47 protein-coding genes (1 of these 47 running past the window's edge) are annotated in these 57,671 nt (G+C 62.4%); 30 read left to right on the top strand and 17 right to left on the bottom strand.

The genetic code is table 11. The features are described from left to right. Positions 1 to 108 carry the 3' portion of a xanthine dehydrogenase accessory protein XdhC gene (gene xdhC / locus BGI01S_RS20735; protein WP_042327907.1) on the top strand. It extends 459 nt beyond the left edge of the window, so only the last 108 of its 567 coding nucleotides appear in the window; the start codon falls outside the window, past its left edge; the stop codon is at positions 106 to 108. Positions 109 to 253: 145 nt separating this feature from the next. Here the strand turns inward: xdhC and BGI01S_RS20730 are convergent, their stop codons facing one another. The 3 genes from BGI01S_RS20730 to BGI01S_RS20720 form a co-directional block, all read right to left on the bottom strand. Then, the gene (locus BGI01S_RS20730) at positions 254 to 1,231 is read right to left on the bottom strand and encodes a LysR substrate-binding domain-containing protein (protein WP_042327885.1); all 978 of its coding nucleotides are present in this window, start codon (positions 1,229 to 1,231) and stop codon (positions 254 to 256) included. A 291-nt stretch (positions 1,232 to 1,522) separates the two neighbouring features. After that, a complete protein-coding gene (locus BGI01S_RS20725) occupies positions 1,523 to 2,164 on the bottom strand; it encodes a 2-hydroxychromene-2-carboxylate isomerase (RefSeq protein ID WP_042327884.1) in 642 nt (213 codons plus the stop codon). A gap of 89 nt (positions 2,165 to 2,253) precedes the next feature. Continuing rightward, positions 2,254 to 3,870: a TAXI family TRAP transporter solute-binding subunit gene (locus BGI01S_RS20720; RefSeq protein WP_042327883.1), complete on the bottom strand. Its 1,617-nt coding sequence runs from the start codon at positions 3,868 to 3,870 to the stop codon at positions 2,254 to 2,256. 606 nt (positions 3,871 to 4,476) lie between these two features. On the opposite strand from BGI01S_RS20720, the gene BGI01S_RS20715 reads away from it, so the two are divergent. Together BGI01S_RS20715 and BGI01S_RS20710 are read left to right on the top strand one after the other, a co-directional pair. Then, positions 4,477 to 4,818 carry a BON domain-containing protein gene (locus BGI01S_RS20715; protein ID WP_042327882.1) on the top strand — a complete coding sequence of 114 codons (342 nt, stop codon included), beginning with the start codon at positions 4,477 to 4,479 and terminating at the stop codon, positions 4,816 to 4,818. Positions 4,819 to 5,124: 306 nt separating this feature from the next. Then, positions 5,125 to 5,373, top strand: a complete 249-nt coding sequence (locus tag BGI01S_RS20710) for a hypothetical protein (RefSeq protein WP_042327881.1) — start codon at positions 5,125 to 5,127, stop codon at positions 5,371 to 5,373. 110 nt (positions 5,374 to 5,483) lie between these two features. Here the strand turns inward: BGI01S_RS20710 and BGI01S_RS20705 are convergent, their stop codons facing one another. From BGI01S_RS20705 to BGI01S_RS30630, 3 genes are all read right to left on the bottom strand, one after another. Beyond that, complete coding sequence (locus BGI01S_RS20705; RefSeq protein ID WP_042327880.1) at positions 5,484 to 6,272, bottom strand: sulfite exporter TauE/SafE family protein; 789 nt, start codon at positions 6,270 to 6,272, stop codon at positions 5,484 to 5,486. Between the two features lie 375 nt (positions 6,273 to 6,647). Then, the gene (locus BGI01S_RS20700) at positions 6,648 to 7,289 is read right to left on the bottom strand and encodes a LysE family translocator (protein WP_042327879.1); all 642 of its coding nucleotides are present in this window, start codon (positions 7,287 to 7,289) and stop codon (positions 6,648 to 6,650) included. A gap of 598 nt (positions 7,290 to 7,887) precedes the next feature. Continuing rightward, the gene (locus BGI01S_RS30630; RefSeq protein WP_167335668.1) at positions 7,888 to 8,034 is read right to left on the bottom strand and encodes a hypothetical protein; all 147 of its coding nucleotides are present in this window, start codon (positions 8,032 to 8,034) and stop codon (positions 7,888 to 7,890) included. Positions 8,035 to 8,929: 895 nt separating this feature from the next. Here BGI01S_RS30630 and BGI01S_RS20695 point away from each other — a divergent pair. The 6 genes from BGI01S_RS20695 (at position 8,930) to BGI01S_RS20670 (ending at position 16,932) form a co-directional block, all read left to right on the top strand. Then, positions 8,930 to 9,892 (top strand): helix-turn-helix domain-containing protein, encoded by a 963-nt coding sequence (locus BGI01S_RS20695; protein ID WP_042327878.1) that lies wholly within the window; start codon positions 8,930 to 8,932, stop codon positions 9,890 to 9,892. Positions 9,893 to 9,977: 85 nt separating this feature from the next. Next, positions 9,978 to 11,546, top strand: coding sequence for a mannose-1-phosphate guanylyltransferase/mannose-6-phosphate isomerase (locus BGI01S_RS20690; RefSeq protein WP_042327877.1), 1,569 nt, complete (start codon positions 9,978 to 9,980; stop codon positions 11,544 to 11,546). Positions 11,547 to 11,614: 68 nt separating this feature from the next. Next, positions 11,615 to 13,000: an undecaprenyl-phosphate glucose phosphotransferase gene (locus BGI01S_RS20685; RefSeq protein WP_042327875.1), complete on the top strand. Its 1,386-nt coding sequence runs from the start codon at positions 11,615 to 11,617 to the stop codon at positions 12,998 to 13,000. Between the two features lie 65 nt (positions 13,001 to 13,065). Continuing rightward, complete coding sequence (locus BGI01S_RS20680; RefSeq protein ID WP_042327874.1) at positions 13,066 to 14,205, top strand: polysaccharide biosynthesis/export family protein; 1,140 nt, start codon at positions 13,066 to 13,068, stop codon at positions 14,203 to 14,205. Positions 14,206 to 14,260: 55 nt separating this feature from the next. Then, positions 14,261 to 16,513, top strand: coding sequence for a polysaccharide biosynthesis tyrosine autokinase (locus BGI01S_RS20675; RefSeq protein WP_042327873.1), 2,253 nt, complete (start codon positions 14,261 to 14,263; stop codon positions 16,511 to 16,513). A gap of 110 nt (positions 16,514 to 16,623) precedes the next feature. Next, entirely contained in the window at positions 16,624 to 16,932 is a 309-nt protein-coding gene (locus BGI01S_RS20670; RefSeq protein WP_157004240.1) for a hypothetical protein, read from the top strand. A gap of 148 nt (positions 16,933 to 17,080) precedes the next feature. Here the strand turns inward: BGI01S_RS20670 and BGI01S_RS20665 are convergent, their stop codons facing one another. Together BGI01S_RS20665 and BGI01S_RS31185 are read right to left on the bottom strand one after the other, a co-directional pair. Next, positions 17,081 to 18,166, bottom strand: coding sequence for a hypothetical protein (locus BGI01S_RS20665; RefSeq protein ID WP_232624314.1), 1,086 nt, complete (start codon positions 18,164 to 18,166; stop codon positions 17,081 to 17,083). Between the two features lie 259 nt (positions 18,167 to 18,425). After that, positions 18,426 to 19,028 carry a hypothetical protein gene (locus tag BGI01S_RS31185; RefSeq protein WP_084585442.1) on the bottom strand — a complete coding sequence of 201 codons (603 nt, stop codon included), beginning with the start codon at positions 19,026 to 19,028 and terminating at the stop codon, positions 18,426 to 18,428. Positions 19,029 to 19,284: 256 nt separating this feature from the next. Between BGI01S_RS31185 and BGI01S_RS20655 the strand changes: the two genes are divergently transcribed. After that, the gene (locus BGI01S_RS20655) at positions 19,285 to 19,701 is read left to right on the top strand and encodes a hypothetical protein (RefSeq protein WP_232624313.1); all 417 of its coding nucleotides are present in this window, start codon (positions 19,285 to 19,287) and stop codon (positions 19,699 to 19,701) included. 276 nt (positions 19,702 to 19,977) lie between these two features. Continuing rightward, on the top strand, positions 19,978 to 20,733 hold the full coding sequence (locus BGI01S_RS29035) for a class I SAM-dependent methyltransferase (protein ID WP_167335667.1): 756 nt from the start codon (positions 19,978 to 19,980) through the stop codon (positions 20,731 to 20,733). Between the two features lie 198 nt (positions 20,734 to 20,931). On the opposite strand, the gene BGI01S_RS20645 is transcribed toward BGI01S_RS29035, so the two are convergent. Further along, positions 20,932 to 21,657, bottom strand: coding sequence for a hypothetical protein (locus tag BGI01S_RS20645; RefSeq protein WP_042327868.1), 726 nt, complete (start codon positions 21,655 to 21,657; stop codon positions 20,932 to 20,934). Between the two features lie 492 nt (positions 21,658 to 22,149). Here BGI01S_RS20645 and BGI01S_RS20640 point away from each other — a divergent pair, with 492 nt between their 5' ends. Then, positions 22,150 to 25,284, top strand: coding sequence for an acetoacetate--CoA ligase (locus BGI01S_RS20640; RefSeq protein ID WP_042327867.1), 3,135 nt, complete (start codon positions 22,150 to 22,152; stop codon positions 25,282 to 25,284). Positions 25,285 to 25,587: 303 nt separating this feature from the next. On the opposite strand, the gene BGI01S_RS20635 is transcribed toward BGI01S_RS20640, so the two are convergent. Together BGI01S_RS20635 and BGI01S_RS20630 are read right to left on the bottom strand one after the other, a co-directional pair. Continuing rightward, the gene (locus BGI01S_RS20635) at positions 25,588 to 25,944 is read right to left on the bottom strand and encodes a hypothetical protein (protein ID WP_042327866.1); all 357 of its coding nucleotides are present in this window, start codon (positions 25,942 to 25,944) and stop codon (positions 25,588 to 25,590) included. Between the two features lie 90 nt (positions 25,945 to 26,034). Further along, a complete protein-coding gene (locus BGI01S_RS20630) occupies positions 26,035 to 27,456 on the bottom strand; it encodes a UbiA family prenyltransferase (protein ID WP_042327865.1) in 1,422 nt (473 codons plus the stop codon). A gap of 242 nt (positions 27,457 to 27,698) precedes the next feature. Here BGI01S_RS20630 and BGI01S_RS20625 point away from each other — a divergent pair, with 242 nt between their 5' ends. The 8 genes from BGI01S_RS20625 (at position 27,699) to BGI01S_RS20590 (ending at position 40,118) form a co-directional block, all read left to right on the top strand. Continuing rightward, positions 27,699 to 28,880 (top strand): hypothetical protein, encoded by a 1,182-nt coding sequence (locus BGI01S_RS20625; RefSeq protein WP_042327863.1) that lies wholly within the window; start codon positions 27,699 to 27,701, stop codon positions 28,878 to 28,880. Positions 28,881 to 29,051: 171 nt separating this feature from the next. Further along, positions 29,052 to 30,296 carry a glycosyltransferase family 87 protein gene (locus BGI01S_RS20620; protein WP_042327862.1) on the top strand — a complete coding sequence of 415 codons (1,245 nt, stop codon included), beginning with the start codon at positions 29,052 to 29,054 and terminating at the stop codon, positions 30,294 to 30,296. A 545-nt stretch (positions 30,297 to 30,841) separates the two neighbouring features. Then, the gene (locus BGI01S_RS20615; RefSeq protein WP_042327861.1) at positions 30,842 to 31,927 is read left to right on the top strand and encodes a glycosyltransferase family 2 protein; all 1,086 of its coding nucleotides are present in this window, start codon (positions 30,842 to 30,844) and stop codon (positions 31,925 to 31,927) included. A 20-nt stretch (positions 31,928 to 31,947) separates the two neighbouring features. Next, entirely contained in the window at positions 31,948 to 33,447 is a 1,500-nt protein-coding gene (locus tag BGI01S_RS20610; RefSeq protein ID WP_042327860.1) for a N,N-dimethylformamidase beta subunit family domain-containing protein, read from the top strand. Further along, a complete protein-coding gene (locus tag BGI01S_RS20605) occupies positions 33,444 to 34,724 on the top strand; it encodes an O-antigen ligase family protein (RefSeq protein ID WP_157004239.1) in 1,281 nt (426 codons plus the stop codon). The genes BGI01S_RS20610 and BGI01S_RS20605 overlap by 4 nt, the downstream gene beginning before the upstream one ends. Positions 34,725 to 34,856: 132 nt before the next feature. Then, positions 34,857 to 36,119, top strand: a complete 1,263-nt coding sequence (locus BGI01S_RS20600) for a cellulase family glycosylhydrolase (protein WP_042327904.1) — start codon at positions 34,857 to 34,859, stop codon at positions 36,117 to 36,119. Between the two features lie 127 nt (positions 36,120 to 36,246). Next, on the top strand, positions 36,247 to 38,496 hold the full coding sequence (locus BGI01S_RS20595) for a polysaccharide biosynthesis tyrosine autokinase (protein ID WP_052400502.1): 2,250 nt from the start codon (positions 36,247 to 36,249) through the stop codon (positions 38,494 to 38,496). A gap of 140 nt (positions 38,497 to 38,636) precedes the next feature. After that, positions 38,637 to 40,118 carry an MOP flippase family protein gene (locus tag BGI01S_RS20590; protein ID WP_042327859.1) on the top strand — a complete coding sequence of 494 codons (1,482 nt, stop codon included), beginning with the start codon at positions 38,637 to 38,639 and terminating at the stop codon, positions 40,116 to 40,118. Positions 40,119 to 40,423: 305 nt separating this feature from the next. On the opposite strand, the gene BGI01S_RS20585 is transcribed toward BGI01S_RS20590, so the two are convergent. The 3 genes from BGI01S_RS20585 to BGI01S_RS20575 form a co-directional block, all read right to left on the bottom strand. Next, complete coding sequence (locus BGI01S_RS20585) at positions 40,424 to 41,620, bottom strand: glycosyltransferase (protein WP_084585438.1); 1,197 nt, start codon at positions 41,618 to 41,620, stop codon at positions 40,424 to 40,426. An 86-nt stretch (positions 41,621 to 41,706) separates the two neighbouring features. After that, positions 41,707 to 42,795, bottom strand: coding sequence for a glycosyltransferase family 4 protein (locus BGI01S_RS20580; protein WP_042327901.1), 1,089 nt, complete (start codon positions 42,793 to 42,795; stop codon positions 41,707 to 41,709). Between the two features lie 22 nt (positions 42,796 to 42,817). After that, positions 42,818 to 43,963: a glycosyltransferase gene (locus BGI01S_RS20575; protein WP_042327900.1), complete on the bottom strand. Its 1,146-nt coding sequence runs from the start codon at positions 43,961 to 43,963 to the stop codon at positions 42,818 to 42,820. Between the two features lie 1,617 nt (positions 43,964 to 45,580). Between BGI01S_RS20575 and groES the strand changes: the two genes are divergently transcribed. Beyond that, complete coding sequence (gene groES / locus BGI01S_RS20565; protein ID WP_007178996.1) at positions 45,581 to 45,871, top strand: co-chaperone GroES; 291 nt, start codon at positions 45,581 to 45,583, stop codon at positions 45,869 to 45,871. A 52-nt stretch (positions 45,872 to 45,923) separates the two neighbouring features. Next, the gene (groL, locus tag BGI01S_RS20560) at positions 45,924 to 47,564 is read left to right on the top strand and encodes a chaperonin GroEL (protein WP_042327857.1); all 1,641 of its coding nucleotides are present in this window, start codon (positions 45,924 to 45,926) and stop codon (positions 47,562 to 47,564) included. 145 nt (positions 47,565 to 47,709) lie between these two features. On the opposite strand, the gene cysC is transcribed toward groL, so the two are convergent. The 3 genes from cysC to BGI01S_RS20545 all read right to left on the bottom strand — a co-directional run bounded on the left by cysC (position 47,710) and on the right by BGI01S_RS20545 (position 50,631). Further along, on the bottom strand, positions 47,710 to 48,336 hold the full coding sequence (gene cysC / locus BGI01S_RS20555; protein ID WP_042327856.1) for an adenylyl-sulfate kinase: 627 nt from the start codon (positions 48,334 to 48,336) through the stop codon (positions 47,710 to 47,712). 18 nt (positions 48,337 to 48,354) lie between these two features. Further along, positions 48,355 to 49,623 (bottom strand): chondroitin 4-O-sulfotransferase, encoded by a 1,269-nt coding sequence (locus tag BGI01S_RS20550; RefSeq protein ID WP_322786972.1) that lies wholly within the window; start codon positions 49,621 to 49,623, stop codon positions 48,355 to 48,357. A 147-nt stretch (positions 49,624 to 49,770) separates the two neighbouring features. Then, entirely contained in the window at positions 49,771 to 50,631 is an 861-nt protein-coding gene (locus tag BGI01S_RS20545) for a hydroxymethylpyrimidine/phosphomethylpyrimidine kinase (RefSeq protein ID WP_042327854.1), read from the bottom strand. Positions 50,632 to 50,921: 290 nt separating this feature from the next. Between BGI01S_RS20545 and BGI01S_RS20540 the strand changes: the two genes are divergently transcribed. The 8 genes from BGI01S_RS20540 to BGI01S_RS20505 form a co-directional block, all read left to right on the top strand. Beyond that, on the top strand, positions 50,922 to 51,092 hold the full coding sequence (locus BGI01S_RS20540) for a rubredoxin (RefSeq protein WP_006047743.1): 171 nt from the start codon (positions 50,922 to 50,924) through the stop codon (positions 51,090 to 51,092). Between the two features lie 267 nt (positions 51,093 to 51,359). After that, positions 51,360 to 52,781, top strand: coding sequence for a hypothetical protein (locus BGI01S_RS20535; protein ID WP_042327853.1), 1,422 nt, complete (start codon positions 51,360 to 51,362; stop codon positions 52,779 to 52,781). A 239-nt stretch (positions 52,782 to 53,020) separates the two neighbouring features. Further along, complete coding sequence (locus BGI01S_RS20530) at positions 53,021 to 53,599, top strand: YqgE/AlgH family protein (RefSeq protein ID WP_042327851.1); 579 nt, start codon at positions 53,021 to 53,023, stop codon at positions 53,597 to 53,599. Further along, positions 53,596 to 54,036 (top strand): Holliday junction resolvase RuvX, encoded by a 441-nt coding sequence (gene ruvX, locus BGI01S_RS20525; protein WP_042327850.1) that lies wholly within the window; start codon positions 53,596 to 53,598, stop codon positions 54,034 to 54,036. Before BGI01S_RS20530 ends, ruvX begins: the two co-directional genes overlap by 4 nt. Next, a complete protein-coding gene (pyrR, locus tag BGI01S_RS20520; protein ID WP_042327849.1) occupies positions 54,023 to 54,559 on the top strand; it encodes a bifunctional pyr operon transcriptional regulator/uracil phosphoribosyltransferase PyrR in 537 nt (178 codons plus the stop codon). Before ruvX ends, pyrR begins: the two co-directional genes overlap by 14 nt. Positions 54,560 to 54,761: 202 nt before the next feature. Continuing rightward, positions 54,762 to 55,787 carry an aspartate carbamoyltransferase catalytic subunit gene (locus tag BGI01S_RS20515; RefSeq protein WP_042327848.1) on the top strand — a complete coding sequence of 342 codons (1,026 nt, stop codon included), beginning with the start codon at positions 54,762 to 54,764 and terminating at the stop codon, positions 55,785 to 55,787. 154 nt (positions 55,788 to 55,941) lie between these two features. Next, complete coding sequence (locus BGI01S_RS20510; RefSeq protein WP_042327847.1) at positions 55,942 to 57,222, top strand: dihydroorotase; 1,281 nt, start codon at positions 55,942 to 55,944, stop codon at positions 57,220 to 57,222. A 60-nt stretch (positions 57,223 to 57,282) separates the two neighbouring features. Next, the coding region (locus BGI01S_RS20505) for a lysophospholipid acyltransferase family protein (protein ID WP_042327899.1) at positions 57,283 to 57,671 on the top strand (389 nt) is incomplete at its 3' end.

The following is a 57,671-nucleotide window of genomic DNA, read 5'->3' as shown; positions in this document are numbered from 1 at the left end:
AAAGCGCCGTCGGCGATCGCGGTCGCGGTGTGCGCGGAACTGCTGCAAATCCGCACGCGGCAAGTGGTGGCGCAGGTCGCCACGCAAAAGCTCTGCGCGAGCGTTTGACGCGGACTGCGCCTGTCTGCTGTCTGCTGCACCGGCACTCATTCACGCTGGCGCTTTAGCACGGCACACGCGGCACATGCGGTACACATGCGGCACACGCGGGCGTCGCATTCCGGAACGCCCGCGCCGCGCAAAATTTCCCCTTCTACTTGCCCGGCACGTCGTTCTGCCGGGTCCGCTTCCCACGACGCACTTTCCGCGCGACCAATCCATCCGACACTTGCGACATCAACGCGCGCAACCAGCCGACATCGCTCGGCCGGTCCGGCTGCGGATGCCATAGCTGATAGCACTTGATGCGTGGAAACGCGATCGGCACCTCGACCACCGCGAGCGGCAACATGTCGGCGTAGTGCATCGCGAAGCGGCGCGTCGTCGTGAAGATCAGATCCGATTGCAGCAGCGTCTGCGGCACCAGCCCGAAGTAGGGCAGCGTCGCCACGATGCGCCGCTCGGCGTGCGCGCGCGCGAAGCCCGTGTCGATCGCGCCGCCGCGCGCGCCGCTATAGGGCGTCGGCGCGAGATGGGGCGCCGCGAGATACGCTTCGCGCGTCATTGGCGCGCGGGTCAGCGGATGATCGGCGCGCATCAGGCAGACCACGGTATCCGAGAACAGATCGCTGCGTGCGAAACGCGCGTCGGGCTTCGGCCAGTTGCCGATCACCAGATCGAGTTCGCCGGCGTCGAGCGCGGCCGGGTGATCGAGCAGCGGCCCAAGCGATTCGATTTCGAGCCGCGCATGCGGCGCCGCTTCGCGAAACTGCGCGATCACGGTCGGCATGAAGAAGTCGTTCAGATAATCGGGCGCGGCCACGCGAAAAGTGCGGCGCGAGCGGCCGGGGTCGAAGTCGCCATGCGGCGTCGCGACGAAATCGACTTCGCGCAGCACGCGTTGCGCGCTCGCGAGCAGCGATTCGCCGTATTCGGTCGGCACCATGCCCGCTTTGCCGCGCACGAGGATCGGGTCGTTCAGCGTCTCGCGCAGTTTGCGCAGCGCCGTGCTGATGGCCGGCTGGGTCTGATTCAGACGCAGCGCGGTCTGCGTGACGCTGCGCTCGACCAGCAGCGTGCGCAGCACGCGCACGAGCCAGATATCGAGGGAGGCGGCGGTGTCGTCGTCCATGGTTTAAGCGGGGCGGTGCGGGCACGGCGGTTGACGACGAAACGTCGGACGAAGCCGTCGCGCGACACAGCCCGCGTGCGGGGCGCAAAAGGTTATAACCTTAGGCCCGTTTGCGGGGTAGCGGCATAGCGGGTGCGGTATGGCCGGCATCAGCGGGCGTTCGTCGATGCGATCTTATTGTGCGCGAGGCGCAAACCTATGCCGATGCCGGGCGAGCCGCGAATCGCAAACCACTCCGCTGCCCGTGTCGCCTGAAGCCCGACCCGCTCAACGGCACCGTCACTCCACCGCTTAGTCCGCGAGCCCCGACGGCAGCGAGCTGATCCGCTTCACTTCCTGCGATTCGAGCCAGTTCGGCGTGCGCGCGCAGTAGAGCACCATCGGCAACGCGTCTTCGCCCCAGAACAACTGATCGTTCAGACGGAAGGTTGGCACGCCATAGACGCCGAGCCCGATCGCGTCCGCCGTATTGCGCTGCAATTGCGCTTTCACTTCCTCGCTCTTGATGCGCTCCGGACCGTCCGGCATGCCGACGCGTTCGCACAACTCGGCGAAGGCCGCATCGCTCGACGGGTCGCGGCCTTCACGCCAGATGAAACGAAAGATCTCGCGCACGAAGCTGATGTCGCCGTTCGCGGCGGTGGCCAGCAGTAATGGCTTCATCGAATCGAACGGGTGCACCGGCGGCATCTTGTACGGGATGCCGAGTTGCTCCGCGCGAAACAGCGCATGCCGGTACATGAAGGTGCGCTTGGCGGGCACGCTGTACGCGGGCCGCTGTCCCCAGTGGGCGTACAGGTCGTTCAGCACGACCGGCGTGAACGCGAAGTCGAAGCCGGGCCATTTGTCGTGTTGCTCGAGCAACAGGTAGGTGAACGGCGAGACAAAGTCGTAAAACCACAGCGGTTGCCTGGCGTCGATGCCAACGGTCATAAATGTCTCCCGAATTGCCTGTCTGACGATGTTCGCTACAACGTCAAAATTGTAATGATCTTACGCGGTGCGGCTCCGGCTTGCACCCGTCAATATGGTTTGGAACCTTTGCCGCCGGAGTCGGCCGGGTGATCGGGCGTCGCGCCGAGTTCCGCTGCTTCGGAGGCCTCGTGGGCCTCTCGCGGCTTATGCGTCCCAGGTGCCTCATGCGGTTCTCGGGCTTCGGCGGAGGAGGGCGGTGCGGGTTCGGCGCCGCCGGCTTCGTTCGGTGCGTCGGTCGTGTCGCCGACCCGGCTGGCTGACTCGCCATCCAACTCGTCATTCGACCCGCCGTCCGCGGAGTCGCCCGCTTCATCGCGCTGTACCTCGCGACTTTCCGTCAGCCGCCGACGCACGAAGCCGATATGCTCGCGCAGCACATAAAACTGGTCCGCATACGCGAGCGGCATCTTCAATCCGTTGACCGAATCCTCGATCGCGTCGAGCCGCTCGATCAGCGACGCGCGCTCCGCCGACGAGTGTTCGCTGAGCGCGCTGCGCTCGATCGCGATCAGCGAGCCGTACCAGCGATAAATCCGCGATTTCACCCGCCACGCATACAGCCCCGGCACGACACGCAACGCCGGCACCAGCAGCACCACCAACGGCACCACGATCACCAGCAGCCGGTCGGCGAGACTCGCGACCCAGAACGGCAGCATCCGGTAGAGGAAGCTCTTGCCCGACTTGTAGTAGCGCGCGGCGTCGTCGCTGATCGGGAAGTCATGCGCGAGCGGTGCGGGGAATTCGCCGGCGCGCTGCATGATGGTCGCGCCGCCGTGCACTTCGCGCGCGGCTTCGATCAGCAGATCCGACAGCGCGGGATGCAGCGAGTCGCGCGCCACCAGCTCGGCGGTCGGCGCGACGATGCTGATCGACGCCGACGGCAGATTCTTGCCGAGGTCGAACGATCCCATCGGCATCTTCAACTGCGTCAGATACGGGAAGCGGCGCGTGTACGCCTCGGCCTGCGTGAAATCGTAGAAGCGCACGTTCGGTGTGCGATACAACTTGCCCATCACCGCCGGCTGCGCCGAATCGCCGGCGAGGAAGGCCGCGTCGACCTTGCCGGAGATGAGCGCGTCGGCGGCGTCGTCACCGGACAGCGGCAGCAGTTTGGTCGCGCCGCCCGGCACGATGCCATTGGCCTTGAGCAACGTGAGCGCGAGCTCGCGCGTGCCGCTGCCCTCGGCGCCGACCGCGAGGCGCTGGCCCTTGAACTCCGACAGCCACATGACGGGCGGCCCGTGATAGAAGACCGCGAGCGGCACATAGGCGACGCTGCCGAGCGACATCAGATTCTTGTCCACCGCGCCGGGCGCGATGCCGCCTTGCACGAAGCCGACATCGACGTTCGACCGCCGGTCCGAGAGCCGCTTGAGATTCTGCAGCGAGCCTTCCGAAGCCAGCACGTTCACGGTGATGCGGTTGCGCGCCAGAATCGCCTTGTACTTCTGCGCGGCATTCCAGAAGGTGCTGCCTTCGGGACCGGTGGTGATCGTCAGCGTACTGGGCGGGGCGGGCTGGATGAGCCGCACGGCGGCCCAGATCGCGACGACGGCGAGCAGCACGAGCGGCCCGAACGACACCGCGAGATCGCGCCAGGAGATCGCGACGAAACGGGCGACGAGACGGGGAGGGCTTCTGCGGCCGGGAGCGGGCTTCATCGGATGACGTGACGGCTACGGTCGAAAGTGGACAGGGGCGGCGCTCTGCGGCGCACGAACCGCGTGAGACGCGCGGCGCGCGCGAGCCCGGCCGGGCCGGCCACGGCGGATGTCGGGCAAGCCGCGCGGCCACGCGCGTCGCGCCGATGGTACCTGAGATTCACAGGACGGCGAAACGCGTGGCGGCGCAAGACGCCGACAAACCCGTAACAAATCGTGAGCGCCGGGTGACCGGGTGTGACGCCGGCGTGAACGCGGCATGGCCGTGATGCCACGCGGACGACTAAACCCTTTGCGCTTCCGGCTCGTGTGCATTAAATTGAGCATCGCTGCCGCGAACCAGGGTTTGCGCGGCGTGACCCGGCACGACACACCAGAACCGGGCCCGCCGACGATCCTCGCGGCTTGCCGGTTCCATACCGCGTGCATGCCCGCCATCGCATGCGGCACCTGGCAGCCAGCTTCTCCCGCCTCTCGCACATCGTGTTGCAGCCATAGTCGGCCGGCGGCGCGACGCACTTCGACGCGTCTCGCGCAGGTCGCCCGTAGTCGTAACGAAGCCGCTTCTACACGCGGTCCAATGTGAAACCAAGGAGAAGGGAAACTATGAAATCGGTCGGTTATCTGAAAGCACTGGGTTCGGTTGTGGCAATGGTGTTGGCATGCAACGTCGTCTACGCGCAGTCGAACGATGCGCCGTCATCGGCGGCGTCGTCCGTCAAGGCCGGCAAGCGCGCGAACAACCAGCTGGGCCGCAAGGTCCGCGGCGCGCTCACCAAGACGCAAGGCCTCGACGTATCGAACATCTCCGTGCGCGCTCGCGGCGGTGCGGTGACACTGTCGGGCACGGTGCCGGACCAAGGCCAGATCGATGCAGCCGGCGAAGCCGCGAAGGGCGTCGCAGGCGTGAAGTCGGTGTCGAACAAACTGACCGTCATGCAACAGTAAGCAGTTCGCCACGAGTGCGCGGCACGAATCGGGCCGCGCCCGGCGAGCGCGAGTCGCGCACGCGATCCCACGCTGTTTGAGCGGTTCGATACCGCGCGCGCGGTCCTGAAGCAGAGAAGCACGAGGGCTCCGGCACTACGCCGGAGCTTTTTTTTCGCCCTTGTTTTTAGCCCTTGTTTTTTGTCGTGATGTTTTCGTGAAAGCGTGATGACGGTTCCCGCCGTCGCGACGAGTTCTTCGTGCGCTGCAACACAGACTCGACGGCTCGCGAAGCGTACTGTGACGCATGGGAATCGGAGTCAGGCTATGGGAACCACGCTTTTTCGTTATACCGATCTGCCGATCGGCGATCGGGCGGCATTCGAACTGGTGTGCGCGCGGCACGGCTACGCGCCGGTGCACTTCGACATCAGCGCCAGCGCGAAGGCCGGCGAGCCCGCGCACGAGCGTCTCGTCACGGTGCGGCGCGCCGGCTGGACGCAGTCGTATCGCGACCTTCATGGTCAATGGATCAGGCAGTTCGAGGCCGATCTGACCTGCCGGTTTTTCAAGTAGCGGCACGGGTCGGGCGGCGTGCTGTCGATGTCGGCGCTGAGGCCGGTGCTCAAGTCGGTGCCGACGTCAGCGCCTGGGTCCGTCGTGACTTTGGCGGCTGAGTTCGGGCGTCAGGCCATCACGAGGCGCACGCCGACCAGCGTCAGCGTAGCGGCGAGCAGGTTGCGCAGCAGCGCATCGGGCGCGCGCGACGACAGATAGCTGCCGATCGCAATGCCCGGCAGCGAGCCCACCAGCAGCGACAACAGCATCGACCAGTCGACCGAACCGAGCAGCCAATGACCCGCGCCCGCCAGCAGCGTGAGCGGCACCGCATGCGCGATGTCCGAACCGACGATCCGCGTGGTTGGCAGCAACGGATACAGCAGCAGTAACACCGTCACGCCGATCGCGCCCGCGCCCACCGATGTCAGCGACACCAGCACGCCGAGGATCGCGCCCGTCAGCATGGTTAGCGCGAGCGTGCGCCCCTGCTTCGGCTTGCGCTGGCCGCGCGCGCCGAGCGCCGCGAGTTGCGGCCGGAACACCAGCGCCACCGCTGTCACCAGCAACGCCACGCCGAGCACGATCTGGATCAGCCGGCTCGCGCCCGGCGTGTCCATCCCGTAGCGATGCAGCAGGATCAGCGTGATCGTCGCGGCCGGTACGCTGCCGGCGGCGAGGCGCAGTGTGATCTGCCAGTCGACCGAGCCTTTCAGCCCATGCACCAGGGTGCCGGTCGCCTTGGTCGCGGCCGCGTACAGCAAGTCGGTGCCGACCGCGGTGGCCGGATGCACGTTGAACAGCAGGACCAGGATCGGCGTCATCAGCGAGCCGCCGCCGACGCCCGTCAGTCCGACCAGAAAGCCGACGAACAGGCCGGAGACGGAGTACAGCAGATCGATGTGGGGAAGTGCCATTGAGCGGACCGCTGACGGTCGGATGGGTGAGATGGTTGGGCGGCAGGGCCGGCGCGTGTGAGCCGCCGCGCGCCGCTGGCACTTGGTGTGCAGGTTGCGGGTGGCTACTCTACCCAGGCGCGCCACGGGCCGCCGCGGCGCGGCGAAAGCCGCTATTGTCGCAAAACTGCTGCGCTTGCGTGCGCGATCGGGGCAGAGGCGCCTGCGCGGGGTTTGGGGGCGGCGGGAGTGGCTTGGAGTGCGGCTCGGCGTGCAGTGCGGCGTACGCTTCAAAGTACGGCTCAAAGTACGGCCCGATGTACTGCTCAAAGCGGACTCAAAGTACGGGTCAAAGCGCGGCCCAAGTGCGGCCGGGCGCCTCGCCGCAAGCGCAACTCAAAGCGCCCGGCGAATCTCGACGACCCCAAATGCCGCCAGCGTGAGCCCCACCACGCGGTCGATCGCAACCCGCAGCCTGGCGCCGATCGCGTGACGCGCGAGCGACACCACCGTCACGAGAAAGCACCACCACGCGATCGAGCCGACGAACACGCCACCCACCGTGGTCAGCGCGATCGCGGGAGAGAACGCGCCGCGCGGTGCGAGCGTCGTGAAGAGCGCGGCGAACATGATGACGGTCTGCGGATTGGTCAGCGTGAGCAGCAACGCGCTCGCGTAAGCGCGCAGTGCGCCGGCGCGGCCCACCTGGGCGAGCCGGCCGTCGCCGTTGCCGTTCGAGGTGTCGGCGGGCGGCTTCTGCAGCAGCGTGCGCACGCCGAGATAAAGCAGGAACAGACCGGCGAGCAGATGCAACGGGCGATCGTAAGCGAGCATGAACTGCGAGATGCCAACGAGGCCGAGCGCCGCGATCAGTCCGTAGAACGCGTCGCCGGACGCGATGCCGAAGCCGATCGCAAGTCCCGCGCGCGGGCCGCCCGTCAATGTCCGGCGGATGCACAGCATGCCCATCGGACCGACCGGCGCGGCAATCGCGAGGCCGACGCCCGCAGCAGTGAGAAAGAGACTGGTGGTGGACATGGGGAAGCCCTTGAGCGGTGGTTCTTGTTGGTGCCGCGAGTGGAGTTGTTGTCGCGGTTTATTTTTCGTGCAGTACCGCGATCCATGCGGTTTGCGCCGCCGGGCGCGCTTGCGCGTCCGTCAGCATAGCGAGACAGAAAATCCCGGGCAAGCGCGTGATCGACGGGCGCCCTTGGACGTGAACAGGGCGTTCACGTTCTTTCGGCGCGATGACGTTGGCGGTGGCGATGACGGCGATCCCACCGCCCGGTCCTTCCAGGCAGCGCCATTGCCAGCTGATAAAGCACTTCGGCCCGCCGGGTAAGGGCGGGCCGACTCGTTCAATGCTTCTTCTGTGTCGCCGAGACGCTCGGCGCTACACGGATCGGCGTCCCGCCGGATGGCGACGTGGCAGGTTGCGGTTTCTTCTCCTGCTTCGGTTTTTTGACTTCGCGGTTGCTGCGCATTTGACCTTTTGCCATGACGAACTCCCAGTTGGCGTTTTGCTCCAGAGGGGAGCAGTCATCTAGTTTGCGCTGATTTCGCCGCCGATGCCGGAATTTTTATGAGCTCGCGCGTTCGCAGGCCATGCCGGACGCATATGCGCGCCGCGAGCGCGCTAGCAATTCCGCTGTTCGTCGCTGCGCGCGAGTCGATCCGACACCTGCGCGAGCAGCAGTGCCAGAGTCGCCGCGCCGATTGCGGCAAACAGGAATGCGCCGACCATTGCGGCCAGTATTAGCAGCGCCCATGAAAGGCTGTTCATATGGAATGCTCCAGCGTGTGGTCACGCATGGTAGCGCCACGGCGCCGCCGTTTTCCGTGCGCTGGCGCGCGTCGACCCCGGTACATCGCTTCGCGCTATCGGCTTATCGCCTGAGCTTGTGCGGACATTGCGCTCGCTCCACGTGGTCAACGGAACGTGACCCGCGTATGCCTCACGCGACCACGCGTGGTGAAAATTGCAGAGCGATTGGCGCGTTTCAATGGCGGATTGAACCGCGTTCTTCCTCGACGTAATCGGCGCGAGCCCGTCGATCGCCGCGCGACAGGTGCCGTTTACCGTATTCATGATTTGCCACGGGTATCGCCGGTCTATTGCACTCACGTCACTCAGGCCCATCACGCAATCCGCCCGATTAAATCGGCATTTCGCCACGCCGAGAACTTATTGCCGTGACGCGGCCAGCGTTCCTTGTCCCACATAGCTTTATTCGGTAAAGCGAGGCCTGCTGCGGCCGCATCAGAGAAAGCGCAAACGGTAAAGACGGCTAAACTCATTTGGCCTATCTCCCGAAAAAAAATATCTTCGAATGTGCGAGATCGCGGGCGAATCGAATTGTCCGCGCGTCATTTTCGAGGGGCCTCGCAGTGTGCGGTGGCGTACTTAAACATCCCATTGCGTGCACTAAGATTCGCGAAATGCCTATTCATTCGTAGCGAACCGTAGTCGCGCTGCGAATTAATGCGGGGGAAAAGAGGTGAGCCCGGTCGTTCGGTCCTCACTTCGCTTCCTGCGTAGGCAATGCGCCAACATGTCCGCACTTTCGGTCATCGCGGCTGGGCGCTGGACCGGCCGTCACTATGATGTCCTTACGAAGCGGGACTCTTCGTGGCCGTCAAGGTGAACAGTGGATCCTTTAGTTGGGAAGAGGATGACTATGACCTGCTCGAGTCTCGAGTCCGCAATGCTGCGCTGGGTGCACGCTCCGAACAAGGGGACGCGTCGCATCGCGCTCCTGATGTTCAACGACTGCTCGTTGCAAGGCGCGGGCGTGGTGGCCGAGGTCTTCCAGGCGGCGAACGAGCTCGCTTCGTCCGACACCGGCGGCTGGTTTTACGACGTGGCTTTTCTCTCCGCCGACGGCGGCATGGTGAGGTCGTCGTCGGGACTGCGGGTGTGGACCGAGCAACTCGATGCACGGCATGACGCCGGCTTCGATGCGTTGTACGTGGCAGGCGGCAAGGGTGCGGGCGTGGCCGCCGGCGACACTCGACTGATCGCGTGGCTGCGCCGCATTCGCCACGCGGCCGGCGTGATCCGGCCGATTGCGGAGGGCCAGGCGTTGCTGGATGCGGCGTACCCGGGCGACGGCAATACGAGCGTCGATCCGCGGCCGCAGGAGCCGGGCGTCGAGGCGGCCGGCCGGCTCGAATCGATGAGAAGCGCGCTCGCGATGATCAAGCGCGATCTGGGCGCGGCCACCGCGCGCTCGGTGGCCGAACGCCTGCTCGCCGATTCGTGCTCGAACCTCGCGCCGCTGCTTGGCGAAGACGGCGGCCTGAGTCCCGGCGACAAGGTGCGCGCAGCGGCGCGCTGGTTGCAGGAGAACTGCCAGCAGGCGATTTCGATCGCCGATGCGGCGCAGGTCGCGGCAATGAGCGAGCGCAACTTTTTGCGCCGCTTCAAGATGGAAATGGGCATCACGCCGTCGAACTTTCTGCTGCACGAACGCCTCGCGGTGACGTGCAGCCTGTTGACCGAATCCGAATTGCCGGTCGACAAGATTGCGCGGCGCACCGGCATGGGCAACGGCGACCGGCTCGCCAAAGTGTTTCGCAAGCGGATGAGAATTTCTCCGACCGAATTCAGGATTCAAAGCCGGCGCATGGCCGGCGAGTAGGACCGACGGGGGAGCCGGCGGCCGCGCGAAGCACGGCGCCGGCGAGTATTTCCGAAGACTTGTGATAACTATAAGGAATCCGAATATGTTGACTCAGGGAGCGGGAAGCGCTGCGTCGGCCGGACCGGACGACGCGGTTGCCGGAGCGGCGGGCGCGCGTTGCGCGTATATCGTCCCGGTCATCCTTGCGGGGGGATCGGGCACGCGGCTGTGGCCCGTGTCGCGCGAAAGTTTTCCGAAGCAACTGATCGACGTGGTCGGCTCGGACTCGCTGCTGCAGGCCACCACGCGGCGCATGGACGGCTTTCCGGCCGGCTGGAGCGTCGACGCTGCGCCGATCATCGTGTGCGGCGAAGAACATCGCTTCGTGATTGCTGAACAGCTTCACGAAAACGGCGTCGACGCTCGTCTGATCGTCGAGCCGGCACGCCGCGATACGGCGCCCGCGTTGACGCTGGCGGCGTCGCTTGCCTGCGCGGATGGCGACGACGCGATTCTCTTCGTGATGCCGGCCGACCATTCGATCGCCGACGTGCCCGCGTTGCAAGGCGCGCTCGAATGCGCCGCGCGCTACGCGGAGCGCGGCGCGATCGTGACGCTGGGCGTGCCGCCCACGCGTCCCGACACGGGCTTCGGCTATGTCCGCATCGGCGCAGAACTGGGCGACGGCGGGCATGCGATCGACGGTTTCGTCGAGAAGCCCGCCGAGGAAATCGCCACGCAGTACGTGGCGGCCGGGAAGTACTGGTGGAACAGCGGGATCTTCATCGTGCGGGCCCGTGTGTGGCTCGACACGCTGAAGCGTCTGCAACCCGAGATGTATGCGGCCTGCGAACGCGCGTTCGCCGGCGGCAGGAAAGACGACGCGGTGTTCCGTCCGCTGCTGGACGCGTTTCTCGGCGTGCCCGCTGATTCGATCGACTACGCGGTGATGGAACGCCTGACCGACAGCGCCGACACCGCCGACAGCGCCGCCGCAGGGCCGCTCGATAGCGCAACGGTAGTGAAGCCCGCCGGCGTGGTGGTCAGACTCGATGCCGGCTGGTCCGACCTCGGCTCGTGGGACGCCGTGTGGGCTGCGATGGACAAGGACGCCAACGGCAATGCGGGGCGCGGGCGGGTCGCGTTCGAAGGCGCGGTGTCGAGCTACGCGCATTCGGAGGGACGGCTGGTCGCGTGCGTCGGCACCACCAACGTGGTGGTGGTCGAAACCGCCGACGCCGTGCTGGTGGTCGACCGCTCGCATGTGCAGGACGTGAAGGGGCTGGTGTCGCGCATCAAGGCTCAGCACGCACCCGAAGCCGACGCGCATCGCAAGGTGCACCGCCCCTGGGGGTACTACGATTCGCTCGACCGTGGCGAGCGTTTCCAGGTCAAGCGCATCGTCGTCACGCCGGGCGCGCAACTGTCGTTGCAACTGCATCACCACCGCGCCGAACACTGGGTCGTCGTGCGCGGTACGGCGCGCGTCACGCGCGGCGAAGAGCAGTTCCTGCTGAGCGAAAACGAATCGACCTACATCCCGCTCGGTACGCGGCACCGGCTCGAAAATCCGGGGAAAGTACCGCTCGAAATCATCGAAATCCAGTCTGGCGCCTATCTCGACGAAGACGACATTGTGAGGTTCAACGACAACTACGGGCGCTGCTCCTGAGCAGCCCGCCGGTATTCATTCGCGGACCAGGAACGGCAAGTAACGACGTAAGCACAGAGGCAAGCAAAATGCGCAAGTTTCAGGATTTACTCGCGCGGGTTTTCGATGTCGCGTTGGTGTTGGCGGGAGCGGCGGTGGCGTCGCAGATCCGCTTCGACTATCTCGCCCAAGCCGGGTTCTATTGGGCGCTCGTGATGTTTTCCGCCGCGTTCGCGCTGGCGATTTTCCCGGCGTTCGGCGTCTACGAATCGTGGCGCGGCCGCTCGAAGCTGGCGCTGGCCGGGCAGGTGTCGCTCGCGTGGCTGATGGTGCAATGTTGCGCGCTCGTGCTGATGTATTCGCTGCATCGCATCGACCTCGTGTCGCGGCTGTGGTTCTCGTACTGGACCGCGGTGACGGGCGGCCTGCTGATCTCGTACCGGCTGATCACGCACGCGGTGCTGGCGCGTGCTCGCGGCGCCGGCATGAATCTGCATCAGGTCGCGATCGTCGGCAGCGGCACGCAATGCGACGCGATCATTCGCCGCATCGAGTCCGCGCCGACCGCCGGTTTTCGCGCGACCGCCGTCTACAACACGCGCCCGGACGAGTCGGCGGTGGCGAACCGGGGCGTGCCGGTCTTCGATACGGTCGACGCGCTCGCCGGCTACATCCGCACGAACGACGTGCACGAGCTGTGGCTGATGCTGTCGCTGAGCGAGGAGCCGCTGATCTGTTCGTTGATCGGCGAGTTCCGCGACGATCTGGTGAATATCCGCTTCATGCCGGACGTGCGCAGTCACGCGCTGTTCGAAGGTAGCGGCGTGGTGGACCTGCTCGGCATGCCGGCGATCAATCTGGTTGCCTCGCCGCTGTCGGCTAGTTCGATGCTGAAAAAGGAAATTTTCGACCGGCTGTTCGCGGCCACCGCGTTGCTCGCACTTGCGCCGCTGATGCTGGCGATCGCGCTCGCGGTGAAGCTCTCGTCGCGCGGGCCGGTGCTGTTCAGACAGAAACGCAAGGGCGCGGACGGCCGCGTCTTCACGATCTACAAGTTCCGCTCGATGCGTCTGCATACCGAAGCGAAGGGTGCGCTCAGCCAGGCCACGCGGCACGACAAGCGCGTGACGAAAGTGGGCGCGTTCCTGCGCCGCACGAGTCTCGACGAGCTGCCGCAATTTTTCAACGTGTTGCGTGGCGACATGTCGGTCGTTGGACCGCGTCCCCATGCACTCGAGCACGACGACCTCTATCAGAAAGTGGTCGCCGGCTACATCAATCGCTACCGGATCAAGCCGGGCATCACGGGCTGGGCGCAGATCAACGGCTTCCGGGGCGAGACTGACCGCATCGAAAAGATGGAACGTCGCGTCGAACATGACCTGTATTACCTGGGCCATTGGTCGTTCGCACTCGACATGCGGATTATCGGCGCGACGATTGTCGCTGGACTGGTGCATCGAAACGCTTACTAAGCATTTAAAAACACGCCGGCGCTACCGCCTTTGGGAGCGGTTGCCGCGCGCACGGAGGAAATATCATGAGCTCACTTGGTCTACGCACGGGAAGTCTCCTGGTTTTCGCTACGGCAACGCTGCTTTCCGGATGCGGGATCGCACCCGGTCAACGGATGGTCACGCCGGCCGCGATCCAGGACACAGGGGGTGACTTCAGCACGGAAGCCGCGCAGCAACAGCAGATACCGATTACCGATATCAACCTGACCCTGCTGCGCAAGATACACGCGGATCAAACGTCGGCGGCACTGCCGTCGCAGACGCTTGGCCTGTTCGGCACGCCACCCGTCTATAAGGTCGGCCCCGGCGACGTGCTGCAGATCGTCGTGTGGGATCACCCGGAACTGGCCGCCGCGCTCGGACAGCCGAACCAGAGCACGCGCAATGCGGACGCGATTCCGGGCTTCCTGATCGACGAAAACGGCGACATGCAGTTCCCGTACGCGGGCAACATGCATGTGGCCGGCAAGGACGTCGCGACGATCCAGAGGGAACTGCACGCCCGTCTGAGCAAGGTGTACCAGAAGCCCGAAGTGACGGTGCGCGTGGCGTCGTTCCGCAATTCGCAGGTTTATCTGGACGGTGAAGTGCGCACGCCCGGCGCGCAATCGCTCAACGACATTCCGATGTCGCTGACGATGGCGATCAACCAGGGCGGCGGCTTCAGCGCGAATGCCGACCGCAGCCGCGTCGAGCTGGTCCGCAACGGCGTCGTGTATCCGATCAATGTCGACGATCTGATCAAGCGCGGCCGCAATCCGTCGCAGATCTATCTGCAGCCGGGCGACCTGGTACGGGTGGCGGCGCGTGAAGACAGCGGCGTGTACGTGATGGGCGAGGTCAACAAGCCGGCCACCGTCCTGCCGTTGCGCAACGGTTCGCTGACGCTGTCGCAAGCGATCTCCGATGGCGGCAGCTTCGATTCGAACACGGCCGCGGCGCAGCAGGTGTTCGTGATCCGCAATTCGACGAGCGAGTCGCCGCAGATCTATCACCTGGATGCGACCTCGCCGGTTTCCATGGTGCTCGCCAATCAGTTCGAGCTTCAGCCGAAAGACATCGTCTACGTCGGACAAGGCGGACTGGTTCGCTTCAACCGCGTGTTGAACCTGCTGCTGCCGGCCATCAATGCGGCTGTGACGGGCGTGGTGCTGACGAAATGATGCGACGCGCAACCTGAACCCTGAACCGCCGGGCTTTGTTGGGTGAAGAAAAAAAATGGCCATCAACTACGACAACCGCTACACCGACGTGTCCGGACCGGACGTGCCTCATCTGTCGGACTACCTGCGCACGATCGTGCGCGGGTGGCGCACCATCCTGACGGTGACGCTGATCGCACTCGCGCTGGGGTGCGCGTACGCGTTTCTCGCGCCGCCCACGTATCGTGCGGACGTGCTGTTTCACGTCGAGGACAGGTCGGCCAACGGCAATGCAACTGCCAATGCCGGTGCGAGCGGCAAGGATGCCTTGTCGTCGCTCACCGGCATGTTCGACACCCGGCCGTCGACGGCGGCGCAGATCGAGTTGCTGAAGTCGCGGCTCGTCACGGAGGAGACGGTCAGGAATCTGCACCTCGATATCACGGCGACGCCGCGTTATCTGCCGGTGATCGGCAGAGCGATCGCGGGGCTGGTGAACGGCAAATGGGGTTTCAGGCTGCCGTCGTTCATCAATCTGTCGGGCTTCGCGTGGGGCGGCGAGAGCATTGCGGTGTCGCGCTTCGATACGTCGAAGGAGATGTACGACGCGACCTTCACGCTGATCGCCGGCGCCGACGGCACGTATGTGCTGCGTGACCCGAACGGCATCGCGATCCTGTCGGGCCGCGTCGGCGAGACCGTCGCGACCGATACCGCCGACGGCCCGATCGCGCTGCACGTCGACAAGCTGGCCGGCACGCCCGGCTCGCGCTTCGAACTGTCGCGCGCGTCGACGCTGAGCACGGTCGACCGTTTGCAAAAAGCGCTGCAGATTCACGAAACCACGTCGCAATCCGGCGTGATACGCGCGAGTGTCGAAGGCGGCGATCCCGTGTTGACCGCGGCGATCGTCAACAGCGTGGCGCGCGAGTTCCTGCGTCAGGACATCGCGAGCCGTTCGACCGAGGCCGATCAGACGCTGGCGTTTCTCGAGCAGCAACTGCCGGCTTTGCGCAAGGAACTCGACGAAGCCGAGCAACGCTACAACAAATTCCGCAACACGCACGGCACGGTCGATATCGGCGAGGAAAGCCGCCTGCTTGTGCAGCAGATCGTCGACAACAAGACCCGGCTGCTCGATCTGCAACAGCAACGCGCCGAGATGTTGCAGCGCTTCACCGCGAGTCATCCGATGGTGGCGGCGCTCGACGCGCAGATCGCCGCGTTGCAGGGCGCGCAGATCAACATGAACCGCACCGTTTCGGTGATGCCGGACACCGAGCAGAACGCGGTGCGCCTGCTGCGCGATGTGCGTGTCAACACGGACCTTTACACGAATGTGCTGAACAGCGCGCAGCAATTGCGCGTCGCGAAGGCCGGCCAGGTCGGCAGCGTGCGCGTGGTGGACTTCGCCGAAGCGCCCGACGAGCCCGTGCGCCCGAAGCGCATGCTGGCGATTCTGATCGCGCTCGGCGGCGGCCTCGGACTTGGCATCCTGTTGACCTTCTTCAAGCGCGCGATGTTTGGCGGCGTCGAGCGTTCGGACGAACTCGAAGCGAGGCTCGGCCTGCCCGTATTCGCGGTCGTGCCGCGCAGCCAGACCCAGTTGCGCCTGCAGGAAAAGGTGGCGCTGCGCCGGCGCGGGCTGCATGTGCTCGCGCAGCAGGCGCCCGAAGATCTCGCGGTGGAAGGCGTGCGCAATCTGCGCACGTCGTTGCAACTATCGCTCGACCATGCCGAGAACAATGTCGTGATGATCACCGGCTCGCGGCCCGATAGCGGCAAGTCGTTCCTGTCGGTGAACCTGTCGGCGCTGGTGGCGTCGGCGAACAAGCGCGTGCTGATCATCGACGGCGACATGCGGCGCGGCGACGTCCATTCGCATTTCGGCATCCCCCATCAGCCGGGTCTGTCCGACGTGCTGAGCGGCGGCAATCTGCACGCGATGATCCAGCGCGATGTGCTGCCCGGTCTCGACGTGCTCCCCAAGGGGACGCTGCCCGCGCATCCCGCCGAACTGCTGACGAGCAAGCGCTTCGAAACGATGCTCGACGAACTGAAGCCGCACTACGACCTCGTCATCGTCGATACGCCGCCGGTGCTCGCGGTCACGGACTCGACGCTGATCGGCAAATACGCGGGCACGACGCTGCTGGTGGTGCGCCACGGCCGCCATCCGCTCAACGAGATCATCGAGACGACCAGGCGGTTGCGCAACGGCGGCGTCGCGATGCGCGGCGTGCTGCTCACCGACGTGCCGCAGGAAGGCGCGTTTCTTGGCTCCGGATACCAGGGCGGTTATTACGGTTACGACAGTATTGCCGGGTGACGGCGCGGCGTTCTTTTTCCGCGTGCTGCCCGGCTGTGGTGCGGCGTCGGTGTAGGCGTAAGCGTAGGCATTGCGCATCTCCGTCAGGGAGAGGCTGCATGAAACGCAAAGTGACGCTGATCACCGGCGTTTTTGCATTGGCGAATGGATTTCCGTGTGTCCTCCAACGGGTCGATACCGGCGACGTGCCGCGCCATGCTGATGCGTTTGTCATCGCGCTGGGGCAGGCGCAGGCGCAGGCGCAGCGCTCGCTGCCGCGCGGTCGACCGCGTGCGGATATCGTGATGCCGCCTAGGCGCGGTTGCGCATCGGGTGAGTGTGGCGATGGCGACGCGGTAGAGCGTTGTGCGCGTATCAGCCAGGTTGGACTCGCTGGTGTCTGTGCGCGCTCACGTGACGGTGCGCGCGATGGCGAGTGATGACAGCCTGCTGCTTTTGCAGCATCGCGGTCAGGACGCCACCGGCTTTGCGACAGCTAGTGTGCGTGAATGAATGCTTCGCGTCGGCGGCGAAGCGTATGCCTTCGCACTCACATGTGTGGAGTGCCGATACCAGCGCGACGCGCCGTCAATGATGCGTGATGATGTCGCTCGGCGCGGGCGCCGTCGGTTCCGGCGCAGCCTCGACGGGCGGCGGTGCGATCTGGAGTCCGGACTCGTGCATCGCAAGCGTCACGAGGCGCTGCGCCTCCTTGCTGCTCGCATCGATCTCGAGCGCAGTGCCCGCGTTGCGTGACACGCAGCCCCAACGTCCGACATATCCGCAGCCGCGCGCGAGGCTAAGCAACGCGTCGCGCTGCTCTTCGCGCGTGCTCAGCGCGGAGCGCATGCGCTGTGCGTCGCGGCTCTCGGGCTGTGCGGCAACGGCCGCGGAGAGCTGCGATCTGGTCGCCGACAGATTGTTCTCCTGCAAATTGACGCGCGCCGCTCTCAGATGCCTCGCCGCGTCCGCGCGTAATTTGCTGGCCGGGCTGGCCGATTGAACGCCGGCGCCGCGTCCGGCATCGGATGCTAACGTGGCGGTGCGTCTTGCATCGGGCGTCGCCGCAACCGTGCGCCTTGTATCGGGCGTCGTCGCCGCAGTACGCCTCGTGTCGGACGCGGACACGACCGCGCTTCTCGCATCGGGCGCTACCGCAACGGCACCTCTTGCATCGGGCGCGGCTGCAAGCGTGCCTGTCACATTGGACGCCGTCGCAATGACAGCCCTTGCATCTGGTGCAGTTGTAGTGGGACGCCTCACATCGGCCGCCGTCACAACGGCGTGGCGTTGTGCAGCCGGTGAGCCGACCGGCGGCGCAACCGGCAGGGAGCGCACCGCCGCAGACCGCTGCGCGACGATATTCGCCGGCCGCTGCGCAAGCTCCGGGTCAGGCCTCTTTCGCGCGACACCAACGGACGGCTTGCCGTTCTGCGTCTGCACCTTGCCGGACACCGCGACCGGTATGCCGACGCGCGCCTCGTCGCTATGGATGAAGCCGAGATACACGACGGCAGTCGCCACCAGCACCGACGCGCCCACCGCGATAGGTTGGCGCAGCCGTCGATAGACGCTCGTCGCGGCCACGGGCTCCTCGATCGCATCGTAGCGCTGGACCAGCGCCCGCGACGACGGGCTCCAGATCCTGCGCGTCGGCAGTGTGGGAACGCGCATGGGCAGGCGACGATGGTCCGGCGGGAGGTGCCCACCTGGCGCGAGCGCGGCGCGTGCGGCGAACGTGTCGGCGGGATACGCATGGCACGAAGGACACGGCGAGAAGAGAGCGGCCAGCGGCGCACCGCATTGGCCGCAGCGTCGGAAATTCTGCTGATCGGAAGTCGTATCGCTGAGCATGGCGGGGTCGCTAACGGGCATCGAGTGCCGACGCCGCGATCGAAAGAACAGAGCGCGGCAACGAGGTGTGCAGCGGGCGTTACTGTGCGACCACGTAACCCCGCGCCTGCATGCACGCGCCATACGCTGCCCAGTACTGGGTCATCGGCGGCTCAGGGGCCGGTAGCGGCGGCAGCTTCACGCTCGACGCCGCGTTCGCCTGCGCCGACGAACCCGCCGCCGCGGACGATGCGCCGAGGTCGGCTGTCGCCGCCGATGCCCCGGTGGCAGCCGAGGCGGCCGCGGCGGGCGCGTTAGCGGCGCTCGTCGTAGGCGCGCTAGCCGGTCGTGGCGCCGACGCGCCCGCAGCCGCGGTCGCCACCGGCTCGCTTGCACCGGGTGCGGTCGCGGCTGCGGGCATGCTCGCGCTCATCGGCGCGGCGGAGAAAGTGCTGGACGGCAGCGGCGGGCGAGACGGTACGCCCGTCGACGTGGCTTTGCTGGCGGGTTGAGGACGCGGTGGAATCTGCGGTTCGCGCCTGATGTCGACCTTGGTCTTGTTGGCTTCGGCGTAGCACAACGCGGTGTCGATGCTACGCTGATACGGACTCTGACTTCGGACCGGATAAGTGAGCGGCTGCCATGCGAAGGCAGAGCTGCTCACCACCATTAGCGTCAGTACGGTATATGTTTTAAATTCCATCGCAGTGGCTCCCGCAGCGATGTTTCGCCTTTTCATTGGCTAATGCGCTTCGCGACGTGTTCTATTGGCTGTTGATTCTGCCGCTGAACGGCGGCTCACTGCCGCGAAGGCTACTTTCCCTGAGCGTAACACCGCGTATTGTCGAATCAATGGTCTGCATAGCGCGCGAAAACGCCATCCTGCTGTCCATTAAAGACATTTCGGCGCGATGCGGCGGAAAACGACGGGAAAGCTCGGGCAATCCCTGGGCGCCGCGATGAACCGTCAGGAGGTAGCGATGAACGACGTACGACACTGCCCCGGAGTGCTGGTCGTGGTGACATGCTGCCTGCTGGCGTGGACGGCGCTGCCGCAGCCAGCTATGGCCAGCGAAGATGCCGCGAATGCCAAAGCGGAAACAGCGGGTGAGCGTGCTCACTTCGCGCGCGAGTTCTGCGAGGTGTCGTCCGAACGCGTTGACGCCTATAAACAGCGGCTGAGAAAAGTGCTGCACGAAGCGAGCGACTTCGATCGACACTGGCAAGTCGGATGGCGACGCGCCGAGAACGACAACCGGCAGATGGCGGCGCTGCGTGATCGCGATCCGGCGGACTTCGCGGCACGGACCAAGGTGAATTGCGAGCGAATCAAGTGGATGGTCCAGAATTCGCTGCGGCCGGCGGCGCGAAAGTGAGCGGGCGAATGCCTGTCTGGTTTGCTTTTTCTATGGCGTTTCTCTATCGCAATCATGTCACGGCCCGCATCGCTACACGGCGAGAATGGACCAACGTCGCCCTCACCCCGGCGAATACTTTCTGAGCCATCAGAGCTTCTCCATCATCATCATCGAGAACATACGGAAAGAAGCCTCGACGGAAAAGCTTTTCGACACAACGGCGTGGCAGCGAACATTCGATAAGCATGCTGCCATGTTCGTATGGACACTTGCGCCAACCGCGAGGAGACCGCGATGTCCACCGATAAGCATTGGGAAAAATGGGGAAAATTATCGCCGTACTATGGTGTCGTCAGTTGGCCTGAGTTCAAGGAACCCGAACTGTCGACCGACGCGAAACAACAGTTCTTCCAGAGTGGAGAGCTGTATGTTTCCGACATGTTCAATGTGATACATCGGCATCTGAATCCGGACTTTCAGGCCGAGCGGGCCACGGATTTCGGGTGTGGCGTGGGCCGCTTGATCATCCCGTTGTCGAGGCGGGTAAAGAGCGCGGTTGGAATCGACGTTTCGCCATCCATGCTGGAAGAAGCGGCGAAAAACGTCACCCAGGAAGGCATCGGCAATATCGAGTTCGTTCGATCCGATGATGGGCTGACGAATCTCCACGGAATGTTCGACTTGATCAATTCCTATATCGTCTTCCAGCATATTCCGGTCGAGCGCGGAATGAAGCTCGCCGAGGCCCTGTTGGGTCACCTGTCGCCAGGTGGAATCGCCGTTCTACACTTTACCTACGATAGCAATGCGACCCGGCTCGCCCACACCATCAGCGGGACTCGCGACCATTTCGCGCCCGCGAACTGGCTGGCCAATCTTGCTCGTGGAAGGCCTATGTTTGAACCGACGATGCAGATGAATGCGTACAACCTGAACAGACTTCTCATGCTATTCCAGCGGTGCGGCATCGAAAAACTGCACGCTGAGTTCACCGATCACGGTGCGCGTGGGGTCCAGTTTTTCCTATTGAAGTCCGGCACTGCCGGATGACACACAGGTCGTGAAGGGGGGTGACGGTAGAGGCAGTCGCCAGAAAGCCGAATTGTTAAATCAGTTATCCTCAATAAAAAATCCCGTGGCCACTTGAATGGAAGCCACGGGATTTTTCTTTCGATGCTTCTGAACCTGCCGCGCCCCGAAGCACATCGTCGACATGTCGGGAGTGTGTTCTTTCGCTGGCGATCCATCTCAATGCCGTCTGCGACGCAGCACCTCGCTAAGACCCAGCGAATGACCAGGATCGTAGTAATGGATCAGCAGTGTGCGGCGCTGTCCTGTCTCGACTTCGAGGTTCGCGTGCTGGAGGGCAAAGCCATTGAATACGTAGACGCTGCCGATCTGCACCGGCACGCGATCGCAATTACCTCGACGCAGATCGTGCTGCGTCAGCCATTTCCGCCAGCCGAGCGGCAGGCCGCGCTGGATGCCGTGGCGAATCTTGCATATCACATTGCCCGGCGTGGAGACTGAAAGACGAGGGCGGCGATACATCACGAGATCGCCGTTGGCGTCACCCTCCGGCGCCAGTTGTAGCGGAATGAGTAACGTCAGCAGATGGGAGTCGTAATGGCGGCAATGACTTTCCGCCACCGTCGCCGCGCTCGAACAGCGAATCACGTGAAAAGGCTGAAGCGGCAATTCCGTCTGTCCGGCTTTGGCCGCCATCGCGCGTGTACTGGTACACATGTTCTCTTCGAGTTGCCGGAATGATTCGCTACGGCGAATCAACTCGGCCGCCATCAGGCTCAATTGAGCACGTTGCGCCAGACTTCCAAATGAACGATCGATGGCTTCGTTGATCTCTGCGATTGCCTCTATCGGAATCACATCGCTAAAAGACTTCAGCGCGACCCCTGTTTCTATTCGAATCCGCTTCGCGGGCGTATGACCTTGTGCGTCTGACATGGATTGCATGGTTCGGATTCTCGCAGTTGTTGAAACTTGTTATGTCGAATAGATCGGACCGTAATGAAAAGTATTCCGTGGCCGTTTTTTACTATGTACGTTCGCCAACACAAGTTGTCGGAGCGCGTAGAACATTGGGTTTTAGGCGAGCGGAATGAAGCGGCGAACCGGGATCCGGCGCACTCGGAGTGATGTGAAGCGAGCAGGCGAAAGAGCTTTCGCCGAATACGGTCAGCCGCTTGAAAGGTGTAGTGGCTGACGAGTGCTTGCGATGGAAAAGGCAGGAACTGCCGGTCGAGAAACGATCACATACGTTGGTTCGTTAGACCACATTCCGGCACCGGGCGCGCGCGTACATTCTTTCTCAGTCTTTCTCATTCTTTCGAAAGCACCGCCGAGCATGCCGGACCAGATCGGCGAAGTGCCTCGCGAATCGTTAGAGCAGGGTATTCATGCGTCCGCATCGTCGCGGGGTGTCTATTCTCTCTTGAGAGCCCAAACATGACGTCTTCCGATCGCCACGACCCGATTCCCGGGGTCGCTAACAGCGCCCGTACGCCAGTGTATGTACCGCCATCACAACGGATTGCCGCATCGCAATTGAGTGCTTTTGCTTCAGCGCTCCAGGTGCGCACGGGTTTGCCTCTGTCCGATTACACGCGACTGCACGAGTTTTCTGTACGTGATTACCGAAGCTTCTGGCGTTGCTTTCTCAAGTGGTGCACGGACATCGAAACTTCAGGCGAAGTCGAGCCGGTCTGCGTTGGCGAAGACATCGAGCGTGCGAAATTTTTTCCGCGCCTCGAACTGAGCTATGCGGATAGCCTGCTCGGTTTGAGCATCGCCGACGCCGATGCCCCAGCATTGTCCGAGTGTCATGTGGACGCGCCGCGTGTGCGCCTGACGCGCCGCGAACTGCGCGAGCGCGTGGCTAGCCTGGCTTGCACGCTCGAACGTCTCGGGCTGCGCAGCGGCGATCGTGTGGCCATGGTCATGCGCAACGATGCGCAGGCCGTCATCTGTACGCTGGCCGTTGCTGCGCTCGGCGCTACGGTGGCGAGCGCGGCACCGGAGATGGGGGCCGACGCGCTGCTCGATCGTTTCGTCCAGCTTGCGCCACGACTGCTGTTCGCGCACACGGCGACGCGTGCGTTCGACAGGGGAACCGCGCTGGCGGAGAACATCGCCGGCCTCGCGTCGGCGATGCCGTCGCTCGAAGGCATTATCAGCCTCGACGACGGACCGTTGCCGGGCAGCGTCACGCTGCCGGTTCACTCGCTTGGCGCCTTGATTGCACAATCCGATCCGGCCGACTTCGTCTGGCGGCGCTTTCCGTTCAATCATCCGCTGTTCATCATGTTTTCGTCGGGTACGACCGGCAAGCCGAAATGTATCGTGCATGGCGCCGGCGGCACGCTGCTCGAACACCTGAAGGAGCATCGGTTGCATACCGACTTGCGCCCCGGCGACAAGCTCTATTTTCAGACCAGCTGTGCATGGATGATGTGGAATTGGCAGCTCTCGGCGCTTGCATCGGGGGTCGAGATCGTCACGTACGACGGTCCGCTTGCGACGGTCGATACGTTGTGGCGTATTGCGGCCGATGAACGCGTGAACGTGTTCGGTACGAGCCCCGCCTATCTGAAGATGTGCGAGCAGGCGAATCTCGAGCCCGCACGGCAATTCGACCTTTCAGCGCTGCGCGCGATGCTGTCGACCGGCGCGGTCCTGTTCGATTCGCAGTACGACTGGGTAAAGGAGCACGTCGGACCGTTGCCGCTGCAGTCGATTTCGGGCGGCACCGATATCATCGGCTGCTTTGTACTTGGCAATCCGAACTTGCCAGTCTATGCGGGCGAAGCGCAATGCAAGAGTCTGGGGCTCGATGTTCAGGCGTGGGACGAAGGCCGGCCGGCGGTGGGGATCGGCCATCTCGTCTGCACCAATCCATTCCCTTCACGACCGGTCGGGTTTTTTGGCGATGCCGACGGTTCACGTTTTCATGCGTCGTACTTTGCCGCTAACCCCGGCGCCTGGACGCACGGTGACCTGATCGAATTTTCGCCTCAAGGATCGGCGCGCATGCACGGCCGCTCCGATGGCGTGCTGAACGTCGGCGGCGTGAACGTCGGACCCGCCGAAATCTATCGAATTTTGAACGATATTCCCGGCATCCGGGATGCGATGGTCGTCGATCGGAATGCGGCCGGTTCGTTGTCCCATGCAGACCGCAACGGGGCGAAGGCGAGCTTGACCGCAGGTTCGCGCGAACGAGGCATCGTTCTGCTGCTGGTATTGCAACCCGGTGTCGAGCTGTCCGCCGCGTTGCTGTCGCGCGTACGCGGCGACCTTGTCCGCCGTGCATCGCCTGCGCATGTGCCGGGTCTGGTCCTCGCGGTGGATGCACTGCCGACCACGCATAGCGGCAAGCCATCGGAGGCCGCGGCGCGCGACGCGATCAACGGCGTGCCGGCCAGAAACGCCGGGGCGTTGCGCAATCCCGAGTGTCTTGACGCCATCCGCCAGCAAGCGGCGCGGAACCTTGAAAGAAGCTCGCTGCCATTGCCCGGCAATACGCGCGAGCAGAGGGAGTCGTACCTGCGGGCATTGTGGGAACGCATGTTCGGTTTCGGCCCGATAAGCAGCGACGATAACTTTTTCGATCTGGGCGGCGATTCGCTTCTCGCCGCGGAAATGGCGAGCCATATCCACGAGGCGACCGGGCAGACGATCTCGCTGACGAACTTGATAACCGCGCCGACGATCGCGCAGATCGCCGCTATCCTCGAGGCCGGCCCTGCGAGCGCGCCGTCGAGCGCATTGGTGCTGATGCGCGCGGGCAACGGGACGCCGCTTTTTCTCGCGCACAGCGTCACCGGCTCGGTGATGGAATGCCGCGCACTGATTGGCGCGCTGCGAAACGGCAGGCCGGTGTACGGACTTCACGCACATGGTCTGGAGGGCGAGCAAGCGCCGCAACAGCATGTCATCGACATGGCGCGCGACTACGTGGCGCAGATACGCCAGTTGCAACCGCACGGCCCGTATGCGCTGGCTGGCTACTCGTTCGGCGGCCTGATCGCTCTGGAGATCGCCCAGCAACTGCATCGCGCCGGCGAGCGAGTCGAGATGCTGTGCCTCGTCGACACCTACGTCAACGAGCGGTATCTGCCGTGGAATGCGTGGATGCGTTACGAAGGCCGCTACGTCGTCGAGCAATGGCGGACGTTCCGCCACATGATGTCGGCGCAACGTGCCCGATACGTGTCGACCAAGCTGGCGGCGGCGGTCGACCGGGCGCGCCTGCGCCTGGGCTACACGGCGCATAGGATCGAACCCGACGCTATTGGTTTGCCGCCTGTGCTGCTGCGCGTGCGCCAGGCCATGCAGGTCGCGATGACGACATACCGGCCGAAACGGTATCGTGCCGGCCCGATCCTGTATGTTCGCGCATTGACGCGCATAGAGGGCCGCGGAAATCCATTGCCGTTGTGGCAGCGGGTTGCATGCGGCGGATTGAAGGTCATCGACGTGGCGGGTGGCCACAGCGATATGGTCTTCAGACCGAACGCGGATGTGGTTGCCGCGGCACTCGACGCGGCGTTGTCGGGCAATCGGGCCGCGATCGATTCCTAGCCCCTGTGTTGAACACTGGATGAGTGCGCCCGGCGACCTGCCGGGCCGCCTCGCCGGTATAGGCCTGATCGGCAAACCAGCGCTTCGCGCTTTGCCCGCGCGACACCCATCTTCCGTATGAGCCGCTTGCCCGGCCCGCGCGCGATCCTGCGCATTGGCCGCCATCGCCATCACCCGTCATCTGGGACAGGCAATTGCCGCAAGTATTCACGCCCGGAAGCACTTTCGAGCTCTTGCGACGCTTCGCACCATGGGCAGTCGTGCCATTGGGAACCACCTCGGATCAGCTAGCGCAAGGCCAGTTCACGAATAGATCAGATAGATGCCGGCGGCGAGTAGCGCCGCGCCGGCCGCAGCCTTGACGGTCACCGCTTCGCCGGCGAACAGACCATAGCCGAACAATTCGATGATCGTGATGCCGACCATCAGCGGGTACGCGACGCTCAGCTCTACACGACGCAATGCGACCGCGTACAGCACGAATCCTGCGCCATAGGCGCCGATCGCGCCCACGCGCATCAGCATCGGCCCGCTGGTCAGCGTGTCCAGAGACAGCAGGCCGCCGGAAGTCTGTACCGTGTTCATGGTTGCCGCAACGCGCAGCAGGACACTGGCAACCGCACTGAACGTGCCGGCTGCAAAAAGAAGAAAGATCGCCATTCGTCGCTAGTCGTTGTTATCGAGTGGGCGCGGTGCGCCGGTGTGCATCGAGCCGGTCGTTGCGTTGCCGTGGTCCACCGGCTCGAATCGCTATGCTGCCAGAACGATGCTGGCCACGCACGCCGTTAATACGCACAGACTCACTTTGTCCTTCAGCGCGAACACGATCGGATCGTCATGCATCTTGCCGCGGAAAGCGCTTATCCATATCCGGCTAACCCAGAACAGCATCAGCCCGAACAATGCCCAGAGACCTTCCTGGTGGCGGTACATCAGCTGCACTTCAGGCGAATTCAGGTACAGCGCGAGCACCAGCGCCGCCGTATAGCCGGCGGCGGTGCCGAAGGACTGCAGAATCGCCAGATCCTGTGTGATATAGCCACGTCCGGCCGCGGCGGACTTGCCTTCCTTCAGGATCACGTTGAGTTCGGCGTAGCGCTTGACCATCGCGAGGCTCAGGAAGATCGACACCGAGAACAAGATGAGCCAGTACGACAGTGGAATCTGCCCCGCTGCGCCTCCAGCAACGATTCGCGCGGTGTAGAGCGTCGCGAGCGCGAACACATCGACGAGCATCAGCCGCTTCAGGACGAACGAATAGGCCAGCGTCAGCGCGAAATACAGGCCTAGCACGAGCAGGAACTTCGCCGGCAGAAACGACGTGAGTAGCCCGGTGAGCGCAAGCAGTACGGCGGTCAGTGCGACGCCGAACGACAGCGGCAGCTTGCCGGATGCGAACGGCCGATTGCGCTTGCGGATATGGCGGCGGTCCGCGTCGAGGTCGAGCATGTCGTTGACCAGGTACACGGACGACGCGCACAGGCTGAACGCGAAGAACGCGATGGTCGCGTTGAGAACCGCGGTCGCATTCGTGAACTGGTGCGCCGCAAGCAGCGGCAGAAACACCAGCGTGTTCTTGCACCATTGGTAGACGCGTGTCGCCTGCAGCACGACGCGCAGCGGCGGCCTCACCTCATCGAACAGGATGATCTGCTGGTTAACCTTGCGGGCCGCCGCCGCAATCTTCTGGTTGCCGACCACGATCGCGGCGTGCGCGCGCTTCCAGACAGGCACGTCAGCCATGTCGTTACCGCAGTAGTCGAAACCTTGCTCGCCGAAGCGGCCCGCAAGCGCACTGGCCTTATTGTTGCCGCGCAGGTTCAACTCGCCATTGCTGGCCATGACGCCGCTGAAAATTCCAAAGTGCGCGGCGATCTGCTCTGCGAATTGTTCGTTGGACGCGGTGCACAGGTACAGCTCGCGTCCGCTCTGCTGCTCGGTCCGAAGATAAGCGACCAGCCGGTCGTTGTACGGAAGTATCCCGACATCGATCGTCACGCGTTTCGCGATCTGGTCCTTCAGGCAACCTTTGCCGCGCAGCAGCCAAACCACGCACATGAAAATGTATAACGGGTTTTTCTTGAGCAACACCAGCAGCGATTCGGCCAACAGATCGGTTCGCGCAAGGGTGCCATCGAGATCGACGCACAGTGGAAGAGCGTGAGACGACATGGCGACACCTATTGGCAGAGAAGGAGCGATTGATCGGCGCAAAACACCGGCATGCGGCCTTACGCAGGCCACAGTGCGATCCTAGGGCTCGGCAGTTGAGGCATCTGTTCGGCATCGCACATGGCGGAGCAGTGCCGCCTTGAAGTGCGCTATCGCACAGACGCGAAGTGCCGCACCATTAGGATGGCGGGATCAGTGCTGGAGTCGGCTGATAAATCCAGCCATGTGATCAGGAGCTTCCAATGTCGAATCGAGTCGCGTTGCCCCGTCCCACCGCGTGGATCCTCCTGGCGTTCATCTACTACCTCGCCGCGGCCGCATCGTTCAGTGGCTTCTTCATCAAGTGGCAGTTCTCCGAGACCGAGAAGTACTCGCTTCCGCAGATGCTGGAAGGCACGGCCATACGACCGTTCGTTTATCGGCAATTGCTGCCGATGACCGCCAACGCAATCGACAGTGTGGTCCCGCAAAGCGCCAAAACGACGTTCCTGAACAAGCTTGCCGAGGAGCCGCCGGTCTCGAATCCGATCCAGCGATATTTCCCGAGCGCCACCGACGCAGCCAATCCTCAGTACGCGCTGCGTTATTTTCTTGTCTACGCCATGTCTTTTTTGTCGATGTTCGCTGCGATGTTCGCGATTCGCGCCGCCTGCATCGAGGTGATTGGCGACAGGGTGGCAGCAACACTCACGCCACTGGCGATTGCCGCCATCTTCCCGCTGATCCTGACTGAAGGCGGCTATTACTACGACATGCCCGAACTGATGTTCATGGCGCTTGGCATCTGGCTTGCGGTTAAGCGCAGGATCATTCCGCTCGCCGTCGTCACCGCGATCGCCACGCTGAACAAGGAGTCGTACCTGCTGTTCGTGCTGACGCTCGTCCCGTTCATCGCGTTGCGCCACTCGCGCAAGCAGACAGTCTTGCTGAGCGGCGGCCTCCTTGCGCTCGCCGCAGTGGTCAATCTGTTGATCAAGTCCCGGTACGCGGGCAACGGCGGTAGCGCGATGGAGTACCAGCTCATGTCGCACATCCAGTACCTGGTCAATCCGCGCAATTACCTGCGGATGGAGATGAACTACGGGATCCTGACGACGAAGGGCTTCAACGTAGTCCATCTGCTGCTGGTCGCGCTATTGTTGAGGACCGGCTGGCGCGGCTTGCCGGCGGTGGTGCGCACGCACGCGTGGATCGCGCTGGTGATTACCGTGCCGCTATTTATCGCCTTCTGCTACCGGGACGAATTGCGCAATCTGAGCCTGCTGACGATGACGCTCGCGTTTGTGACCTGCACGACTATTTCGGCCGCGCTGCAGCAAGCGGCCGTGCGCGGTCAACGGCAGACTGCACCGCTGCCGGCGGCGCAGCCGCGCATGCCCGCATCCCGTGAGCCGGTCGCCGCACGCAAGGTCGCGCCGCGCTAACGAGCTGCCGCCCGCTTATCTCCAGGAACATCCTGATTCATTCGCGAGGGTGGAGCCATGTCTTCCAACGCTGCTCTGAATGTAACTGGCCCTGAAGCGGGGGGCGGCTTGATAGCGAGCCGATCGCGACGGCATCTCTTTGGACTGTGCCTGGTCGTATTCGTCACATCGATGGTCGAGGACATTGCGATCCGGCTGCTGACGCACCTGGGGATCGTCAGCAAGCATCCCTCGGTCCTGAATTACGCATTGACCTGGGCGCGCTCCTTACGTAACCCGGGGGACGTCGACGACTCCTGGGGACCCATGCGCGCCGCGCTCGGCTGGTTTCAGCAGCATGCCGACGGCCGTCTCTACGAGCACATATTCTTCGTGGACCGGGTCAAGTTCCAATACCCGCCGAGCAGCCTGTTGCCCCTGCATACGCTGTCGCAATGGGGGATCGCTCCGTCCAACGCGCTCCTGAACTGGATCAACTTCTGGATGGTCCTGGCCAACGTTCTGGCAGCGGGCGCGCTGGCATTCACGCTGGCGCGACGCTCGCCGGGCCATGCGCCACGACGCTGGCAGTTTGCCGTCGTCAGTGCATTCGGCGCGCTGCTCTTTTGCCCGTTGCTCAAGGCATTCGATCTGGGCCAGCTGCAGGTCTGGATCAACGCGTTGTTCGCACTGTCCGCCCTGGCGTGGCTCCTGGGCCGCAAGCAGCTGGCGGGTGTTCTGATCGGCTTGATATGTCTGCTCAAGCCGCAGTTCGTGCTGTTCATGGTGTGGGGCTTGCTGAGGCGTGAGTGGCGCTTCGTCGCGGGGTGGGGCGCGGTCGCGGCGGTGGGGGGTGTCGCATCGCTTGCGGTGTTCGGCATACAGAACCATCTCGATTACCTGGCGGTGCTGCGTGCGCTGTCGCGGACCGGTGAAGCGTTCATTGGCAATCAGTCGATCAACGGCCTGCTGAACAGGCTGCTCGCCACCGACGCGACTCCGGCCCTCTGGAAGATCCACGAATTTCCAGAGTTCAATCCGATTGTCTACGGCGGCACGCTTGTCACCTCAGCCTTGATCATCGGCGCGGCACTGTTCGTTCCGCTGCGCGGTAAGGGGGCCTCCGGGCTGCTCGACTTCCTCGGTGCGGCGCTGTCGTTCACGATGGCGTCGCCGATCGCGTGGGAGCATCACTACGGAATCCTGCCGGTCATCTACATTGCGATGATGTTCGTGTTGCTCAACCGCAGTGCGTCGCGCGCCAGAACCTTCGGTCTGGTGACGCTATTGGTGTCGTACATCTTCACGGGGCACGGGCTGGGCGGCTCCTGGACGCTATGGGGTGCGCTAGCATTGCTCGGCCTCATTTACTGGGTGAATCGGACTCCGCGCGGGGTGGCCGGGATGGCGGGCGGAAAACGCGAGCTGGCCGCTTAAACCGCAGACTCAAGCGCAGCGGATTACTGTCGCATTGCGGAAACAGGGGACGATCGAACAACCGCATTTTCTCAGCGACCTTTCTCCTTTCGCCTGACATATCGACCGGTAGCGAGGATCGGGCGCGAGGTGGCGTGCCGCCCTTATCACGCAAGGGAAGAGGCCGATAATGCTTCAATTGTCTGGCCTTTGCCGGGGACGGCTGGCGCGCTCACTGTCGAGCATGTGCTCCTCCACTGTGGGCTTCCGTACGGACGATATCTTTTGCCGCAGCGGATTATGGAGGCGTACAACGAGGGGCGTGCCGAGAAAAATCACATGGTCGCCGTCGAACGACTCGAAATCGATTCGAAGGTCGGAGCGGCTCACAAAGCGAACAAAGCGTCACGCGAGCGATTCGCGCGGTCCGCCTGGGTCATTCCGCCGACACGGGTGTGATGTTTGCTGGAGCTTGTAGCAGGACGCGCCGGGGTGGTATCCGCCTCATTGCCTTCTTAAAGGGCGGGGCGATTTCGAATAATCGATATTGAAGGGTAACGCGTCCTATGAAACCAGTGGATGAAGGTAGTGGCGAGACAATTTTGTCCGTGATAATTCCGGCGTTTAACGTCGAGCATTATATCGGCCTCGCAATCAAATCAGCCCTCGCTCAACCACGTTCCGACGAGTTCGAGATCATCGTGATCGACGACGGATCGACGGACGGTACATTGGCTCAGATCCTTAAAATCAAGGAAAGCGCGCCTGAGCATCACATCACCGTGATTCATCAGGAAAATCAGGGCGTTTGCGCGGCGCGAAATGCAGCGATGAAGCACGCGAAGTCCCGTTATATCGCTTTCCTCGATTCCGATGATGAATGGTCGGCGAATTTCTCGGACATGATCATGCCGTTGCTCGATGCCGACACGGCGGACATCATTGAATTCAACGTGGGTATGGCGGATCCGAACGGGCGCATCGTCGACGAGCTTCAGATCGTGAACGACGCAACGGTCGGACTCCGTACGAACGATACCGCGAGACTGCTGGAGTTTGCACGCATTTGCCAGATGCATTGCTGCCCGCGAATTTTTCGCCGCGACTTGTGGGATGGCGTGGATTTTCCAGCCGGCCGCGTCTACGAAGAATGCTCTGCAATGCCGATCGTTTATAAGCGCGCTCGCACCTTGTACGGCATTCCCGACCGGCTTTATTACTATCGTCGACGACCGGGGAGTATCACGCAGGTCACCACGCTCAAGTCAGTTGAAAGTGTTGCGCAGTTCTCGGCCGAGGCTCTGGATAAGAGCGGATCTGGACAGGATGCCGCCTATTGGCTTCTGCTCTTTCATAAGTTTTTCGCCATTCAGTGTTTTCTAACTTCCCGTGTCGACTCGTCCGTGTTTCCCGCAGCAATGAAACTCGTCGAGGCGACCGCTGAAGAGTATCGAAACTTCGCCGTCCAGCACAAAGAGCCGTTGCCCGCACTGCGCTTTCGCACGCAGATATTAGTCAATCGTCGCGTGTTCAAGGTGAAGCGATTGATCAAGCGGGCGCTCGGAATGGAACTGCGGACACCCGCAGTCGCACCACGCCGTATCGATTCGCATGGTGCAAACGGCCAGCGCTGGGCCGGCAATCATAAGTGACTTCTCGGGGCGCGCGACGCATGCAACTCTATCCACTACAAACATCTTTCACCGCCGGCGATGACTTCGACCTCGCGGTCCAGCCGCGCAGCAGGTTCTCGATCGCGATTTATCAGCAACGGGACGCGGAGTCGATGATCTGCGTGGGCGGGGTGGTCGCGACGGGCACGCGGGACGTAACGTCGAAGCTGATCAACGGCAAGTACGTATTCGAATCGACACGCGAGCGCATGCCGGTTCGATTCGACACGGACTGGAACTGGCCGACGATCACGGTGAAACCGGATATCGAGGGGCTGGAGAGCGGGGCCTATGCAGCGATTGCGTACGAGGTCGGCCCGACCGGTGAACCACTCACGGATCTGGGGCGCCGTTGCGTTGCGCGTCAGCCTGTTTTCGCCACGCCGCCGGACAGCGACAGCATGGCGCTGATTATCGCGCGACCACGTTCGCCGGCCGCACCGATTGCGTACATAGTGCCGATCGCCACGTACCACGCTTACAACTCGATCGGCGGCGGTTGCTTTTATGGCGATCCGGTTCACCGTACGCATCCGCAGACGAAAGTCACGCTTCTTCGGCCGGGCGGCGGATTCGGCGCTCAACTTGGCTATCCTGACGATGCCTATGACCGGCGCTCGCCGCGCCAGCATTTCACGCATTGGGACGCGAAGTTCGTCCGATGGCTGCGCGCGCACGATTTCGCCTGCGACTTCTATACCGATGTGGATCTGCATCGCGCCACAGACCTGGATCTGACGCAATATCGCTGCATGCTGAGCGTCGGACATCATGAATACTGGAGCCAGCCCATGCGCGACCACGTCGCGCGTTTCATCGCCGGCGGCGGCAATCTGGCCGTGTTCAGCGGCAATACCTGCTACCGGCCGGTCGATTTCGGGGCGGATGCGGATGTGAACAACATCAAGGTAATGAACCGGCTTGCCGAATCCTGGCCCGATTACAGCGAGAGCGATCTCATCGGCTTGAGCTACGGCTATGGCGGCGCGAAATACGGTGTCTGGAGCCGCCTCAGACGCAAATGGACCAAACCCGAACGCGAGCCGATCGGCTATACGGTGCGGCGCGCGGACCATTGGGTCTTTGCCGGCACGGACGTCAAGGACGCGCAGACATTCGGCGCGGAAGATCGCCTGGTCGGCTACGAGGCCGACGGCGTGCCGCGCACACCGAACGGATTCGTGACACTGGCTGATTCGGCGCAACTCGTGGGTTGGGACGTAGGCGGCGCCGCTGCCATGGGCGTGTTCAAACCGGATCTCGGTGACGGAGCGAATCCGGGGCAGGTGTTCAATTGCGGCACCACGGATTGGCCGCGCGTTCTAATGGATAAAAATGCTAGCAGTCACGCCATCGTCGCGCGGATTACGCTCAATGTGATGCGGAATTTCCTGGGCCTCGCCGCGCAAGACGCTTCACTCGAAAACGCGGCGCTTCGCGAGCCGATTGCCTCCGAACGCGACGAACATGCGGCGCCGATCGGTGCGGGGAACTCATGATGGGTGCACTTTGGGTGTTGACCTTCTTCCTCGGTGTGACGAGCGATGTCATGTCGGGGGCGATCCGCTACTACACGTCGCTGGCAGGCGCGCCACAGGCCATCTATCTGCCCAAGCTGATGATGGCCATATGCATCGTGCTCATCGTCCTGAAACGTCCCAGGATAAGTCACCTGCTCGTATTGATGTTCTTCGGGATGCAGGTATGCGTGTCGCTTTTCAATGGCGTCACCCTCAACGCTGCGATTTTCTGGGCGTGGATGATGCTGCCGATGTTCTTCACTATGCTGGCGCCGCCGGAAGCGCTGGCGATTCTCGAGAGACCGGGCGCACGGATTACGGTCGTGATCATCGCCATCGTGTGTATAGCGGGCGTGCTGGTGAATTATTTCGGCTATTTCAACCCGTTGCCGTGGATCGGGGCGAACACGATGGTGGACGGCACGCCGGTGCACGTCGCGAATTCGAACTACGTCGGAGAAGCGCCGCGGTTGCCGGGTTTTGGGCGCGACAGCGCCGCAACGGGGCTCATGATCGGCCTGCTGGCCACCTGGCTGCTGCCGAGATTCCGGTCGTTCAGTCTCGTGTCGATGATGCTCGCGGTAGCGGGACTCTCCATCTGGGCAACGACCAACAAGACATCGCTGGTGGCGCTTGTGATCGTCCTCGCGGTAGATCGTTTCTGCAGGCTGGACACAATCCGCAAAGGCGTTATCTGGGCTGCTGCGGCGACGCTTCTCGTGCCGCTCGCCGCGTTCGCGATCGCGGCGGCGGTCAATGACTCGATGTTCGACGGCGGCGCGCTCAGCTCGTTCCAGGATCGGTTCGACCGTACATGGCCGCTCCTGCTGCAGGGCATGCTTCGCGAGAACCTGATCTGGTTTGGGATTGGTCCCGGCGGGTTTGGCGCCGCGACCGATTATTACCGTAATAACTTCGGTTTCAACATCGGGTATGCGGACAATATTGCGCTGTACGCGATCGCGAACTTCGGCGTAATCGGACTGATTATCTTCGCCACTCTGTTGTCTAGGATACTGTTCTCCAGTGGGTCCACGGATAGAGTGGCATGGACGATGATGATGTTTCTACTGATCAGCGGGATCACCACGGATATCTTTGAATCGCTTGGCTGCCTGCTGTTCTTCGGCCTTGCGGCGAAGACGCTGTGGCTGAATGTAGGAGCGCAGCGCTTCTACATGCATCCCGGTTTTGTGCTTCCCGTAAGGCATCGAAGATCGACGTTTTATGACCAGGACACAAAAAAAATGATCTGACATTGACGGGGCGCGGCTAGCCGACGACGCCGTCCAGGGGGTTAGATGAAGGTTCAGCGAGACAGGCGGTCGAGTCGGATCGTGATCCTCATTGTGGGCTGCGCGGCATTGGCGCTGGCGCTCGCGGGCTCAATGGCCTTTCGGGCCTTTGCCATGCCGGTGGAGCCGGTGGTGGTACTGAGCGGAGTGGCCACGACGGACGAAAGGCCGTACGTCGAGCTGCCGTCGTTCGCGGCGGCGCGGGCCGATACCGGTGTGGCGATCCACGAGGTCAACGATACGCGCTTGCTGGATGCTGTAAAGGATGTGGGCTTCTCTTTTGTTCGTACGGATCTCTTCTGGGAAGACGTGCAGGCGCCCGACGGCTGGCATTTCGACGCGTACGACAAGTTGGTATCGGATGGCGCGGCAAGAGGTCTGGGTGTGCTGTTTATTCTCGGCTACAAGCACTATCAGTTCAGCCCGGATCAGCCGCCGACCACAACGAGTCAGCTTGCAGCGTTCTACAGGTATGTTTATCAGTCGGCGCAACGCTATCGCAGTGCCAAAGTAAGGTTTGAGGTCTGGAACGAAGAGGATCACAAAATGTACTGGCTGGCTGAGCCGTCTCCCCCGGGCTACCGGAACCTGCTGACGACCGCCGTGAAGGCAGCCCGTGCAGCCAATCCAAACGTGAAGATCGCGTCGGGTGGCGTGCAGCAGGTCAATCGCGTATTCATTCGGGCCGTCGGCGACATTTCCAGTCCGACGCTGCGTGGTGCTGATGCGATCAGTGTGCATCCCTACCGGCAGGAGTATCCGGAGTCGGTATTCGCCGATTACCGCGCATTGCGCGAGGACCTGGCGAAATACAGGAATGCGCCGGCCATCTGGGCAACGGAATGGTCATACCCGAGCTACGGCTACGAGTATGTCGCCGGGATCGACAACGGGCATTCGCCGGAAGCGCGTGCACGCCAGGCGAAATATGCGGTGCGGCGATTTCTGGTCGACTGGATAGCTGGAGTGGGACTCACCGCTTATTACGACATGCGTAACGACGGTACGAGTACGACGAATCAGGAGCACAACTTTGGTCTGCTGGATGAGAACAACAACCGGCTGCCAGCCTATAACGCATCGAAGTATCTGTTCTCGTTTACGGCGAACGCAACCAGTGCGAAGTACTTCATCGACGAAGACGAAAAGTATGTCGTCCTCAAACTGGGGACTGGAACGGGCGCGGTCAAATATGTGCTGTGGTCCTATGGCGACGGAGATGCACTGAAGCTGGACGCGTCGCACTTGCCGCCTCGTGCAGTTGTGACTGACATGTATGGCAAGGTTTTGACGACGACGAACGTGCTTGCGGTTCCTGAGGCGCGTGGTCCGGTTTTCGTCAGCGTTCCGTCGTAGCGCTACGCATATGGCGTGAGTGGAAGTTCCCGGGCAGTTCCACTTGAACAGTCTGGAAAGTGGAAGCTTGTGTGTTCTAACGAGGTCTCCCTCGTCTTTTATCGCGGAAAATAAAATGAATTCATTCATGGGGCAAGCGCCGATGGGCATTATTCCCGCCAAGAACGACGGGCTGGCCGGACTATGGCGGAGCATCGCTCGACACAAGTTGCTGTTTTCGACGATTGTCGGCATTTGCTGTCTGGTGGGCGGCGTGTACATTCTGCTCGCGACGCCGCAATACCGGGCTGACGCGCTGCTGCGTGTACAGATCAAGCCAGGCGCATCGATCAGCGCGCTATCCGACGTGTCGGGAACGATGTCGGCGGACCAGTCCGCGGACGATGAAACCGATGTGCTGAGTTCGCGCACGATTGTCGGCGAAGCGATTGCTGCAACGGGAGGCGCTACGGTGGTGCAAACGGAAAGTTACTTTCCGTTGATCGGCCGCTACTTCGCATCCCGCCATGCCGCGAGCAACCGGTTGCGGCGGCCGTTTCTGGGCCTGACCGGATACGCCTGGGGCGGTGAGCAACTGAAGCCCGGGCTCTTTCAGGTGCCTGATGCCGCGTTGGGCGAGAAGTTTCGCGTGGTGGCAGGAGAAGACGGCGCCTGGACCTTATATGACAAAGACGGGCATCAACTGGTCCAGGGCCGTGTCGGAGAGACCGCGACATTCCAGGTCACCACCGATGATGAAGCCGCGTCCGGGCAACTGCGGATCGACGTGCTGCGCGCGCGGCCGGGTATCGAGTTCTCGCTGTCCAAGCTGTCGCAGCAAGCGGCTTATGAAGATGTCAGCTCCCGGTTGAAAACGTCCGTGACCGCCCAGAATTCGTCGTTGCGGGACTCGTCAATGATGCGGTTGAGCTACCAGGCTACGTCAGCGCTGGCCGCGGAACGGATGGTCAACGCGATTGTGAATGCTTTCGTGAAGCGCAACGTCGACGATCGCGCCGCACAGGCACACATGAAGCTCCAGACCCTGAGCGAAAGGCTGCCGAAGCTGAAGGGCGAGTTGCAGAGCGCGGAAGATCGCCTGAATGATTTCCGGACGCAGAATCAGGCGATCGACATGGATCAACAGGGCATCTCGCTCATTTCGCGTATGAATTCGCTGGTTGAAAGGCAGGCGCAGTTGCGACTCGAGTTCGAAGAGAAGCGCCAGCTCTTCGGTCCGGATAGCCCGACATACAAAGGATTGGTTCAGCAATTGGATCAGGTGGGCCGCGAGATTTCGCGTACCGGCGATCTCACGAAGAATCTGCCGGCTACCCAGCGCGAATTCGTCAGACTGTCCAGCGATGTCTCCATCAACAAGCAGATTTACACCGGCGTGCTGGCCAACATTCAGCAGCTCGAAGTCGCGGCAGCGAGCACCGCCTCGGGTGTCAACGTGATGGACTGGGCCATTGCGCCGGAAAAGCCGTCGTGGCCGCGCAAGGCGATCATCCTGCTCGGTTCGCTCCTCGGCGGATTGTTTGCCGCGACGGTCACGGTTCACTTCGTGTCGATGCAGCGCAGGGAATTCCGTACGCCGCAAGAGATCGACTACGTTTCCGACCTGCCGCGTCTCGCCGTGGTGGCACGATCCAAAGCGCAGTTGCGCGGCGTGGCCGACTCGCGCAACCATCAGGACGAACCGATGAAACTGCTGGCCGTGAGCAGTCCGCGGGATCCGAGCATCGAAGCGTTGCGCGCATTGCCGAGTAGCGTGAGAGCGATGCTTGCGAGGGTCAGCAACGACCGCAACAACAAGGTGATTCTGTTCACCGGCCCGACACAAGGCGTGGGGAAAAGCTTTGTTTCGTCAAACTTCGCTTATCTATTGTCGCAAACCGAAGCATCGGTTCTGCTGATCGACGGCGACATGCGGCAGGGGAAACTGGGCCGGCTGCAGCAGGACCCCGCGGGGCCAGGGCTTGCGGAAGTGCTCAAGAAAACGGCGACGCTCGACGAGGCGATCGTGAGGCAGGACGGGACGAATCTGTCGGTGCTGGGAGCGGGCGACGCTTATCCGTCGAATCCTGCCGAGCTTCTCAGCAGTCCCGCCTTCCGGGAAATGCTCGGCACGCTTCGCGATATCTACGATTTCGTGGTGATCGACTCGCCACCGGTGCTTCCGGTGAGCGATGCCGTGACGATCGCGGCGCAAGGTTGCGATCTGGTTCTGCTCGTGTCGCGCGCCGACCATACCGGTTCCCGCCAGTTGGAAGAAACGCTTCAGCGTCTGGCGAACGTCGGTGCAAAAGTCGGCGGACATATTTTCAACGGGTTCCTCCCGTCGCGATATGGCGAGAATGACGAGTACGGCCTGAACGCCGCCCGGCGCTATTGAACGCGGCCCGGTATCTGATCTGGTGGACCGCCAGTCAGGCCCGGGCACAAATCCATGCATCCCGCTAATTCAAAGAGCTATTTTTTTCGAATACGCGTGCGTCGGCGCTGCCCTGTGTAGTTTTAGACGATAGGAAAGTGATGTCACTACGAGAAAAAGCGATTTCCGGGGCGAAGTGGTCGGCGACGTCGATGATCTTGACGGTCAGCGTGCAGTTCGTGCAGGTGGCCATATTGGCCCGCTTGCTGAGGCCGGCCGAGCTGGGCCTGGTGAGTATGGTTTCGCTGTTCACGACGCTAGCCGACATGTTTCTCGACATGGGATTGAGCACGGCGATCGTGCAGCGTAAAAACGTGACCACGCAGGAGTTGTCATCGCTGTACTGGCTCAATGTCATGTTCGGTGCGGTTCTTGGCGGGGTTCTGCTCGCCGGAAGCGGTCTCGCGGCGTGGTTTTTTTCGGAGCCGGAGCTCAAGTCGCTCGTGGGCCTGGCTGCACTGCTGTTCTTCATCTCGCCGCATGGTTTGCAGTACCGCTCGCTGATGGAGCGCGAGCTGATGTTCAACATGCTGTCGAAGATCGAGGTCGCGTCCACGCTGATGTTATTCGTCACGACGCTTGTCTTCGCGATGCGTGGCTATGGCGCATATGCGCCGATTATCGGCGCGCTGACCGGAACGCTGTGTCGCACGGTGATGCTCAATGTAAGCGGGCGCAAGCTGCACAAGCCTGCATGGCGATTCCGACTCTCAGACACGAGGTCGTATCTCGGATTTGGCGTCTTCCAGGCAATGGACGCAATGGTGTTCTACCTGAACTTCAATTTCGGGGGCATCGTGGCGGGCCGCGCGTTAGGAGCGGCAACGCTTGGCGGCTTTAACCTCGCGCACAATTGCGCCGTCGGCTTTCCGGCGCGGCTCAACCCGTTCTTCACGCGCGTACTCTTTCCCGTCTTTTCGATCATCCAGGATGACACGGCGAAGCTTCGCACGAACTATTTCAAGCTGACGGGTTTCATGGCGATGTTCAATTTTCCACTCGTATTTGGACTGCTGATCGCGGGCCCCGATTTTGTCGCGAGCATGTTCGGTGCGAAATGGCTCTGGATCACGCCTATCATGCAAGTGCTTTGTCTGGTTGGGGCATTCCGCTCCATAGGCCATCCGGCCACCTCATTGATGATGGCGACGGGCAAGATCAGGCTGAGTTTTTGGTTCAATCTGGCGAAAACCGCGGCGATGGTGCCGGCCATTATCATCGGCGCATATCTGGGGGGCGCACTGGGCGTTGCATTCGGGTTACTCGCTGTCGAAGTGATTGCGTTCCTGCCGATGTATCAGCTCATGATCAAGCGCGTGCTGGGCCCGAGTCTCGGCGAGTATCTCAATGCCTGTTTCATTCCGCTGCGAATGACGGTGCCGATGGTGGCGAGCGTCTGGATCGCGTCCAGTTTGCTGCAAGGGTCCGTGCACCATGGCGTGAAGCTGGTCGTGGAGATTGCTCTTGGCGCCGCGGTTTTCGGTGCGACATTCCTGCTGGACCGATCGCTGCTTTGTGCCGAGATCCGCGGTATTGTGCTCAAGATGGTCCGCAACATGGCGTTGCGGCAGGGGCTCCAGTAATACCTTCTGCAACTGAGCGTCGAACGCTTCTCGAGAGAATCGCACGGGAGAGAATCCGCCAGTTCAGCGAATGGATTGGCGGGTGCGGAAAAGATCTTTTCGACGAACGCATCCTGATCGTGAAAAGGAAAATGGCAATCCGGCCGGCGGGAACGAGCCCGGCGCCGGCGCTTGAGATGCCATGATGGGACGACGCCCAGCCCGAACGGCCTCGATCATCACGAATCCATGTCGTGATGATCGAGGCCGTAGAGATTGCTCGTCGTGCCGTGGTTGTCGGTGGAATATTCCCGCTGGGCCGATTGCTACTTTGTACCGAGATCCGCGGTGTTGTGCTCAAGATTGTCTGCGGCGCGGCGTTGCGGCACCGGGCGCAGTAATACTTCCTGCGCCTGAGCATCGAACGCTTCACGAGAGAATCGCACCCGGAAAGAATCTGTCAGCCCGGAGAGCGGATAGGCCGGTGCGGAGAAGATCTTCTCGACGAACGCGTCCTGATCGTCAACGGGAAACAGCAATTCGGCCGGCAGGTACGAGCCGAGTGCGGAGACCTGCGATGCCACGATGGGACGTCCGGCCAGAACGGCCTCGATCATCACGAGCGGCACGCCCTCATAGGCCGAGGGTAGCACCACAACATCGCTCGCCAGGATGTACGGCAGCACGTCGGACTGCGGGCCGATGATTCTGACGCAACGCGACAGAACTTCGCTCCCTTCCACCGCCTGCCGTAATTTATCCGCGTCCGGGCCGTCACCCACGATGAGCACAATGCTATTCGCAAAGGCATCGGGGTGTTTCTCGATAGCGGCGAGCAGGAAGCTTTGCCGTTTATGCTGAAAGTGAATCCGGCCAATGTGAGTGCAAATGAACTTGCCGCTTTGGGGCAAGCCGAGCGAGCTACGCGCCGTTTCACGGGTGAGCGTGGAACTGCTGAATCGATTGTCGACATAGTTCTCGAGAATCGCGGCAGGCGTGTCCGGCGCCTGCTTCAGCAGTTTTTCGCGCAGATGGTCGTTGAGCGTAATGTACTGATGCGGCAGTTGGTACAACGCGCGTTTAACCCGCGCTTTGACGCGCTCCGCAATCGGCGCGCCCGCTTGCGCGGCATCATCCACCAGCGGAATGTAGCTAACGGCAGTCGTGCGGGCCAGGCGCGCAGCGATTAAACCAGCGATCGCCGACACGATCGTGCCCTGAGCGATCACGAGTTTCGTCAGATTCAGCGCGCGCAATCTTGCCGCGGTGCTCCATGATGTCGCCAGTAGCGCCAGCGGATTACCGTGAATCGACTCGGTAGTGAAGGGCAGCGACGTGACGACGACCTGGCGATGCCGTGCCGCAATGTCCCTGGCAAAATCGGACATTGGCTTGTTCTGGTTCGGGACCAGAATATGAAAGCTGACAATTCCCGGGCACTTCACAAGCGCGAGAACAAGTCGCTTGAGCATTTCTTCGTGACCGCCGTTGACACCCGAATCGCAATAAATGCCCAACCTCACTGACGTTCTCCTTAAGCTCGAATATGCCCCGCGGGCACGCCGACCGGCCCGAAACTGAAGGCCGATCGGAAGACTGCTAAGCGACGTTAGGTGTTGCGCCAGGATCGATTGATGACTTGCCGAAGCATCTCGGCGCTGGTGTCCCAGCGGAACCTGGCGGCGTGCGAATAGCCACGCTCGATCATGGTCGCTCTGACGTCGGGCATCCGTAATAGCATGCGCAACTTGTCCGCAATATCTTCTGACGAGAACGGGTCGCAATAGAGCGCCGCGTCTCCACACGTCTCCGGTAATGCCGATGAGCGGCCCACGACGACCGGGCAGCCGCAGCGCATTGCCTCAAGCGGTGGAATGCCAAATCCCTCATAGATAGACGGATAAACGAAGCAGTTCGCATGCTGGTACAGGGCTTTCAGCTTCTGGTCGTTGAGATACCCGACGGCTTTAATGTTAGGCGCGATGGCCGCCATGTCCTGAACGTCTCCAAACACACTCGCGTTCTTCATGCCGACGATCACGAGGTCGATCGAAGGATCGTTGAGCTGGCGGAACGATTCGAGAATGCGGCCGAAATTCTTGGTGGGATTCATGTTACTGACCGCAAGTACGAAACGCTTCGACACCAGGCCGTATTCTTGCAGAACACTGGCGTCGGGCGTGATCGCATCCAGATGATCCGCGCCCAGTGGAACGACACTGATTCGTTCAGCCGGCACATCGCAATGGTGCGCGAGACGCTGCCGCGAAAAATCCGAATTGGTCACGACGCAACTGGACGTTCGCGCCAGAATCCAGAACATGAACCTGTACCATGCGCGGAAACGCCGCGAAAAATGGGCGGGCACATCGAATACCGCCGCATCGTGCATGTAGATGACCTGATTCAGGCGGAAGATCGACGCCGAGTTGCTGAGATTGACAATACGATGCCGGCCCGCAAATACGGGAAGAACGAGTTGCTCCCAGAACACGCCTTTTCCAAAGCCGATTTTGACTAGATGGGTGCCCTCCACGGACTGCAGTTCTGGCTGCGGCGGAACGACGACGGTAACGCCACCGTTGCCCGGCAGATGTCCAAGCGCAGCGATCAGTTCACGCGCCACGCGCTGTACCCCGGTCGTCTTCTGGGTCGCGAATCGACCGTTGTAGATGAACGAGGGGGCGGCAGGATGCATGTTTTTCAACCGTAATCTCCGGTTAGCTATTGACGTCATAAGGATGGGCGATGTCGACGATCAAAGGCTCGTTGCGGACATGGCGCTCGTCGGCCAGGCCGTAAAGCAGTCGCCATTCGCGAAAGATCAGGTCCATTGAAAAGCGCTCTATAGCCCGCTTTCTCGCCGCCGCGCCCATTTGCTGACGAAGCGTCGGGTTGTCACGCAGAAGGGCGAGATATTTCGCCAACTCTTCGTCGTTGGACGCCACAAAACCGGTAACGCAATGAATGACAATGTCCCGATTGCCTACAACGTTGGTGACGACCGCAGGAATGCCCGCGACTTGCGCTTCGATTAGCGCCATCGGCATTCCCTCCCAGCGTGACGTCTGAACATAGACATCAAGCTGTGACATCAGCTCCAATGCGCGCGCGCGGGTGACCCAGCCGCTGCATGTGACCGCGTCGCCGCGGTAAATTTCCGGCACTTCTTCTTCGGTCCCACCGATCCACACGAAGCGCACTGAAGGATCGCGGAATTCGTTCGCCAGCTTGAGGAACACCTCATGGTTCTTCTGGAAGGAAGCGCGGCCCGTCATGCCGATCACTACGTTGTCGTCGTTTCGTTTGCAACGCTGGGGGATTTCATTGGTATCGACGCCGTTCTCGATCAGGACTGACGAACGTGCGTGAACCCGGCCTTTGATTTCATGAAGTTCACTGCGTGAACATGCGACGATCGTTCCGCCAATGAAGTTGGCGAGACGTTCAAAGCTCAAATAGGTGTACTGTTTCGCGGCCGATACATCACGCCGAAGAAAGGCGGGGCCGTGCGGGGAATAAAATACTTTGGCGTGAGGGGACGCTATTTTGGCTGCGGCTCGTCCGAGAACACCTGCTTTCGACGAGTGAAGGTGAATGACTTCGGGATTGCGATCACGTAAATTGTGAACGAGCGCGAGCAGGCTCGACCAGTCTTTCTTGAAACTGATCTCTCTGCACATCGATACGTGAGTCATCTTCACTTTGGGATGAAACAGGCTTTCAAAGTTTGGAGGTGTTTCTCGCCGCAACGAATAAATCACGGATACATTTGCCCCCGCTTCTGCGGCGCGGTTGGAAAGCTCGGTCAGCATCGACAGAACCCCCCCTCCGAAGGCTTCCGTGATATGCACGATGTCTTTCATATGTCTGATCCCGTTATCGAGATTGTGGTAGGCGAGTTGGAACTGTCCAACTGACTGCGTGTTCACACGGCCCGTATTCAATCGATTCTTCGGCGATGAAAATCATCGAAGCCGGCTGTCATCAGATACGGGACTTTTGCAGACCTTCCTTAGATGGAAGCACTGGCGCAGGGTGATCTTCTGCTCATGGCAGTCATAGCTCTGTCTGATAGCGCACGCTGAAACCCGGATAGAGGTGGGTTCGCGAATTCGGACATCGAGTGAATGGAGTTGCCGGTCTCCAACGCGGGCATAGTTCCGGCAAAGGAAATCAGAATCCGGCGGACGCGCTCAGCGGTGTTCAAGGCGAAGGTGGCCTTGGCGGCAGTTTGTGGGGAACTCACGCTTGCCGAGTTGGCGTAGCAATTGGATGTTCACCTGGACCCGATCGCGGAATAGAAGCGGCAATTGCAGGGTCGCGGCACGACCGCGTAGCGGAGCGCTCGACAAGGAGGTCTGCTGAGCGGAAAGCGATGATTGATTGTGATGACGCACTTGCGATGGGTCGGCAAGCGAACCTCGTGGGAATCAGCGGCTCGCGCACCTACTACGTGCCGCGTGTTATTGGCCAAGCCGATCTAGCGTTGATACGTCGCATTTCTCAACTGCACCGGAGCAGCCATGTGCCGGTGTCCGTATGCTCAGACGTGAGGGGTCCATCGTCGGACGCAACACGCGGGCACGCTGAAGAGGCTCATGGGCATTGAGGCGCTGTATCGCAAACCGAATACAAATCGCCGGCATGCAGCGTGCAAGATCCGGCCATGCCTGCTACGTAATCGAAAGGTCGATCGCAGCAATTACGTCTGGTGGTCGACACGACGTATATCCGATGCCACGCGGCTTCGTATATCTGACTGCCGTGGTCGATTGGGGGCAACGCGCCGCGCGCTGACGCGTCGGGCAGCGATTACTCGCGAAGCCGACTATCCAGTCAGCGCGCTGGACAAGGGTATCCAGCTCTCAATGGATAGCAGGGCAAGCTGGCGCGGCAAGCTCACTGTATCCAGCACGCCGCTCAAGCCGTTGACTGTGGTCGTTCGGAGGGCCTGTTGCAGGAGACGATCAGGGGAAAGGATTGCTTCGATATTAGCGCTCGTACCAAGCTCGATCTGGATTGTTTGCGCCGCGGGCGCCTGTTGACCCTCTAAGCCCGAACTAGCGGGCCGAGTCATGTTCTGCGCGAGCCGGTTGGGTGATGGTTCCAGGGACTTCCCTGGTACGGACAAAAAATACCCGCCGGTCTTGAACAGCGCCGAAACGGCAACCTCGCTCCCTCCGGGATATGACCGATTGGACTCGACATTTCGACGCAAGTCGTTGTTTCTACGGGAAAGTTGCTTTTGTGCCGATGGGGTCAAGCCGCCCCGAGCGTTCAAATTTGAACGAACAAAGTTCAAAGCCAGGCAAATCTAGACATGATCTTCCGACGTTACGAGCCATCCCCCTTCTTGAATTTGTCACCACCCGTCCATATAATTAGCACTCGCTGCACGAGAGTGCTAACAACATCGCCGGTTGGCTCAGCCAGCCGGGTTTTCTCAGCGTTCTTCAGTCTCAATCAAGAGAGGAGTATGTATGAACCTTCGTCCTTTGCATGATCGCGTGATCGTCAAACGTCTGGATCAAGAAACCAAGACCGCGTCGGGCATCGTGATCCCCGAAGCCGCAGCGGAAAAGCCGGATCAAGGCGAAATCCTCGCAGTCGGCCCGGGCAAGCGCGACGACAAGGGCGCACAAATCGCGCTCGACGTGAAGGTTGGTGACCGCGTCCTGTTCGGCAAGTACGCAGGCCAGACCGTCAAGGTCGACGGCAACGAACTGCTCGTGATGCGCGAAGAAGACATCATGGCCGTGGTGCAGAAGTAAGCGCAAAGCGCTGCTTCCCCGGTTATATCCCAAGAATTCAAGGAGTTAGAAGATGGCAGCTAAAGACGTCGTATTCGGTGATTCCGCCCGTGCCAAGATGGTTGAAGGCGTGAACATTCTCGCGAACGCTGTGAAGGTCACGCTGGGTCCGAAGGGCCGCAACGTTGTCCTGGAACGCAGCTTCGGCGGCCCGACGGTCACCAAGGACGGTGTGTCGGTCGCGAAAGAGATCGAACTGAAAGACAAGCTCCAGAACATGGGCGCGCAAATGGTCAAGGAAGTTGCTTCCAAGACCAGCGACAACGCAGGCGATGGCACCACGACCGCAACGGTCCTGGCTCAATCGATCGTCCGCGAAGGCATGAAGTACGTTGCATCGGGCATGAACCCGATGGACCTGAAGCGCGGTATCGACAAGGCTGTGGCAGCTGCGATCGAAGAACTGCGCAAGATCAGCAAGCCGTGCACGACCAACAAGGAAATCGCTCAAGTCGGCGCGATCTCGGCGAACAGCGATTCGTCGATCGGCGACCGTATCGCTGAAGCGATGGACAAAGTCGGCAAGGAAGGCGTCATCACCGTCGAAGACGGCAAGTCGCTGCAAGACGAGCTGGACGTTGTCGAAGGTATGCAATTCGATCGCGGCTACCTGTCGCCGTACTTCATCAACAACCCGGACAAGCAAGTTGCTGTGCTCGAAAACCCGTTCGTGCTGCTGCACGACAAGAAGGTGTCGAACATTCGTGACCTCCTCCCGGTCCTGGAACAAGTCGCGAAGGCTGGCCGTCCGCTGCTGATCATCGCAGAAGACGTCGAAGGCGAAGCGCTGGCTACGCTGGTTGTGAACAACATCCGCGGCATCCTGAAGACTGTTGCTGTGAAGGCTCCGGGCTTCGGCGATCGTCGTAAGGCCATGCTGGAAGACATCGCGATCCTGACCGGTGGTCAAGTCATCGCTGAAGAAACCGGCCTGACGCTCGAAAAGGCAACGCTGGCTGAACTGGGCCAAGCGAAGCGCATCGAAGTGGGCAAGGAAAACACGACGATCATCGACGGCGCAGGCGAAGCTGCAAACATCGAAGCACGTGTGAAGCAAGTTCGCACGCAAATCGAAGAAGCGACGTCGGACTACGACCGTGAAAAGCTGCAAGAACGCGTTGCCAAGCTGGCAGGCGGCGTTGCAGTGATCAAGGTCGGTGCTGCGACCGAAGTCGAAATGAAGGAAAAGAAGGCACGTGTCGAAGACGCACTGCACGCAACGCGCGCAGCTGTGGAAGAAGGCATCGTGGCTGGCGGCGGCGTCGCGCTGATCCGTGCACGTACGGCAATCGCCGGCCTGAAGGGCGCTAACGCCGATCAGGACGCAGGTATCAAGATCGTGCTGCGCGCGATGGAAGAGCCGCTGCGCCAGATCGTCACGAACGGTGGCGAAGAAGCCAGCGTCGTGGTGGCAGCTGTTGCTGCTGGCCAAGGCAACTACGGCTACAACGCAGCCACCGGCGAGTACGTCGACCTGGTTGACGCTGGTGTCGTAGACCCGACGAAGGTGACGCGCACGGCGCTGCAAAACGCAGCATCGGTTGCTGGTCTCCTGCTGACGACCGACGCAGCTGTTTGCGAACTGCCGAAGGAAGATGCACCGATGGGCGGCGGCATGCCCGGCGGTATGGGCGGCATGGGCATGGACATGTAATTCCGCCTGGGCCTCGTCGTTACGAGGTCCGACCGGAAGCACATGGGGAGGTACGCCGCGAGGCGTGCTTCCCAAAAGAAAAAAACCCGCAGAAATGCGGGTTTTTTCTTTTGGGGCGGAGTAGAACGGGCGCGGGACGACGCGCTTACGCTCCGGCCTCCTGACGCGCAGTGGTCAGCGAGTTCTTGCGCAAGTGGGCGAATATCTGCGCGACGCTTTCGCGCGACGTCAGTGTGGCCGTGTCGATGTGAAGCTCGGGATCCACCGGCGCTTCATACGGCGCGGACACGCCGGTAAACGAACTGATCTCGCCGTTCCGGGCTTTCGCATAGAGGCCCTTCGGATCACGCCGCGCGCAGATGTCGAGCGGGGCGGACAGGTACGTCTCGACAAATTTGTCTCGCCCGATGATGTCGCGCGCCATTGTCCGGTCTTCGCTCATCGGCGAGATGAGCGCGGTGATGACGATCAGGCCCGCGTCGTTCATCAGTTGGGCGACGTGCGCGACGCGGCGTATATTTTCGCGCCGGTCTTTCCTGTCGAAGCCGAGATCGCAAGCGAGGCCGTGGCGGACGTTGTCCCCGTCGAGCACATAGCACGCATGGCCCAAGCCGACGAGTTGCGCTTCCAGCTCGAATGCGATGGTCGACTTGCCCGCGCCGGAAAGACCCGTCAACCAGATCGTGACCGGCCGCTGGCGAAATATTCGCACCCTGTCCTGAGTGTTGACTGCGCCGTTGCTGCGTTGCAGGAAAGTGGGGGGCTGTTCCATGGTGAGTTCCCTCGGTGCTCAGGCGCAGTGCCAGCCTTGCCGCCAGATTCCCGCGTTGTGCAGGCTCTCGGGCGAATTCGCGATTGCGATGTGAAAGCCGTCCCGAACATGGGGTGGCAGCGGAATCGAAAATCCTGCGTGAGCGCTCGGGTATCCAGCGCCGGCCACGTCGGGGCGCGGCTCACCGCTCCAACCGGAAGCGATGACCTCGTTACCCACGCGAACTTCGAGCGGTACTTGTTCTTCGGGCCTGCTGAAATTGACGGCCCAACCACTCACCACGCCGTCCTGAACGCGGTCGACAAAGCCTTCGAACATGTCCGCCAAAACTGGTTGCCTGCTTCGCGCAAACTCCAGGTACGCATCGATGGGCGCGAGGTCGAAACGGCGGATGACGCCCTCGACTTTTGCGAGAAACGCCGGATCGAAACCGAAAACGGTGGAACTGTAAATATGCGGATTTTCAAGCTGATTTATTTCCTTTTGAATGACCTTCACCAGTTCCAGCGCATTCGAAAAGACGGCGCCAGCGTCATTCACCTCGATTTCAATCAGCCCTTTAGCATCGTGAAAGAGCTCGTAATCGAGCCGATTGTCTTCCAGAAACTTTCGACGAGCAGCATCGCTTAAGGGGCTTTCGCCTTTCGGTGTGCCGATCGTCCTGTTGGCTTCGAAATAAAACGGCAATTTCAACCCGCTCATTGCAGCGAGTCGGAGTAGAAATTCGCTCATGTTCTCGCAGAGGCCGGTCGTGCCGATGTGCTGGCGAAGATGGCTTTGCGCGACTGCAAGACTGTTTTCGTTGAGCACGGACTGACCGCTTAGCATGTGGACAAACAGATTTTTGCCGGCTAGCGACTCCGCGACCCATTCGTCGAGCGAGATGACGCCTTGCTGAACGAGAGCTTCGGCCGTCGACACACTCACACCGCGCTTCACTTCCCCGTTCTTGCCGCTCGCGGCGTACCAGTAATGCGATATCTGGCGCGCGAGCGGATCGCGCAAAATGGTGCAATAGCGCAGCGGATGCTTGATCGTCCGGTGCATGCCGTACGGATGATGTCCGCCGCCGACCCTCGTTTCCAGCAGCTTGGCGCGGCAGCTTCCCCAACCTTCCCGATCCCACACGAAATTCGCGAACCGGTCCTTACCCAAATTCAAATCAAAAAACGTAATGACGGTGGACCCACCGCTTTTCGGAGGATGAATGAAGAATATAAGAAAGGGCATAAGGGGACATATGGCAAGCTTATGACCTGTCAAGTCTAGCGTGGTGCCGGTACTCACGTTGTAACGTTTAATTACGCGATACAGCGCCGTGTAATGAACAGCAAGCAGAATTTATGCTAGAAAAATAAGAATTCGGAATGGCCAATAAAAAACCCGCATCAATGCGGGTTTTTTATATGCGTGATAGGTAGGCTCAGGCGGCAGTCAGTGCCGCGCTTCACCTGGCGCGGCGTCCTTGCCGGTGGTCGGCGGCGTTTCGTCGTCGCTGCTGCGCGCCCAGAAGAACCGGTCCGGCATATACGCGCCCATACCCGGCCGGAACGCGTTGCGCACCGCCTGGTACAGATACTCCTGCGCCTCGCGCACCGCCTCCGCGGGTTCCTGGCCATTAGCCAGCAACGCGGCGATTGCCGACCCCAGCGTATCCGTCAGGCCCATGATCCGATGGCTACCACGGTCCCACATGTCCTGGCGCAACTGGCCGTCCTCGCTGAACAGCGTATTGACGTGCCGGTGCGTGCCGGTTTCGGTCGACAGAATGTATTCGCAGCCCTGCGACAGCAAATGCGAGATCGCGGCGTCGAGGCTTGGCGCGTCGGCGTCGCCGTCCGGCTGGGCGAGCGCGAGCAGGGTGGCCGAGTCGGCGACCAACAGCGTGGTTTGCGGCGCGAGCAGATCGGCGATCGCTTCGCGTAGTTCGTCGGCGGCGAGCACGTGCTCGTCGTCGAGCGTGAAGTCGGGGGCGAGAATCAGCGGAATATCGTCGTAATCGGCGACCACCTCGGCGATCGCGCTCACCACTTCCGCGCGCGTGCAGGCGCCGACCTTGAACGCGGCGATCGGCATGTCTTCGAGCAGCATCCGCGCCTGGGTCGCGACGACTTCGGGGTCGAGCCCGTTGACTTCGTCGCAGCTGGCTGAATCGCGCACGGTATAGCCGGTGAGAACGGAAACGCCGTGGCAGCCCATGCTGGCAAGGGTCAACAGGTCGGCTTGCAGGCCGGAGCCGCCAGTGGGATCGGAAAGGCCGAAGGTGAGGACGATCGGAGGCGTGTCGCTGGGCATGAAGATTGACAAAAAGGTGCTGGATTTTGGCGCAGGAGGTGCGCAATCGGCTCAATTATGCGGCCTAAACCGTTGCGGGGGCGTTTTTTTGCACACTTTTGGCCGGTGGTCGCGAGCGGGCGGCGGCTCGCGCGGCATCGCGCCGCAAGCGTCGCTCCAACCGACGGAAAGCGCCGCTCGGCCGGGCCGCCGTGCGATACGGCCGCGCGTTTCGGATTGCTAGGCATTGGGGCGGCAACACGGTACCATCATGGCTCCCGTTTCCACGGACTCTACGACGCGACACAAGAATGGAATATCAAAGCTGGATGTGCCTGATTTGCGGCTGGATTTACGACGAAGAAGCCGGTTTGCCGGACGAAGGCATTGCGCCGGGCACGCGCTGGGAGGACGTTCCCATTAACTGGACCTGCCCAGAATGCGGTGCGCGCAAGGAAGACTTCGAGATGGTCCAGATCTGAAGCGAGTCGGGCAGCCGGTTTCGACCGGCTGGACCCCCCAACCTCGGGGCGCGTAGCGCACCCAGGCGGGCACGCAGGCGGGGCAGGCGTCCGTCCCGTTGCGCCGCCGTTGCCCGCAAGCCTGCTCCACCGCGTCGGCGCGGAACATCGTCGACTGTGCCGTGTCGCAACGGTAGTCTGTCATTGTCCTGTCGCCGGTTCGCGCGTTAGCCGATCAGTCTGCGTGCGGCGTGAAGCGACGGCCCGTCAGCTTCCTGTCGCCTGCCCATGACTCTTCGATCCGCTGCACCCGTATCCTTCGACGCCTTGCCCAATCCGCGCGGCGGCGCCGTCCGTCCCGCGGAGCTGGCGCTGGCCGAGGCGTCGTTGGCATTCGAACAGAATCAGGAGAGCGCGTCGGCGCTGCTGCGTGCGTCGCATGCGTTGCGCGGGGCCGGCTGGCTCAGCGCACAGCGTTTCGCGGACGCGCTGGTGCGGCTCTCGCCGCTCGCGGTCGCCGATCCGTCCGAGGCCGACAACGTTCGACCTGTGTTCGGCGCGGCGTTGCGCGACTTGCGCGCCGCGCTGGAGCGCCACAATCTGCGCGAGCTGTCCTGCTCGCCGACGCTGTTCAATCACTATCGGATGCTCTGCGAGCATCTGTCCGAGCACACGCCGGGTTCCGGCGTCGCTTTCGAAGATCTCGCGCTGACCGCGCGGCCGGTGCCGCCGGCATCGCTACACGGACATTCCGCCGATCAGCTGGCTCATCTGCGCGCGCGCTACGAACGCGCGCTGCTGCCGGTGCTGCGCTCGCAAGCCGATACGGGCAGCGTGGCCGCGCTGGCCGTCACCCATGGCGCGCTCGACGAACTCGACGCCGTCTTCACCGAGCTCGCCGGCCCGGACCCCTACGACTTCTGGCGTCTCGCCAAAGCCTGCGCGAAGGCCTTGCGGGTCGGCGGCCGTGCCGCCGGTGATACGCAGGCGCGCCGCTTTTACGCCCGGTGCAATCTGGCCTTGGCCGACCACGCGCGCGGCGGCGAGCGCGCGCCGCATTCTCTGGTACGCGCGACCCTGGCGCTGCTGTGGCGCGACTACGCGTTGTTCGGCGCGTCGGCGGAAGATGCGGACCAGGTCGAGGTGCTGCACGATTACGGGCTGACCGTCGACTGGCACGTGGCGGGCACGCAGTCATCCGAGATGCTGTGGGAAGCGGGTGCGATCGAGGCGCAGACGATCAGCGCGACGCGCCATTCGCTGACCCGCGATCTGGGCGTGCTGACTGTCAACGCGAACGCCTATGAAGATTTTCTGCAGACGGCGGACGCGTCGATCTCCGCGTTGACCGAGCACGCTCGCGCGGCGGATCAGCCCGAGAAGGCCGACCCCAGCGAAGCGCTGCAAGCGGGCGACGCGGCTTACCGGCTCGGCTCCGCCGCCTGCGCGCTGGGGCTCGGTCACGTGGCGCTGCTGGCCGACGCGCTAGGGTTGGCGTGGCGCCGTCGGGCGCACGCGGGGGTGTCGACGCCGGCGGTCCGCGCGCATGTGATCGTCGGCGCGCCGGCGGCGAGCACGCTCGAACAGGCCGCCGAATCGTTGCGCGCGACGCTGCACAAGGTTGCCGCAGGCGTTGCGCCCTCCGGCGGCGGGCTCACGCAGACGACGCTCGCCACGCTGACGCGCGCGATCGAGCAGGGCGGCGGATAAGCGGATATCGGCCTGACCGGGCACTGCCGGCGGGCGCGCGAAGGGCAGGCGACGCCCGCGCCAGTTTGCGCGCGCGGCCGCCACCGCGCGCCGCGCCGCCAAGACCGTGGCTCAAGCCCGCGTGCGTGATAGAGTGCAACTTGATTCGTCGTCGATGGCTCGCGGCATGTTTATGACACGTATCGCGGTTCCACGCTCAAAGCCCGCCATCCTGCATCGTCTTTGCTAAAATCCGAACTATGTCCAAGAGTACCGATCGCATCAATCTGACCAACCAGTTCCTGATCGCCATGCCGAACATGGCCGATCCGACGTTTTCAGGAACGGTGGTCTACCTTTGCGATCACAGTGAGCGCGGCGCGCTCGGCCTCGTGATCAACCGGCCGACCGACATCGACCTGGAAGCGCTCTTCAGTCGCATCGACCTCAAGCTGGAAATCGAACCCCTTCTCCATGTGCCCGTGTATTTCGGCGGCCCGGTGCAAACCGAGCGCGGCTTCGTGCTGCACGATCCGAAAGACGGCAACGCGTACACGTCGTCCATGTCGGTGCCGGGCGGGCTGGAAATGACTACCTCGAAAGACGTGCTCGAAGCCGTCGCGAGCGGCACCGGTCCGGAGCGCTTTTTGCTCACGCTCGGCCACGCCGGCTGGGGCGCGGGGCAGCTCGAGGAAGAGATTTCGAAGAACGGCTGGCTAACGGTCGAAGCCGACCCGAAGATCGTCTTCGACGTGCCTGCCGAAGAGCGTCTCGAAGCCGCGCTCGCGCTGCTCGGCATTTCGCTGTCGATGCTCTCGGGCGAGGCGGGTCACGCATGAGCCTGGCGGCCGGACGTGAGGCGACGCTGCTTGCGTTCGACTACGGTGAAAAACGCATCGGCGTGGCGGTCGGCAATTCGCTGACGCGCAGCGCGCGGCCGCTCGTGATCGTGCAAAACCGCAGCCGTGAATACCGCTTCGAAGAAGTCGGCAAGCTGATCGCCGAATGGAAGCCGGACGCGCTGGTGGTCGGCCTGCCGATGCACCCGGACGGCACGCCGCACGAAATGACCCAACTCGCGAAGCGCTTCGGCAATCAGCTGAACGGCCGCTTCAATCTGCCGGTGACATGGATCGACGAGCGCTACTCGTCGGTCGAGGCGAAAGCGGAAATTCGCGCGGGCAAAGGCCGCGCCGACATGCTCGACGCCGAAGCCGCCAGCATCATCCTCCAGCAATATCTAGACGGACTTTCCGACGATCATGAGTTTCATTGACGCCGAAGCGCTTTATCGCGCGTTGCTCGACCAGATTCGCGCGGTGTATGGCGAGCGGCCCGGCTTCGCGCTGGCCGGCATTCACAGCGGCGGCGCGTGGCTCGCCGAGCGGCTCGCGCGCGACCTGAACCTGCCGAGCTTCGGCGTGGTGAACGTCGCGTTGCATCGCGACGACTACGCGAAAAAAGGTTTGCATTCGCAGGCGAGCCCGACCTCGCTGCCGTTTTCGGTCGACGGCGCGCGCATCGTGCTGGTCGACGACGTGCTGTACACCGGCCGCACGATTCGCGCGGCGCTCAACGAGTTGTACGACTATGGCCGACCGGCGTCGGTCGAACTGGCGGTGCTCGCCGATCGCGGCGGGCGCGAATTGCCGGTGGCGGCGCGTTTTGTCGGCGGCGTGGTGAACGTGCCGGCTGACGCCACGCTGGTGCTGGCCCGCGAAGAGAGCGGCGCGGCGGCCGACGCCGCCGCCAAAGGTGAGCCGCGTTTCACTTTTCACACCGAAGCACGCGTCGATTGAACCCGGCGCGAAGTCGTGCGCGGGACCGCGTGGGCAGCTTGCCTGCGATCCCCGCGCCGCAACGGCCGCGCAGGCGGCCAACCACGCAAGAAGAAACTGAAGCCGGTCGCCGCCGCAGCGCGCGGAGGCCGGCCCGGAATCGTCACACGCAGTCAGCATCGACATCGATCACGTTGAAGCCCGTATTTGAAGCAGGTACACCATGAACACCGCCACCCAGGCTCCCCAGGATTCCGCGGACAGCGCCAGCGAGCGCTTCCGTTATGGCTTCCTGAAGGGCAACCCGCAGCTCACGAAAAACGGCGAGCTCAAACATCTGTTGTCGATCGAAGGTCTGCCGAAGGCGATCGTCAATCAGATTCTCGACACCGCCGACCAGTTCGTCAGCGTCACCGATCGTGAAGTGAAGAAGGTGCCGCTGTTGCGCGGCAAGTCGGTGTTCAACCTGTTCTTCGAGAACTCGACGCGCACCCGCACGACCTTCGAAATCGCCGCGACGCGTCTGTCGGCGGACGTGCTGAATCTGAACATCAACGCGTCGTCCACCAGCAAGGGCGAGTCGTTGCTCGACACGATCAACAACCTGTCGGCGATGCATGCCGACATGTTCGTCGTGCGTCACGCGTCGAGCGGCGCGCCCTACCTGATCGCCCAGCATTGCGCGCCGCACGTGCACGTGATCAATGCGGGCGACGGCCGTCATGCACACCCGACCCAGGGTCTGCTCGACATGTACACGATCCGCCACTACAAGAAGGACTTCACGAAGCTGCGCGTGGCGATCGTCGGCGACATTCTGCATTCGCGGGTCGCGCGCTCGGACATCCACGCGCTGACCACGCTCGGCGTGCCGGAAGTGCGCGCGATCGGTCCGCGCACGCTGCTGCCGGGCGGCCTTGAACAGATGGGCGTGCGCGTATTCCACAATCTCGACGAAGGCCTGAAGGACGTCGACGTGATCATCATGCTGCGCTTGCAGAACGAGCGGATGAGCGGCGCGTTGCTGCCGTCGGCGCAGGAGTACTTCAAGAGCTGGGGGCTGACGCCGGAGCGTCTCGCGCTCGCCGCGCCCGACGCAATCGTGATGCACCCCGGCCCGATGAATCGCGGCGTCGAAATCGATTCGCAGGTGGCTGACGGTCCGCAATCGGTGATCCTGAATCAGGTGACGTTCGGTATCGCGGTGCGCATGGCGGTGATGGGCATCGTCGCCGGCAATCACGGCTGATTCCGAAGCTTCGAGCGCCGCGCCGTCATGCAATGCGCGGGCGGACTCGAACCAAAGCGTGATACCCACACCAGACACAGCACGATCCACGCGGTCAGTCACGCGTGACCGAGCTGAACCATCAAGCTGAACCAAGCTGAACATAAGGCAGCGCATGAAGATTCATATTCAAGGCGGCACGCTGATCGACCCGGCAGCGGGCACCGAACAGCAGCAGGACATTTATATCGCGGCGGGCAAGATCGTCGCCATCGGCAACGCGCCGGCCGACTTCCAGGCGGCAAAGACGATCGACGCTAAAGGGCTGCATATCGCGCCGGGTCTCGTCGACCTGTCCGCGCGTTTGCGCGAGCCGGGCTACGAACACAAGGCGACGCTCGAATCCGAAATGGCCGCGGCGCTCGCGGGCGGCGTGACGAGCCTCGTGTGTCCGCCGGACACCGACCCGACGCTCGACGAGCCGGGCCTCGTCGAGATGCTCAAGTTCCGCGCGCGCAATCTGAACCAGGCGCACGTGTATCCGCTCGGCGCGTTGACGGTCGGCCTCAAGGGGCAGGTGATCACCGAGATGGTCGAGCTGACCGAGGCCGGTTGCATCGGCTTCTCGCAGGCCGACGTGCCGGTGGTCGATACCCAGGTGCTGATGCGCGCGCTGCAATACGCGAAGACCTACGGCTACACGGTGTGGCTGCGTCCGGTCGACGCCTACCTCGGCAAGGGCGGCGTGGCCGCGAGCGGCGCGCTGGCATCGCGGCTCGGGTTGTCGGGCGTGCCGGTGTCGGCTGAAACGATCGCGCTGCACACCATCTTCGAACTGGTCCGCGTGACTGGCGCGCGCGTACACCTGTCGCATGTGTCGTCGGCGGCGGGCATCGCGTTGATGCGCGCGGCCAAGGCCGAAGGCTTGCCGGTCTCGTGCGACGTCACCGTTAATCACGTGCATCTGATCGATCTCGACATCGGCTACTTCGACGCGCAGTTCCGCCTCGATCCGCCGCTGCGTCAGCAGCGCGATCGCGAAGCGATCCGCACGGGTCTCGTCGACGGCACGATCGACGCGATCTGCTCGGACCACACGCCTGTCGACGACGACGAAAAGCTGCTGCCGTTCGCCGAGGCGACGCCGGGCGCAACGGGTCTGGAGCTGTTCCTGTCGCTGACGGTGAAGTGGGCCGACGAAGCCGGCGTGCCGCTCGCCAAGGCGTTGAACCGCATCACGACGGCGCCAGCCGACGTGCTCGATCTGAGCGCGGCCGGCCGCATCGCGGTGGGCGCGGTGGCCGACCTCTGCGTGTTCGACCGTCACGCGCACTGGCGCGTCGAGCCGCGCGGGTTGAAGAGCCAGGGGCACAACACGCCGTTCCTCGGCTACGAACTGCCGGCGCGCGTGCGGACGACCATCGTGTCCGGTCACGTCGCGTTCGAGCAGCGTTAAGCACGGCGCGTCGCTGCGTTCATAGCCCAGCTCATTGTCCAGTCACGGAAAGCTCCGACCATGAAGCTCGCGTTACGCAAGGCCCGTCTGATCGCGCATCTGCTGCACGGCATGTGGATCGTGGCGACGCGCTTTCCCGGCGCCGGCGCGCAACGGCGACACGCGCTCAACCGCGCGTGGTCGCTGAAAATGCTGCGCCTGTGCGGCATGCGGCTCGTCGTGCATAACGACAGCGCGCGGCTCGACGGCGGCGCGCTGGTGGTCGCCAATCACATCTCGTGGATCGATATCTACGTGATCAATGCGTGGCGGCCTACGCCGTTCGTGTCGAAGGCGGAGATCCGCCAATGGCCGGTGGTCGGCTGGCTCGCGCAGCAACTGGACACGGTGTTCATCCAGCGCGAGAAGCGCAGCGACGCGAAGCGGATCATGCACGAGCTGTCCGATCG

It is taken from the genome of Paraburkholderia ginsengisoli NBRC 100965 (genome assembly GCF_000739735.1).
GTDB classification, from domain to species: Bacteria; Pseudomonadota; Gammaproteobacteria; order Burkholderiales; family Burkholderiaceae; genus Paraburkholderia; species Paraburkholderia ginsengisoli.
Note: the sequence above shows the minus strand (reverse complement) of the source record. Positions and strands in the feature narration are given on the sequence as shown.

What these genes read in the sequence shown, in the direction of transcription:
- BGI01S_RS20630 (WP_042327865.1), bottom strand. Translation starts at nt 27,456, where the DNA reads ATGTCGTCTCACGCTCTTCCACTGTGCGTCGATCTCGATGGCACCCTT.
- ruvX (WP_042327850.1), top strand. Translation starts at nt 53,596, where the DNA reads ATGAGCCTGGCGGCCGGACGTGAGGCGACGCTGCTTGCGTTCGACTAC.
- BGI01S_RS20610 (WP_042327860.1), top strand. Translation starts at nt 31,948, where the DNA reads ATGCAACTCTATCCACTACAAACATCTTTCACCGCCGGCGATGACTTC.
- BGI01S_RS20530 (WP_042327851.1), top strand. Translation starts at nt 53,021, where the DNA reads ATGTCCAAGAGTACCGATCGCATCAATCTGACCAACCAGTTCCTGATC.
- BGI01S_RS20730 (WP_042327885.1), bottom strand. Translation starts at nt 1,231, where the DNA reads ATGGACGACGACACCGCCGCCTCCCTCGATATCTGGCTCGTGCGCGTG.
- BGI01S_RS20645 (WP_042327868.1), bottom strand. Translation starts at nt 21,657, where the DNA reads ATGCAATCCATGTCAGACGCACAAGGTCATACGCCCGCGAAGCGGATT.
- BGI01S_RS20620 (WP_042327862.1), top strand. Translation starts at nt 29,052, where the DNA reads ATGGTCGAGGACATTGCGATCCGGCTGCTGACGCACCTGGGGATCGTC.
- BGI01S_RS20615 (WP_042327861.1), top strand. Translation starts at nt 30,842, where the DNA reads ATGAAACCAGTGGATGAAGGTAGTGGCGAGACAATTTTGTCCGTGATA.
- BGI01S_RS20575 (WP_042327900.1), bottom strand. Translation starts at nt 43,963, where the DNA reads ATGAAAGACATCGTGCATATCACGGAAGCCTTCGGAGGGGGGGTTCTG.
- BGI01S_RS20600 (WP_042327904.1), top strand. Translation starts at nt 34,857, where the DNA reads ATGGCCTTTCGGGCCTTTGCCATGCCGGTGGAGCCGGTGGTGGTACTG.
- BGI01S_RS30630 (WP_167335668.1), bottom strand. Translation starts at nt 8,034, where the DNA reads ATGAACAGCCTTTCATGGGCGCTGCTAATACTGGCCGCAATGGTCGGC.
- BGI01S_RS20710 (WP_042327881.1), top strand. Translation starts at nt 5,125, where the DNA reads ATGGGAACCACGCTTTTTCGTTATACCGATCTGCCGATCGGCGATCGG.
- BGI01S_RS20685 (WP_042327875.1), top strand. Translation starts at nt 11,615, where the DNA reads ATGCGCAAGTTTCAGGATTTACTCGCGCGGGTTTTCGATGTCGCGTTG.
- BGI01S_RS29035 (WP_167335667.1), top strand. Translation starts at nt 19,978, where the DNA reads ATGTCCACCGATAAGCATTGGGAAAAATGGGGAAAATTATCGCCGTAC.
- BGI01S_RS20595 (WP_052400502.1), top strand. Translation starts at nt 36,247, where the DNA reads ATGGGGCAAGCGCCGATGGGCATTATTCCCGCCAAGAACGACGGGCTG.
- pyrR (WP_042327849.1), top strand. Translation starts at nt 54,023, where the DNA reads ATGAGTTTCATTGACGCCGAAGCGCTTTATCGCGCGTTGCTCGACCAG.
- BGI01S_RS20540 (WP_006047743.1), top strand. Translation starts at nt 50,922, where the DNA reads ATGGAATATCAAAGCTGGATGTGCCTGATTTGCGGCTGGATTTACGAC.
- groES (WP_007178996.1), top strand. Translation starts at nt 45,581, where the DNA reads ATGAACCTTCGTCCTTTGCATGATCGCGTGATCGTCAAACGTCTGGAT.
- BGI01S_RS20665 (WP_232624314.1), bottom strand. Translation starts at nt 18,166, where the DNA reads ATGCGCGTTCCCACACTGCCGACGCGCAGGATCTGGAGCCCGTCGTCG.
- BGI01S_RS20545 (WP_042327854.1), bottom strand. Translation starts at nt 50,631, where the DNA reads ATGCCCAGCGACACGCCTCCGATCGTCCTCACCTTCGGCCTTTCCGAT.
- BGI01S_RS20580 (WP_042327901.1), bottom strand. Translation starts at nt 42,795, where the DNA reads ATGCATCCTGCCGCCCCCTCGTTCATCTACAACGGTCGATTCGCGACC.
- BGI01S_RS31185 (WP_084585442.1), bottom strand. Translation starts at nt 19,028, where the DNA reads ATGGAATTTAAAACATATACCGTACTGACGCTAATGGTGGTGAGCAGC.
- BGI01S_RS20675 (WP_042327873.1), top strand. Translation starts at nt 14,261, where the DNA reads ATGGCCATCAACTACGACAACCGCTACACCGACGTGTCCGGACCGGAC.
- BGI01S_RS20715 (WP_042327882.1), top strand. Translation starts at nt 4,477, where the DNA reads ATGAAATCGGTCGGTTATCTGAAAGCACTGGGTTCGGTTGTGGCAATG.
- BGI01S_RS20705 (WP_042327880.1), bottom strand. Translation starts at nt 6,272, where the DNA reads ATGGCACTTCCCCACATCGATCTGCTGTACTCCGTCTCCGGCCTGTTC.
- cysC (WP_042327856.1), bottom strand. Translation starts at nt 48,336, where the DNA reads ATGGAACAGCCCCCCACTTTCCTGCAACGCAGCAACGGCGCAGTCAAC.
- BGI01S_RS20680 (WP_042327874.1), top strand. Translation starts at nt 13,066, where the DNA reads ATGAGCTCACTTGGTCTACGCACGGGAAGTCTCCTGGTTTTCGCTACG.
- BGI01S_RS20605 (WP_157004239.1), top strand. Translation starts at nt 33,444, where the DNA reads ATGATGGGTGCACTTTGGGTGTTGACCTTCTTCCTCGGTGTGACGAGC.
- BGI01S_RS20590 (WP_042327859.1), top strand. Translation starts at nt 38,637, where the DNA reads ATGTCACTACGAGAAAAAGCGATTTCCGGGGCGAAGTGGTCGGCGACG.
- BGI01S_RS20635 (WP_042327866.1), bottom strand. Translation starts at nt 25,944, where the DNA reads ATGGCGATCTTTCTTCTTTTTGCAGCCGGCACGTTCAGTGCGGTTGCC.
- BGI01S_RS20720 (WP_042327883.1), bottom strand. Translation starts at nt 3,870, where the DNA reads ATGAAGCCCGCTCCCGGCCGCAGAAGCCCTCCCCGTCTCGTCGCCCGT.
- BGI01S_RS20640 (WP_042327867.1), top strand. Translation starts at nt 22,150, where the DNA reads ATGACGTCTTCCGATCGCCACGACCCGATTCCCGGGGTCGCTAACAGC.
- BGI01S_RS20690 (WP_042327877.1), top strand. Translation starts at nt 9,978, where the DNA reads ATGTTGACTCAGGGAGCGGGAAGCGCTGCGTCGGCCGGACCGGACGAC.
- BGI01S_RS20510 (WP_042327847.1), top strand. Translation starts at nt 55,942, where the DNA reads ATGAAGATTCATATTCAAGGCGGCACGCTGATCGACCCGGCAGCGGGC.
- BGI01S_RS20625 (WP_042327863.1), top strand. Translation starts at nt 27,699, where the DNA reads ATGTCGAATCGAGTCGCGTTGCCCCGTCCCACCGCGTGGATCCTCCTG.
- BGI01S_RS20515 (WP_042327848.1), top strand. Translation starts at nt 54,762, where the DNA reads ATGAACACCGCCACCCAGGCTCCCCAGGATTCCGCGGACAGCGCCAGC.
- BGI01S_RS20535 (WP_042327853.1), top strand. Translation starts at nt 51,360, where the DNA reads ATGACTCTTCGATCCGCTGCACCCGTATCCTTCGACGCCTTGCCCAAT.
- BGI01S_RS20700 (WP_042327879.1), bottom strand. Translation starts at nt 7,289, where the DNA reads ATGTCCACCACCAGTCTCTTTCTCACTGCTGCGGGCGTCGGCCTCGCG.
- BGI01S_RS20725 (WP_042327884.1), bottom strand. Translation starts at nt 2,164, where the DNA reads ATGACCGTTGGCATCGACGCCAGGCAACCGCTGTGGTTTTACGACTTT.
- BGI01S_RS20655 (WP_232624313.1), top strand. Translation starts at nt 19,285, where the DNA reads ATGAACCGTCAGGAGGTAGCGATGAACGACGTACGACACTGCCCCGGA.
- groL (WP_042327857.1), top strand. Translation starts at nt 45,924, where the DNA reads ATGGCAGCTAAAGACGTCGTATTCGGTGATTCCGCCCGTGCCAAGATG.
- BGI01S_RS20695 (WP_042327878.1), top strand. Translation starts at nt 8,930, where the DNA reads ATGACCTGCTCGAGTCTCGAGTCCGCAATGCTGCGCTGGGTGCACGCT.